Origin of the sequence: Microbacterium oleivorans NBRC 103075, assembly GCF_001552475.1 — a bacterium.
Lineage (GTDB): Bacteria > Actinomycetota > Actinomycetes > Actinomycetales > Microbacteriaceae > Microbacterium > Microbacterium oleivorans.
In genome coordinates, this window is record NZ_BCRG01000016.1 from 1 (window position 1) to 55,134 (window position 55,134).

The following is a 55,134-nucleotide window of genomic DNA, read 5'->3' on the forward strand; positions in this document are numbered from 1 at the left end:
TCGAGATCGCGACGTCCTCGACCGTCACGGGGACGGTGATCGGCGCGACGACCTGCGTTCCGGAGACGGCGCCGTCGGAGCCGTCGGTGGTGACCGACGGTGCGGGCGACGACGGTGCGGCCGGGGCCGCGGCATCCGTGCTCTCGGTCTTGCTGTCACCGATGACCGACACCGCGGTGTCCTTGACGGTCACCGGGGCCTTCACGGGGGCGACGACCTGCGTGCCTGACCCGATGCCGTCGGACCCGCTGGTCGACGCTGCGGGAGCCTTGGCGGGCTCCTTTGCGGGTGCGGCAGGTGCGGCATCCGTGCTCTTCGTCGAGCTGTCACCGATGACCGAGACCGCCGTGTCCTTCACGGTGACGGGGACGGAGACGTTGATGATCGCCTGCGAGCCGGAGGCAGCACCGTCGGAGCCGCTGGTGGATGCAGAGCCCGAATCGCGCGACGGAGCCGGGGAGGATCCCTTGTCGCTCGAGCTCGTGGACGAGTCGCCGAGCAGCGAGATCGCGGTGTCGCCGACGCTGATGGGGACGTCGACGTTGAGGAGCGCCTGGGTGCCCGAGAGCAGCCCGTCTTCTCCTGAGGTGGTCGGTTCTGCAGCCTGTGCGGCTGCCGCGCCGAAGAGGGTGATCCCCCCGGCGACAAGCGTGCCCAGCAGGGCGCGCGACAACATGGTGTTCATTTCTCTCTCCTGGAACATGACTGGGGATGGCGCGGGTGCGCCGTCACGCGGGACGTGCGGGATGCGTGCCGCGAAAACGCGCGGCGCAATCCCCGTCAGTCGGGAGAGACGTCGGTGTCGAAGAAGGGAGCGGGCAGGCCGTGCTCGTCGTTCGGCCGTCCGCGTCGCGCCCAGGCACGGTGCGCGACGGGGACGCCGAACGGAAGCAGGGCGAACAACCCGGCAGCTCCTCCAGAGGAAGTAGAAGTCAGAGAACCGGTTCCCGCCAGGGGCGCTGCGGGCGCGGGCGGGGCGGTGTCAGGCCTGGGGGATGCCGCGGGCCCAGCAGCGGTCGACGATACGTCGACGGCGGAGCCAGCCGCCACGGCCACCTGGAAGGCGTCACGCGTTGCCAGAGCGGCGGGGCTCACCCCGGCGGCGGAAGCGGGCGTCGAAGGTGCAGCGGCAGCGATCGCGGCGGGTGTCGTGCCGGTCGCGGAAGCGTCGGCATCGGGCGCCGCCGGCGACACCGGAAGAGGGAAAGCGGGAATGACGCCGAGGCCGGGTGCGGCGGGCTCTGTCACGGGGTCGACGGCGTCCACGACCGGGGGGAGCACGGTGTCGATCACCGGGTCGATCGCGTCCACGACCGGCTCGACGACCGGGCGGACGGCATCCACGACAGGAGCCACGACACTGTCCGTGATGGGCGTCACGACGGTGACGACGGGCGGCAGAACGGTGTCAGTGACGGGCTTCACCACCGTGTCGACGACGGGCTTCACGACCTTGTCGGTAGCGGGTGCGACCACCTTGTCGACGACCGGCTGGACGACCTTGTCTGTGACAGGCCTTACGACCTTGTCCGTGACGGGCTTGATCGCCTTCGCGGCGACCGGCTTCACGATCTTCTCGGCGACCGGCTTCACGACCTTGTCGGCGACGGGCGTGACGACCTTCTCGATGACGGGTGCGACCGCCTTCTCGGCCACGGGCGTGACGACCTTGTAAGTGACGGGCTTCACGACCTTGTCGGTCACCGGTGCGACGGTCTGTCCGACGACTTTGGTCACCCCGCTGAGCAGTCCATCGTCTTCGCGGTCGGCGGCGTGAGCGTGCGATGCGCTCAAGACGACCGCGAAGGCCACCCAGAGCAGTGCGACGCCGAATCCGATCGCAGCGAGGAGACCGAGTCGGACGAACGCGCGTTGCGTTGTAAGCACAGGTCACCTCCACGATGTCTCATCGGAACGCGCGCCGTGATGGCCGCGTTCTGCGGGGTGCCTGGACCACACACGGTACCCACTTCCTATGAATTTGACAAGAGCACTTCCGGCATCCTGCCGAGGGACGAAGAGACCGCGGAAACCGGCCGACTTTCTCATTTGACAAATCCGAGATTCTGCACATGGGTGGGGATAACCCTGAACCTTCAACCGCCACTTGAGGTCGGATATCTATCCACAGACTGTGGGAAAGAAAAAGCCTGGCCAGATGGATTTTGTTGGGATTGCTTTTGTGAGATTCCACGCGTTGTCCACAGGGTCTGTGCACAGGGTCCACGGCGTTTCTCGCAGATTCTCCACATAGTTATCCACAGGCCGGTTTGCGTGTGTCGGAAGCCCTCCATAACGTGTGCGAGGGTCTTCCAGCGGGCCCGGAAGAGGGGCTTGGATGTCGATCGCGGACTTGTCTGACGCACGAATCGGCGGATCCCGAGGTCCCGAACGCACCCCGCCGCACGACATGCTCGCCGAGCAGAGCACGCTCGGCGGCATGCTCCTTTCCGGTGACGCCGTCGCCGACGTCATCGAGGCACTTCGCGGAACCGACTTCTACGTGCCGAAGCACGAGCTGATCTTCGAAGCGGTCCTCTCTCTTTACTCGCACGGTGAGCCCACCGACGTCGTCGCCGTCACCGATGAGCTGATCAAAACCGGCGACCTGCAGCGCGCCGGCGGTGCCGACTACCTGCACTCCCTCACCTCGATCGTCCCGACCGCCGCCAACGCCGCGTACTACGCCTCGATCGTCCGCGAGCGAGCGCTTCTCCGCCGCCTCGTCGAGGCGGGCACCCGCATCGTGCAGATGGGGTACAACGGCCAGGGCGAGGCGCTCGACCTCGTCAACAGCGCTCAGGCCGAGATCTACTCCGTCACCGGCGCCGAACAGTCCGAGGATTACGTCCCCCTGCAGGTGGCGGTGGATGCCGCCGTCGAGGAGATCGAGGCCGCTCGCGGACGCGACGGTCAGATGACCGGCATCCCGACGGGGTTTGCTCAGCTCGATCAGCTCACCAACGGACTGCACGGTGGACAGATGGTCGTCGTCGCCGCGCGACCCGCCATGGGTAAGTCGACGCTCGCGCTCGACTTCGCCCGTGCTGCGGCGATCAAGAACAACCGACCTACGGTCTTCTTCTCGCTCGAGATGGGTCGGAGTGAGATCGCGATGCGTCTGATGAGCGCGGAGGGCTCGGTTCCGCTGCAGAGCATGCGAAAGGGCATGCTCGACAGCCGCGACTGGACGACGATCGCCTCGACCCGCGGCCGCATCAACGACGCCCCCCTCTACATCGACGACAGCCCGAACATGACGCTCGTCGAGATCCGGGCGAAGTGCCGAAAGCTCAAGCAGCGCGTCGGACTCGAGATGGTCGTCATCGACTACCTGCAGCTCATGACGAGCGGTAAGCGCGTCGAGTCGCGTCAGCAGGAGGTCTCGGAGTTCTCGCGTGCGCTGAAGCTCCTCGCGAAGGAGCTTCAGGTGCCGGTCATCGCGCTGTCGCAGCTGAACCGTGGCGCCGAGCAGCGCGCCGACAAGAAGCCCGCCATCAGCGACCTGCGCGAGTCGGGCTCGATCGAGCAGGATGCCGACATCGTCATCCTCCTGCACCGTGAAGCCGCATACGAGAAGGACAGCCCCCGCGCCGGCGAGGCCGACCTCATCGTCGCCAAGCACCGTAACGGCCCGACCGACACGGTCGTCGTCGCCTTCCAGGGTCATTTCTCGCGCTTCACCGACATGGCCGTCGGGATGGACTGACTGCGTGTAATTGAAGGAAGCGTCGCTTTCGACCGACCGGCCTCGCTTCCCGGGGCGGCGAACGCCGGTGGCCGTCGTGCTTTCGACCTGCCCGATCCACCGTCGCGGGGACAGGATGCTTCACCGCCGGGTCACGCGGTGAACATGTACTCCGCGGCGTCACGTTCGGTGTGCAGGCGCCAGTACTGGGTGGCGATGTCGGTCGACGAGGCGGAGGGGTACCCGGGGATGACCGCGTCGATCATGACGGCGATGGGCACGTGAGCCACATACACGCCGGTGCCCTCGAGCTCTCCGTGAAGGTTGAGCGCCCAGTTGCGGAGCGCGGCGCCGCCCGCGTTTGCGGCCGCGAAGTGGGGCGTGGGCGTGACCGAGCCGGCGCCCGTTGTGAAGAGGAGGGTGCCCGATCCTCGTTCCTGCATGCCCGGCAGCACCGCGTGGGCTGCGGCCATCGCACCGAGAAGCTGGGAACGCACCGCTGCCTCGACAGCTGCGGGAGTGACGGTCGACGGCGGACCGGGAGTGCCGTCGGCGGCGTCGACCGGTGAATACTCGAGGACGTCGATGCCTCCGAATCGGCGGTCGGCAGCCTGCAGGGCGGCGCGCAGTGACGCGTGATCGAGGACGTCCGCGGGGAATGCCTCGGCAACGATGCCCTCGTCGGTCAGCGTCCGCACGTAGCCGTCGAGCTTGGCGGGGTTGCGGGACACCAGTGCAACGTCGAAGTCGTGACGCCCGAACTCACGGGCGATGGCCATCCCCAGGCCCGGTCCTGCTCCGATAACGGCGATAGTGCTCATGGGGTGCGGTCCTCTCGTTCGGGCGCCCCATTAAGTGGAACGCGCGGTCCATATACTCGAGACTAGCATTATTTGGATCGCACGTTCCACTTAGTATCCTCGGTAGATGACTCCCGAGCATGATGACCCGTCACGGAACCAGCTTCGCTCCGATGCGGAACAGAATCGGTCGCGGATCCTCGAGGCCGCTCGCCGCCTGTACGCCGTCGAGGGACTGGGCATATCGATGGCAGCGGTCGCGCGCGAGGCCGGAGTGGGGAAGGCGACGCTCGCACGGCGGTTCCCGAGCAGAGAAGCACTGATCGCCGCGGTCTTCGTCGATCACATGCGTCGGTTCGTCGCCGCGACGGCCGCGGCGGTCGCGGATCCCGACCCGTGGAGAGGTTTCACGGGATACGTCGAGACCGTACTCGAGATGCAGGCCACGGACCGCGGCTTCGCCGACGTGCTCACCATGACGCTGCCCGGCGCTGCCGAACTCGAGACGCTTCGGACGCGCTCTTACGAGGGCTTCGTGACCCTCATAGACCGTGCCAAGGCGTCGGGTCGGCTCCGAGACGACTTCCGGTCCGAAGATCTCGTCCTCGCGCTGATGGCCAACGCGGGAGTTGTCGGTGCCACCGCTCGGGTCGCTCCAGATGCATGGCGCCGTCTACTCGGACACCTTCTTCGCGCATTCGCCAATCCCGGAGTGTCTCTGCCCGAGATGCCCTCCGGACCATCCGGTGAAGATTTTTCCCGCGCAATGCGCGAGGCATTCGCCTCACACGCGCCCGAGTCCGGAGGGACAGCCGATCACGAGCCGTGAGTGAAGGCGCGCTCGGCAGGCGCATCCTCCCCACTCACCAGGTGATAGGCACGAAATGGGAATACCCAGCGGTTCACCTCCCTTATGGTTGACCAAGCACAACTTGTTCTGCCGGCCACCGCCGGCCTCCCGCCGCGCATGACCCGCCGCGCGGCATCCCTGTCGGCCTTCACCCCTCCGAGGAACCGTGACCACTGCTGCCGTGTCGAGCCCGACCACCCGAAGCACCCCGGTGATGACCCACCGCCAGATCCTGTTCGTCATCTTCGGGCTCATGGCGGGCATGTTCCTGTCCGCGCTCGATCAGACCGTCGTCGGTACCGCGATCCGCACGATCGGCGACGACCTCAACGGCCTCAGTGAGCAGGCGTGGGTGACGACCGCGTACCTGATCGTGTCGACGATCTCGACGCCCATCTACGGCAAGCTCTCCGACATCTTCGGACGTCGGCCCCTCTTCATCATCGCCATCGCGATCTTCATCGTCGGCTCGGTCGCCGCGAGCTTCTCGACCTCGATGATCGAGCTCTCGGCCTTCCGGGCCATCCAGGGCCTCGGCGCCGGCGGCCTCATGTCGATGCCGCTGGCAATCATGGGCGACATCCTCGCCCCCCGTGAACGCGCCAAGTACCAGGGCTACTTCCTCGCCGTCTTCGGCATCTCCTCGGTGATCGGCCCGCTCGTCGGCGGCCTTTTCGCGGGGTCGGGCGAGATCCTCTTCATCGCCGGGTGGCGCTGGGTCTTCCTGATCAACGTACCGATCGGCCTCGTCGCGCTGGCGGTCGTCCTGCGGTTCCTGCACATCCCGCGGCACCCGCACGGCGGGGTGCGCATCGACTGGTTCGGTGCGGCGGCGGTCATCATCGCGCTCGTTCCCCTGCTTCTCATCGCGGAGCAGGGCCGTGAGTGGGGCTGGACCTCACCCATCGCCATCGCCTGCTACGTCATCGGGGTCGTCGGCATCGTCGCCTTCATCCTGATCGAGCGCGGCATGAAGGACGACGCACTCATCCCGCTCAAGCTGTTCCGGTCGTCGACGTTCTCGATGGCGACGATCATCGGCATCTTCGTCGGCTTCGCGATGTTCGGCGCGATGCTCACGCTGCCGCTGTACCTGCAGCTCGTGCTCGGCTCGACGCCCACGGAGAGCGGCATCCAGCTTCTGCCGATGATCCTGGGGCTCATGATCTCGTCGATCGTGAGCGGTCAGATCATCGCGCGCACGGGCCACTACCGGATCTTCCCGACCATCGGCACGGCCTTCATGGTGCTGGGCTTCCTCACGCTGACCTTCGTCCGTTACGACTCGTCGTACTGGCACATCGCCGGCGCGATGCTCCTCATCGGTCTCGGCCTCGGTCAGCTCATGCAGACACTGACGATCGCTTCGCAGAACTCCGTCGGCCCGCGCGACATCGGCGTAGCCACCTCGGGGTCGACGTTCTTCCGTCAGATCGGTGGGACGCTCGGCACGGCCGTGCTGCTGTCGCTGCTTTTCACGCTCGTCCCGCTGAACCTGCAGACCAACTTCAACGACCAGGGGACTCTCGCCGACGCGCTGGATGCCGCACTCGACCCGACGGTCGCGAGCGCGCCCGCCAACGCCGGGATCATGTCGAAGGTCTACGACCCGTTCGTCGGGCAGCTCTCCGACGGCGCGCTCGACGGCGCGCAGAAGGGCGTCGACGAGGCGAAGGCCGCGGCTGCCGACGCCGTCGCCCAGCAGGTGGCCTCCGGCGCGATCCCCGCCGCTGCTCAGCAGCAAGCCACCACGCAAGCCGAGCAGCAGGCGATCGCGCAGGCCGGAGCGAAGATCACCGAGCAGGTGCCCGTCGCGAAGGTGGCGGCCGACGGCACGGTCACCCTGGACTTCTCGGATGCCGCTGCCCGCCGCGCCTTCGTCGACCAGGCCGTCCCGCAGATCATCGATGGGATGTCGAACTCTTCCGGCTCATCCTTCGATGACAGCACGATGGACGACACGTCGTTCCTCAACGGCGCCGACCCGCGCCTGACCAAGCCGCTGCTGGTGTCGTTCAACCAGTCGACGGTGAGCGTGTACTGGGTCGCCATGGGCGTCGCCCTGATCGCCTTCGTGCTGACGCTGTTCTTCCGCACCCCGCCGCTTCGCCAGAAGTCGGCGCTGCAGGAGTCGGCCGACGCAGAGCGCCAGCCCGAGCCGATCGCGCTCGGCTGAGGCGCGCGGAACCCGCGGGGTCCACTCGAGTTCCTAGAGTGGGGGGATGAGCTCGCGAGGCGATCGCACCCCGCCGCCGGCCGTACAGATCGTGATCGTGGTCCTCGCGGTGGGGGTCGGCGTTCCGCTCGGGATCGGCGCGTGGATCGGCGGCATCCTTCTCGCCGAGAACCTCGGGGTGCAGATTTCGCCGGAGCAGGTCTTCGCGTGGATCATCGCCGCTGTCGTCGGCGTCGTCCTCTGGCCCGTCTCGCTCCGGGCTGCACGGCGAGGGTTCTCGAAGGCGACCGGCGCGGGTCCGGTGATTGCGGCGGCGACGCGGGGCGAGCGAGCCCTCCGTGCGTCCATCGTCATGGTGGGTGCCGTCGCGCTCGTGGCCCTCTGCGGACCGCGCGAGACGGCGAGCACGCTCGCCACCGCGTGGGAGGCCCTCGCGATCGGTCGGCGCGAGAGCGGTCTCGTCATGCAGCTGCTCAGCCTCATCCTGGTGGCCATCCTCGCGACGCCGGTCGTCGTCTACACGCACCGCGCGGCGAAGAAGCTGTCTGCGGGCGACCCGCGCCGCCTCGTACTGCAGGAGCGCGAAGCATGGACCCTCGCCGCTGCCACCGCGTGGACGACCTCGCTCATGCTCGGCCTCATCCTGGCCATCGCCATCCTGCTCTGGCTCTGACACGCAGACCCCCGAAGGAGACATCATGCGCAACCTCGTCTACTACGTCGCCGTGAGCATCGACGGCTGCATCGCCGACGAGAACGGCGGGTACGACGCCTTCCTCGTCGAGGGCGACCACAACTCCGTCATCTTCGGCGAGTACGCCGACGCCCTGCCCGGGCACGTGCAGCGGGCGGTCGGCATCCACCCCACGAACACGACGTTCGATGCCGTGATCTTGGGCTGGAACACCCTGATTCCCGCATTGGATGCCGGGATCACGAGCCCGTACCCGCACCTCCGGCAAGTGGTCGCCAGCCGTCGGGAGCGCGAGGTCGATCCGTCGGTCACCCTGACGAACGATCCAGTGGCGACCGTCCGGTCCCTCAAGCAGGAGGACGGCGCCGACATCTGGCTCTGCGGTGGGGGTGAGCTCGCCGGAGCCCTGCTGCCCGAAATCGACCGCCTCGTGCTGAAGCGCCACCCGGTGGCTCTGGGCTCCGGCATCCGCTTGTTCGGTGAGGCCGCCCCCGCGGAGTACCCCTTCACGCGGACGCGCGTGCGCGAGTTCGCGTCGGGTGTCGCGATCGAGGAGTACGCGCGCCGCGCGGGCTGACGAGGGTCAGGCGGGATGCCGCCGGAGCAGCTTCTCGGCCACCATCATCGCTCCGCCGAGCACGGCCGGAATGCCGCCGCCCGGGTGCACCGAGGCGCCGACCCGCCACAACCACGGCCGCCGGAGGTCGTGGTGCGCAGGCTGGTGGAAGGGACCGCTCATCCACAGCGGGTGCGCGGCGCCGTACAGGGCGCCGTGGCGCTCGCCGAACGTGCCGAAGTACTGCGGGTCGAGGACCGCGGCATCCGTCATCGAGTCGGTGAGCAACTCGTCGAGGCCCATCGTGCGGGAGATCCGCTCGATCTCGCGCCGCACGAACGGGTGCTCGAGGCTGTAGCCCGAACCGTCGGCCGGCGCGGTCAGCAGGACGGCGAGCGTGCTCCGGTCGTTCGGGTAGACCTGCCCGGCGCGGTACAGGTTCACGAACGCCATCGTGTCGGCCGGCTCGTCGCCCGCCGCGAGGCTGCGGTGGAGCGCGTCAGGCTTCGTCGGCAGGATGACGCTGTGCGCCGCGATCCGCTCGGGCAGCGGCTGGCGCAACGCACCGTAGATCGCGACCGCCGAGCACGACAGTGCGCGGGGCGCGCGCCGCCGCCTGCCGAGGAGGCCGTCCACCCGGTCAGCGTCGAGCGCGCTCACGACGATGTCGGCCGCGAACGACCCGCTTGCCGTTGTGACGCGCCCGCGCTCGATGCGCGTGACGGTCTCGTCGGTGCGGATGTCGACGCCCGCGGCATCCGCCATTCGCTCCAACGCCAGCGGGATCTCGTACACGCCGCCGCGGGGGACCCACACGCCGGATGCCGCCATGACCGCCGGCATGCTCGCGTAGAGCGCGGGTGTGCGCTCCGGCGGAACGCCGGCGTTGAGCGTGTGGATCGCGATGATCTCGCGGAGGCCGTCGGGCATCCAGGTGAGGCTGTCGAGGTAGGCGCGGGTGCTGAGCCGCGGACCGTAGACCGCGAGCAGTCGGCGCAGGGCCGGCAGCGACCGCCGGTCGAGCGGATCGGCGACGAGGAGCGCCGTCACATCGTCGGCGAGCGGCGCATGCTCGTCGCTGAACCGCCGCCACGCCGGGTACCAGGGGTGCTCCGGCGGCACGGGGAGGATGACCTCCTCGCCGTCGTAGTAGTAGCGGCCGACCTCGGGCAGGCGTTCCAGTTCGATCTCACCGGGGTCGGCGCCGAGGCGGGCGCACAGCTCGTCCCACACCCCGGGGAACGTCACGAGCGAGGGGCCGGAGTCGATGCGCTCGCCGTCGACGTCGAGCCGTCGGCTCTTGCCGCCGACGGTCGCGGCCCTTTCGAGGAGGGTCACGTCGTGTCCGGCGCGGGCCAGCAGAGCGGATGCCGCCAGCCCTCCGAGCCCCGCTCCGATGACGACGATCCGGCTCATCCGTACACCTCGAAGAACATCTTGGCCAGCTGCAGTCCGCTCGCCAGCGACCCGGCGACGTAGGGGAACGCGATCGACACCGGGTACAGGCGACGGCCGGTTGCGGGGGTGGGGCGCAGCAGCATCCACACGACGAGGACGCCGGCGATCGCGAGGTTCAGCGCCGCGACCGGGACGCTGACGAGGGCGAACAAGGCGGTGGATACGAGCCACCAGCATCCGCTCCACACCGCGGTCCCGCGGGGTCCGAGGAGGACCGCGGTCGTCCGGATGCCGGCCTCGCGATCCTCGTCGATGTCCTGCACCGCGTCGTAGGCGTGCTTCGCGACGCTCCAGGCGAGCAGGCCGATGACAGCGGGCCAGAGCGGCGGCGCGCCGAGCGCGACCGGAACGATCAGGAGCGGAAGCCCGTAGGCGGCGTTGCTCAGCGAATCGAGGAAGGGACGCTGCTTGAAGCGGAGCGGCGGCGCGGAGTAGAAGACGAACACCAGCGTGTAGAGGAGGATCAGCCCGACTGCTGCGGGTGGGTACGCGATGACGAACCAGAGGAGGAACGGGACGTTCGTGATGGCGACGGCCCAGACGATCAGGCGTACCTCGCGCTGCTCGATCCGCGCCCCCTCGATCGAGCCCTTCCGCGGGTTCAGCGCGTCGGTCTCCTGGTCGAAGATGTCGTTCACGCCGTAGATCAGCAGGTTGAACGGCAGCGTCAGCCAGAGAAGGAGCGGGATCGCCGCGACATCCAGCAGCTGCCCCGTGAGCCACATTCCGAGGACGCCCGTGCCGATGGTGTTGATCCACAGGACCGGGCGCGAGATGTGGACCAGGCGACCGATCGTCGACCGCGCCGAGACGCGGGAAGTCGGGGCGGGCTGATGGTCGATAGCGGGACTCCTCGGGTGGCGACGGCGCGGACGACCGTGTCCCGCGATTGTATGCGGCGTGAACGAACCCCCGGCCGCTCTTGCGCCGGGGGTTCGGGGGGTGCGGATCAGGCGCGGGTGCCCGACAACCAGGGCTTCAGGATGTCGCGGGCCGTCGTCCAGGTCTGACGTCCGTAGCGCTCGTTGTCCACGTGGCGCAGTTCGCCCTCGCCGCTGAACATGCTCACGAAGTACTGCATCCCCTGCCAGGCGGGGAACGTCTCGTCGGGGTCGCGCGAGAGGCGTCGTCCCACCGCGGCCATCGCCGAGAGCGTCCTCGTCGTGCCCGCCCACTGCAGTTTGAACGTCTCGCCACTGAGCTCGGAGGCGAGCTCCGCCACCTGGCGGGCGGTGATCCGGTCGCCGGCGACCTCGACGACGCGAGGGGCGTCCGAATCGAGGGCGACCAGGGCGACGGTCCGAGCGGTGTCGTCCTTCGTGGTGACGTCGAGCATCTGGTCGGCCGACGACCAGAACAGCACGCGTTTGCGATCGCGGAGGATCATCGGTGCCTGACCGGCGAGCAGTTCGGTGAACATGCCGTTCAGCACCGACGTCGCCTGGATCGGCGCCGCGTCGAGGTCCGCGGCGAACTCGCGGCGCAGCTCGAGGTTGCGGTTGGTCCCCGGGGTGAGGCGCCGGTAGTCGGCGGAGTAGTCCGACGGGAGGAAGCGGGGCACCCCGGCCGCGACCGCCGCGGCGAGGAGTGCGCGCTGCGCGTCGACGATGACCGGCCGGATGCCGCTGAGCGCCGAGACGACGACGTCGACACCGGATGCCGCGGCCACGAGCGCGTCGTGGTCCGCGTAGTCGGCGGTCACGACCTCGACCCGCGCGTCGTCGCCGAACAGCTTTGCCGCGGTTGAGCTTCCGGGGCGGGTCAGCACCCGGAGCTGGACGTCGTGGGACAGGAGTTCGCGGGAGATGCGGCTGCCGATGTCGCCGGTTGCGCCGGCGACGAGAACGGTGGTGGTCACGAGCTCATCCTGACAGCATCCGTTCCGTCACGACGAGGGGTTGCGCTCGCCGCCCACGGGATGCCGCCGTTCAGCCTGCGGGCTGGTCGAGCGCGATCCGGGCGCGGCGCGCGACGTCGAGGATCCGTCCGACGTTCTCGACCGCGACGCCCGGTTCGTCCGCCCCGAGGTGCTCGAGGGTCGCGAGCTGCGAGGCCAGGAGCGCCGGCGGCATGAAGTGCTGACGCGACCGCATCCGACGGTCCAGCTCCTCGGGCGAGACGACCAACTCGACGAAGCGCACGTCGGGAGCGGCGGCGCGGATCCGGTCGCGGTAGCGCCGCGCGAGGGCGGAGCATGCGACGACGAGGCCCGGCGCCTCGGCGAGGGTCTGTCCGACGATGTCGAGCCAGGGCGCGCGATCATCGTCGTCGAGCGGGTGACCCGCTTCCATCTTCTCGACGTTGGCAGCGGGGTGCAGATCGTCCGCATCGACGAAGTCCACGCCGAGGTCGACAGCGAGGGCCGCGCCGACGGCGGTCTTGCCCGATCCGCTCGGACCCATGACGACGACGCGCGGTGCAGTGCTCACGATTCCACCTTCGCAGAGTTCATAGCGACGACGACCTTGCTGCTCTCGGCGGAGCGCCGTGCGGTCTCGAACGCGTCGACGGCCGCGTCGGGGCGGAACTCGTGGGTGATGACGGCCTCGATCTCGGGGCGACGCCGCAGGACCTCGATCGCCTCGTCGATCTCGTCGAGGAAGCGGAAGGCACCGGTGAGCGTCGCCTCCTTGGAGATGAGCGGGGCGATGTTCACGCCGACCGGCTGGTTCGGCAGCATCCCGATCTGCACGATGGTGCCTCGACGGCGGACGGCGGCGATCGCGGACGACACCGCGGGTGCGGCACCGGAGCACTCGAGGACGACGTCATACGTGTCGGACGGGATCTCATCCTGTCCGACGCGCCAGACGCCGTCGGCCCCGAGCGCCCGTGCGCGCTCCAGCGGCTCGGGCAGCAGGTCGGTGATCTCGACGCTCGCCGCTCCCGCCTCCTGCGCGGCGACGACCGCGAGCAGTCCGATGGGACCGGCGCCGCAGACGAGCACGCGTGCCCCCTCGAGCGAGCCGGCGCGGCTGGCGCCGTGCAGGGCGACAGCCAGCGGCTCGGCGAGAACGGCCCGGCGCACGGGGAGGTCGGTGGGCAGGGTGCGGATCATTCCGGCATCCACCACCAGGTACTCGCTCATGGCGCCCTGCGTGTGCGGGGTCGTGGCCGCGCTGCCGAGGTAGCTGCCGCCCGGACGCAGGTGCGGCGCGACGGGGGTCGACCCCTCGGGACCGAACCGGGCGGGGTGCACCGTCACCGGCGTGCCGGGCGCGAAGCGACCGTCGGGGTCGAGGTCGACCCACCCCGAGAGCTCGTGCCCCGGGATCAACGGCTCCGTGACGACGAACGCGCCGTTGGCACCCTCGGAGTAGTAGTGGAGATCCGACCCGCAGATCCCGACGTACCCGACGCGGACCCGCACCTGTCCCGCATCGGGGACAGGGACGGGATGGTCCGCGACGGTGAGATCGAGCTTGCCGCCGATGACGACTGCATCCATGTGTGTCACTCCTCAGATCAGACGACCGCGGTCATGCCGCCGTCGACGAACAGGTTCTGGCCGTTCACGAAGTTGCTCGCCGCCGACGCCAGGAAGACGAGCGGTCCGCGCAGCTCCTCGACGTCGCCCCAGCGGCCAGCCGGGGTGCGCTGAGCGACCCAGTCCGAAAAGTCCGCGTCGGCGACGAGCGCCGCGTTCATCTCCGTGGCGAAGTATCCCGGTGACAGCGTGTTGACCTGGATGCCGTGGCGCGCCAGATCCGCTGCCATCCCGCGACTGAGCTGGGCGACGCCGCCCTTGCTCGCGGCGTAGGGAGCGATGGTTTGTCGTCCGAGCAGCGACTGCACCGAGGCGATGTTGATGATCTTGCCCGAGCCCCGGGCGATCATGCCGGGGGCCACGAAGCGCGACACGTAGAACGCGCTCGACAGGTTGCTCGAGATGACGGCATCCCAGTCCGCGACCGGGAACTCCGCGAACGGCGCGCGTCGCTGGATGCCGGCGTTGTTGACCAGGATGTCGGGGGTCCCGACCCGCTCGGTCAGCTCGCCGATCGAGGCTTCGACAGCCGCGGCATCCGTGACGTCGAACAGGGTCGTCTCGGGACGGATGCCGGTGCGCTCGGCGATCGTGTCGGCGCTGCGTTCGATCGCCTCGCCGTCGCGGCCGTGGATGACGACGCGGGCGCCCGCGTCGGCGAGGCCGACCGCGAGGCTCTGGCCGAGTCCTCGCGACGACCCCGTCACGAGAGCCAGGCGTCCGGTGAGGTCGAAGACGTCAGACAAGGGACACCGCGCCGAAGATGCCGAGCACGATGAGGAAGCCGACGACCGATTCGATGGCCTGCTGCACGGTCCACGTCTTGAGCGTCGTCTTGACGTCCATGCCCATGAGGCGACCGACGAGCCAGAAGCCGGAGTCGTTGACGTGACCGGCGAAGACCGAGCCGGCGGCGGTGGCGAGCACGATGCAGGCGACCTGCAGCGGGTTGAAGCCGCCGGAGACCACGGCCGGGGCGACGAGGCCCGCGGCGGTCACGAGGGCGACCGTGGCCGAACCCTGCGCCACGCGGAGGAGGACGGCGATGATGTAGGCGGCGAAGATGACCGGCACACCGATCGAGGCGAGCGAGTCCGAGAGCGCGTCGCCGATGCCCGAGGCGCGAAGGACGCCGCCGAACATGCCACCGGCGCCGGTGATGAGGACGACCGAGCAGATCGGCCCCAGCGAGGACTCGACGATCTTGTCCAGAGCGCTGCCGCCGACACCGCGGCGGGTGCCGAGGACGAACAGGGCGACGAGCACCGCGATGAGCAGGGCGACCTGGCTCGTCCCTATGAGGCCGAGCGCCTGCACCCAGACGGCGGTGCCGTCGACGGCTCCGGACGAGACGAGCGCGGCGGAACCGGTGTTGAGGAGGATCAGGACCAGCGGGATGGCGATGACGCCGATGACGGTGCCGGCCGTCGGCGGGTTCGTGGGCTCGACGTCCTCGCCGAACAGGCGCGGGATGGCGAGCGGGATGCGGCGGTCGATGAAGCGCGCCCAGAGGTAACCACTGAGGTACCAGGTGGGGATCGCGACGACGAGGCCGATGAGCAGGACGAGGCCGAGGTTGGCGCCGTAGGTCTCGCTGGCCGTGATGGGGCCGGGGTGCGGCGGCACGAAGACGTGCATGACCGAGAAGGCGGCGGCGGCCGAGATGCCGTAGAGCAGCATGTGCTTGCCGCCGATGCGCCGGGCCACCGCGAAGATGATCGGCAGCATGACGACGAGGCCGGCGTCGAAGAACATCGGGAAGCCCATGAGGAGCGACGCGACGCTGAGGGCGATCGCGGCTCGCTTCTCGCCGAAGACCGAGACCATCTTCTCGGCGAGCACGCGGGCGCCACCCGAGCTCTCGATGAGGGCGCCGAGCATCGCTCCGAAACCGACGAGGAGCGCGACCGTGCCCACCGTGGAACTGAAGCTGTCGATCAGCACCTTGCCGATGCTGCCGATGGGGATGCCGGTGGCCAGCGCCGTGAGCAGCGAGACCAGCACCAGCACGATGAACGCGTGCAGGCGCACCTTGATGATGAGCAGGAGGATCAGGGCGACCGCTCCGGCCGCGATCAGGAGGAGCGGTAGCGCTCCGAGTGTTTGCGTCCACTCATCCATGGGTGTGTTCTCCAGTGAATCGTCCCGGTGCCGGGGCCATTCCCGGCAGCGAGCCCACGGTGCCACATAAGTAGTACCTTTCGCAAGCGAATGATCGTACTTTTCGCGGTAGCGTGAGCATCGCTACGAAGGACACCGATGCCCACGCCTGCCACCACCGCATCCCACGCTCACATCGTCGAGACCCTCGGCCGGAGGATCGTCGGCGGTGAGCTGCCGCCCGGAACCGGGCTGACCCTCGCCGGTCTCGAGGAGTCGTTCACTGCATCGCGGACGGTCGTGCGCGAAGCGGTCCGGGTCCTCGAAGCGCACGGGCTGCTGACCTCGCGTCGCCGCGTCGGGCTCGTCGTCCGTCCGCAGGCGGAGTGGGACATCCTCAACGCGGACATCATCGAGTGGTCGCTCGACAGTCCGCGCCGGCGCGACGTGCTGATCGAGCTGACCGACCTGCGCGTCGCCGTCGAACCCGTCGCCGCCCGGCTGGCCGCGGAACGGGCGGGGGATGCCGATCGCGACGAGCTCGTGCGGTGGGCCACGCTGCTCAGCGACCTCGGAAGTCAGGGGCTCGGCGACTCGGACGAGTATCTCGATGCCGACATCGCCTACCACCGGCTGCTGCTGAAAGCCTCGGGCAACGCTCTCTTCGAGAAGCTCGGTGACCCCATCGCCGAGATCCTGCGCGGCCGATCGGTGCGAGGGCTGACGCCCGGGATGCCGCGCGTCGGCACCCTCGAGGCTCACCTCGCGACGGCCCAGGCGATCCGCGACGGGCGCGGCGCCGACGCGGAGGCCTCGGCCCGGGAGCACCTGACCCTCGTCTCCGGCGAGGTCGAGGAAGTCTGACCCGCGGACGCTTGACGCGCATACCCTAGGGGGGTACCGTATCCAGCATGAACGGGTACGACGCGAACAAGGACGACCTGCAGAAGCGGCTCCGCCGCGTTGAAGGTCAGGTGCGCGGCATCGCGCGCATGGTCGACGAGGACAAGTACTGCATCGACATCCTCACGCAGGTCTCCGCCGCGACGAAGGCGCTCGAGACCGTCGCACTGTCGCTGCTGTCGGATCACCTCAGCCACTGCGTCGCCGAGGCGAGCGCCGAAGGCGGCCAGGTTGCCGCCGACAAGATCCGCGAGGCGAACGACGCGATCGCGCGTCTCGTCCGCTCCTGAACTCACACACTCCCGGAGGAAATGAGATGACCGACCGCACCCAGCTCGGACTCACCGACGTCTCCACATCCGCGTCCGCTGCGGCACCGGCATCCGCCGTCAACGAAGAACTCCTCGTCGCCGGGATGACGTGTGCGCATTGCGCCGCTAGCGTCCGCGAGGAGCTCTCAGAGATCGACGGTGTCGAGGCCGTGTCCGTCGACCTCGTCGCCGGCGGTACCTCGCACGTCACCGTGCACAGCGCGACCCCCCTCGACGACGACGCCCTGACCGCCGCCATCGAGGAGGCCGGATACACCCGGGTGTCCGCGTGAGCACCGACGTCGAGCTCGACATCTCGGGGATGACGTGCGCCTCGTGCGCCACCCGGATCGAGCGGAAACTCAACAAGTTGCCCGGCGTCGAGGCATCCGTCAACTACGCGACCGAGAAGGCGCGCGTGCGGGCGGATGGCGTCGAGACGACGCAGCTCATCGCGACGGTCGAGGCGGCGGGGTACGGCGCGACGGTGCCGGCCCCCGAGCCCGAGACGGCCGAGCGGGATGACGAGACGAAGCCGCTCCGCCAGCGGCTGCTGATCAGCGCCGCGCTGTCGCTGCCGGTCGCCGTGATGTCGATGATCCCGGCGCTGCAGTTCGAGAACTGGCAGTGGCTCGCGCTGACGCTCGCCGCTCCCGTCGCGGTCTGGGGTGCGTGGCCGTTCCACCGGGCGGCCGCCGTCAACTTGCGCCACGGCGCCGCGACGATGGACACCCTCATCAGCCTCGGCGTGATCGCCTCGCTCGGCTGGTCGCTCTACGCGCTCTTCTTCGGCGGCGCCGGCATGCCCGGCATGACGATGACCTTCACGCTCGTCGGTGCGCCGCGGGCGGGCGGGCACGAGATCTACCTCGAAGTCGCGGCCCTCGTCACGGTGTTCATCCTCGCGGGCCGGTACATCGAGGCCCGCGCGAAGCGGGCATCGTCCGAGGCGCTGCGCGCACTGCTCGAACTCGGGGCGACGGATGCCGCGAAGCTGCAAAACGGTGTCGAGACGCGCGTGCCGGTCTCGCAGCTCGTCGTAGGTGACACGGTCGTCGTGCGCCCCGGCGAGAAGATCCCGTCGGACGGACTCGTCACCGCGGGGATGAGCAGCGTCGACGCGAGCATGCTGACCGGCGAGTCGATGCCGGTCGAGGTCGCCGAGGGCTCGCGCGTCGTCGGCGCGACGATCAACGTCGGCGGTCGACTCGAGGTGCAGATCACGCGCGTCGGTGCCGACACCGAACTCGCCCGGATGCGGCGGCTCATGGAGGAGGCGCAGACCGGCAAGGCTGACGTGCAGCGCCTCGCCGACCGGGTGTCGGCCGTCTTCGTCCCCGTCGTGATCGGGCTCGCGCTCGCCGCCCTCGTCGGCTGGACGATCGCCGGCGCGCCGTGGGAACTCGCCTTCACTGCCGCGGTCGCGACGCTCATCATCGCGTGCCCGTGCGCGCTGGGGCTCGCGACCCCGACCGCCCTGCTGGTCGGCACCGGACGGGGGTCGCAGCTCGGCATCCTGATCCGCGGACCTCAGGTGCTCGAGCAGACCCGCACCGTCGACACGATCGTCCTCGACAAGACCGGCACCGTCACGACGGGACGCATGAGCGTCACCGACGTGCTGCCTGCGGGTGTCTCTCGCGAGGAACTGCTCGCCGTGGCGGCATCCGTCGAGGCGGGATCGGAGCACCCGGTCGCTCGCGCCATCGTCGAAGCCGCGCCGGCGGGACGCGTTGAGTCGTTCCAGTCGCACGCCGGTTTCGGTGTGCAGGGGGTCGTCGATGGCGCCGCGGTCGTCGCCGGCCGGCCGTCGTGGCTCGCGGAGCAGTGGGCCGTCGAGGTGCCCGCCGATCTGCCCGAGGGAACGGTGGTCGCGGTCGCCCGTGACGGTGCGTACCTCGGCGCGATCGTCGTCGCCGACACGGTCAAGCCCTCGAGCGCGGCGGCGATCGCCCGGTTCCGTGAACTCGGTCTCGAGCCGATCCTGCTCACCGGCGACACCGCCTCGTCGGCGTCGCGCGTCGCCGCCGAGGTCGGCATCGAGCGCGTCGAAGCGGGTGTGACTCCGGCGGGCAAGCTCGACACGATCCGCCGCCTGCAGGGCGAGGGCCGGGTCGTCGCGATGGCGGGCGACGGCGTCAACGACGCCGCGGCGCTCGCGGCCGCCGACCTCGGCATCGCGATGGGCGGCGGGACGGATGCGGCGATCGCGGCATCCGACATCACCGTCGTTTCGGGCGACCTGGTCGTCGTCGCCGATGCGGTGCGCCTAGCCCGGCGGACCCTCGGGATCATCAAGGGCAACCTGTTCTGGGCCTTCGCGTACAACGTCGCGGCGATCCCGCTCGCGATGGCCGCGCTGCTGAACCCGCTCGTCGCGGCGGCGGCGATGGCACTGTCGTCGGTGTTCGTGGTGACGAACAGCCTGCGGCTGCGCGGGTTCCAGGGGTCGAGCCGGGGCTGAGGGTGGTGTCGCTCGCGGGCGCGGTGCGCGCGCGGCGTGCGTGGTGCCGTGCGCGGATGCAATAGATCGCGGCCGACACGCCGGACCGCGGCATCCCTCACCGGGGTGTCGCGTCGGATCTCTTGCATCGGCGTACTCCGAAAGCGGCGGGAGCCCCGCAATCCCCCGCTCGGGGGAGGCAGCGGATGGAGCCTCGGCCTACCGTCGGGGGCATGGACATCACTCAGCTGTCTCGAGCCTCAGCGGGAGCGACGGCCGCCGTTATCCTCGCCTTCGCGGTCGGTCTGATCACCGACAACGCCCTCATCGGACTCGTCGCGGGCGCGACGCTCATCGGCCCGGGCGCCTATCTCGCCCTGCGGACATCTGCCACCAGCGGCCGATGACCGTCGCGTGACCGGTCGATCTCGCGCGCCTCTCAGTTAGCGGATGCACGAGATCCGCCCGGCAGGCTGCGTTGAGGCGTTGATCCCCGCGTGCCCGTGTCGATCTATCGCATCGGCGCACACCCCTGCGTGCCGCGGTGCAAGCGATGATGGGGACGATGCTCGCCAACAGCCTTGTCCTTCTCACCCCGATCACTCCCGACCTCGCCCGCCGGATCATCGATCGCGTGGAGCAACCGGGTGACGACTGGCATCCCGACTACCCGTTCGTCGACGAACTCGACCCGTTGGCCTCGCTGGCGGCCTCGGAACCGTCGGAGACTCCGTTCACGATGTACGCGATCCGACGTCCTGATGACCGCGTCGCCGTCGGCGGATTCGGGTTCTTCGGCCCGCCCGATGCGAGCGGCGCGGTCGGATTCGGCTACGGCCTGATACCCGCGGCACGCGGGCATGGGCTCGCATCGGCCGCGGTCATGCTCGCCCTGCATCACGCCGAGCAGTGGGGTGCGCTTCGCGCGAAGGCCGACACCGAACGCACCAATGCGGCATCCCGCCGGGTGCTCGAGAAAGCAGGGCTCCGCGAGGTCGGCCGACGTGGCGAACTCGTGGTCTTCGAACGCGCCCTCGGCACCGTGACACGATCGGTCCATGACTGACGCCGTCTACGCCGAACTGGATCGACTGCTGGCCGAACGCGATCGCGACGACATGGCGCCGACGCTGGCGGCTCTGAAGGTCATCCACGACGAGCATCCGACGGACGCGCGGGTGCTCTACGAGTACGCCGGCGCGCACGACACAGACGGTCATGAAAGGACGGCTGCCGAGCTCTACGAACAGGCTCTCGCGGCGGGGCTCGCGGGCGATGTCCGTCGCCGATGCCTGCTGCAGTACGGCAGCACGCTGCGCAACCTCGGTCGCTTCGACGAGTCGATCGCGCTTTTCGCCACGGCACGGGACCAGTTCCCGGATGCCGCATCCCTCGCCGTTTTCGAGGCGATCACGTTGCACGCGGCGGGGTACGTCCACGCCGCGCTCGGATCGCTCCTCGACGTGATCGCCACCCACGTCGACTCTCCCGAGCTCGAGCGCTACAAGCCGGCGATCCGCGGCAACGCCGCCTATCTGCGCGACCTGGGCGCCGGAGAATCCGCCGGCTAGATCCCGGCCTCGCCGTGCCGCGCATTGCGCAGCGGCGAGAATACGATCACCAGCGCGGCGACAGCGAAGACGGCCGCGGCGATTCCGAGGCTCACGCTGTAACCGAGCCAGGTGGCGAGCACCCCCGCGCCGAGGGCGCCGAAGAAGAAGACGATGCGGTTCGTCGTGCGGATGGTGGCATTCATCCGGCCCTGGATCGCGTCGGGCGCGATCGCCTGGCGATACGAGATCTCGTTCGCGTCCTCGATTCCCATGGCGAGGCCGAAGAGGAACTGCGCGATCGAGACGACCACGACCAGCAGGACGATGTTCGTCGCGTTGCTGAGCGGCGCGACAGCCAGGAGCAGCCACGGCACGACGGTCAGGCTCCGGCCGATGAGGATCGCGCGCCCCGCGCCGATCCGCTCGCCGACGGCGGGGGCGATGATTGCACCGAGGAAGCCGCCCACCCCGCCGAAGGCAACCGCGATGCCGTAGGCCCAGGCCGGCATCCCCAGTTCTCGGAGGGCGAAGACGGCGAAGACGGTCGCGACGATGCTGTTGCCGAGGAACCACACGTGCACGGAGAGCGCCAGCGGGCGGAGCGTCTTGTGCCGGTACGTGAAGCGCATGCCCTCGGCGATGTCATGCCCGATGTGTCGTCCTGCCGCGCGCGGAGCAGGCGCGGATTCGGTGACGCGGATGCGGGACTGGAGAATCGCGGAGACCGCATGGATGACGGCCTCGAAGACGAAGATGAGGGGCGCGCCGATCAAGGTCAGGAGAGCGCCACCCGCTGCCGGACCGGCCGTTCCCGCCACGGTCTCGCTCTGGCCGAGTCTCGCGTTCGCCGACACGAGGGACGACCGGGGGACGATCTGCGGCACGAACGGCTGCTCCGCCGAATGCGCGAACAGCGTCAGCACTCCGAGCGTGAGCATGATGACGGCGAGAGACCAGAACTCGAGCAGGTCGAGCAGGAGGAGGATCGGGACCGCCGCGAGGACGACCGCGCGCCCGATGCTCGTGAGCACCAGCGTGCGCTGTCGATTCCAGCGGTCCATCAGCGCGCCGATGATGAAACCGAGGAAGAGGTACGGCGCGACGCCGAGTGCGCTCAGGATGCCGATCTGGAACGGCGTCGCCGCCACCACCGTGACGATCAGCACCTGGAACGCGACGTTCGCGATGGACGACCCGAACGCGCGGATCGTCATCGCGGTCCAGAAGAGCCGGAACGCGGGGATGCGCAGGACCTCGGTTCGCCGCCCGTTGTCGGGTGGCCGCGGGGTCGGTTCGCGCATGATGCGACCCTATCGACGGACTCGGCTGTGCCCGCCGCTCGCCCGCCCCCGGCCGCCCGCGGTGGCGGATGCAATAGATCGGGGCCGACACGCCGGTGATGGATGCCGCGGCGCGGCGCGTCGAGCGGCATCCATTGCATCCGTGCACAGCCCACAGCGCGCCGTCCGGGGTGACGCACACGAAGGAAGGGCCCCACCGGCTGACCGGCGGGGCCCTTCACATTCAGTCCAACTGGCTTACTTGAACGCGTCCTTGACGTTCTCGCCGGCCTTCTTGAGGTTCGCTTCGCGCTGGTCGGCTTCGCCCTCGCGGCGAAGGTCCTCGTCATTGCGGTGCTCGCCCAGGGCTTCCTTCGCCTTGCCGGCGATGTCCTGCGCAGCGTTCTTGATCTTGTCGTCGAGACCCATGGCACACTCCTCAGTTCGTGGGAACCCCAGGATCTGACTCGCGACGATTCCACTCAACCGCTTGATTTCGGCGCCGATTGGTGAGAGTCACAACTCGCGCCGCCGACTCGCCGTCGCTTCGTAGGCGTGCAGCCACACGAGGTCGAACTCCTCGCGGGTGATCCGGCCTCGCACGAGGTCCTGCTCCGCATGGTCGAGCTCGTCGGCCTGCTGTTGGATGCGGTGGGCCACATCCAACGCCGACGGCGAGACCTCTCCGGCAAAGAACGTGCACCGGACGGAGTGCGCGTCGCGAGCCGCGGCTCGGCCCCGATACGACAGGAACACCCCCGGTCCGACGATCGCCGCGGTCATCAGCAGCAGCGTCGGTACCGTCGGAGCGCCCATCCCGACGAGGGCCATCCAGAGGACGAAACCGGCGCAGACGGCGACCTTCCAGAAGGTGGATGCCGCCAGCGCGAACGTGCGCTCAGCGTCCGAGGACAGCGGCGAGTACACGACGATGCGGTCGGTCACGATGCCGTGACGGGCGACACCGCGCCACACGTGGCCCCAGTGCGGGCGGTCGGAGCGGAACAGCCGGATGCGGATGCCGGTCGGGTCTACTTGCCGCATCGCCCCGTCCAGTCCTCGTCGGATTCGCTGTCGACGGCGGGCGCGACCAGCTGGGAGCGGGCGACGGTCCCTTCGCAGAAGAGCACGATCCGGTCGCCGGGCGACGTGATCGCCGGCAGCAGCGCGGACACCTTCCGGTGCGACGAGCCCGACCCCACGACGACGCTCGACACCAGACTGCGATCCGTCGCGCCGCCCAGGAGGAGCACGAGCGTGACCTGGTCGGCGACGTCGTCGAGGTCGCTGTCGACCGACAGGTGGACCGTGCGGCATGACGGCCCCGGCTCCTCCCGGCCCGTGACCGTGGTCACCACGACGCTGACGAAACGCTCACGGTCGCTGCGTTCGGCCGGCGCGATCAGGACGCAGGGAGTCGTCCTCGTCTGAGCCAGCTCCCGTAGCGAACGTCCGCCGATGCGGATGTCGCGTTCCTCGAATCGCGTGCCTGCGGGGAGCAGAGGCGGTCGTGCGGGCGTGGTCCGCGAGTGCTGCCGCGCGGCGGCGATGATCGTGTGCAGAGCGCTCATCAGCGCACGACCGTCGGGATGTCGGCATCCGGCGAGACGCGACGGGGCTTCACGTCGCGCAGCGCGAGCGCGCCGGTGCACGGCACCGCGAGCAGGTCGCCCTCGACGAGGTCGGCGGGCAGGATCGCCTGCATATAGGGCCAGGTGGGCGCGCCGACATCGCCGGGGACGATGTCGAACATCGCCTGCTTCGCGGTGGACGCGCGACCGATGAGGCGGCAGTGCTCCCACTGGATCGGGAGGTCGTGGGTGGTGCAGTCGACGAGCGCCAGACGGCGCGCGTCCTGCGAGTCGACGCGCAGCGTCACGCGGAAGACGAGGACGGTGACGTCCATGCCGATGCCGCGGCGACGGGCATCCTGCGTGTGCGGGTGGGCGAGGTCGCCGGTCATCACGCACGGCGTCCCTTCGAGCTCGGCCAGGCGCGTCAGCGACACACCCGCCACGGACACATCGCGCACCTCCGCGACGGTGTGCTCGGGCCATGCCCGCCGTTCGATCGGATCGGGGATGCTGCGTCGCAGCGAGGGGAGGACCGTGGTCAACGTCATGAGCACAGTCCTAAGCGCTGGCCGAGGCCCGCGGAACAGGTCCGAACGGAACCCATACGGCCGGCCCGCGCGTCGCATCCGGCACCTAGGGTGAGGGGATGTTCACCGTCATCGAGTCCGTCACCATCGACCGCCCGGTGACCGAGGTGTTCGACTTCTTCACCGAGGGCCGCGCCCGCTGGGACGAATCCGTCATCTCCGAGGAGCTCACCTCACCGCCGCCCGTCGGCGTCGGGTCGACTCTCCACACGCGGATGCGGGCGGTCGGCCGCGAGGTCGACTTTGACTGGCGTGTCACGGCCTACGACCTCGGTGCGCGGATGGCGGTGACCAGCACGAGCGGGATCATGGCCACGACCTCCGACCTGCAGTTCGCCGACGCGAATGGCGCGACCGTCGTCGCCGTGCGCATCGACGCCGAGCCGACCGGGATCATGCGCCTCGCGGAGCCGATGATCGCCGACTCGATTCGCTCGACGCTGTCGACGTCGCTCGCCCGAGCGAAGCGGATGCTCGAAAGCTCCTGATCCGGCATCATCCTCTCGGCTGACACGGATGCCTCTCCAGGCCGACGCCCTGCGCGCGACGACTGCGTAGACAGGAGGCATGAAGCGCACACTCGCCGCCCTGTCCCTCGTCCTCGTCGCCGCCGGGCTCACGACCGCCTGCGCGTCGGGGAGCAGTGACGTCGAAGACCACGTCGTGAAGGCAGTGACCGAAGGCTCGTCCGTGCCGGTCGCCGACCTGGTCGACGATGCGGCCGCGAAGCGGTTCACGATCGTGTGCCCCTACGAGCTGCCGGCCGACGTCGCGACCCGCCTCGGCGTCTCGGCGAAGGACCTCCCCGATCTGTCGAAACGCGACGACGCGCAGGCGCTCGTCGCCGTGACGGCGAACGGTGTCAACGCGGCCGAGTTCCGACGCGAACGCGTCGACCTCTGCTCCTCGGAGGGGCCGTGGCCGGTGTACGAGAAGACGGACACGGCCACCGTCGCCGTCACGCGGAACGAGGACGACGTCTACATCGTCACCCGAGCGAGCTGAGCTTGTGACGGACGGGTCGGGCGATATCGAGTATCTGGGGTCAAGTCGTCTTCACGCGGAACCACTGATTCTCTTGGCGATGTCACTCATTATCCTGTCAGCTCCCCAGGATGAGGCCGCGACCCACGCCAACTCGCGACGAGTGTCTGGGTCGAGGTCCGCCTTGTACCCAAGGTCGTGTTGAGGTTCCGCCCAAGCATGCATGAATATCGTCCGTACCTGGAACTCGAACGTTGTCGGCATCGGGTCGAGCTCGTGCCACCCTTTAGGTTTGTAGTGTTCCGGTATCACGAAAATAAAGTGGTCTGACTCGTACCCAAACTCAGCTGGCCCCGCCGGTTCTTTGGTCTGATGCTCCACTGCTCCGAACCAGGACGTGAGCTGTTCTCGAACTACGGAAATGTCGTGACGAAAAAACGTGATGACACGACCGGCTACCTGATCCTCTAGCTGGCTGAACGGGTCGCTGTACTTGGGGGTCATGACTTCCGTCGCGTGCGGCTTCGTTGCCTTGACTGCAAACGACCTGGAACCCTTGACGCGAAACGAAATTCGATCGATATGCGCGACTCCGTCGAGCGCATCGCGGGTCCTGATCTCAAGCTCCTGCGCCAAGCTTTCGAGGAGTGGTAGACGGCGTTCGTACTCCCTTTGCACGTCATCCACGCGTCCTCACCTCTTCTTCCTCGATGACACCTTCCGCCTGAAGGCGCCGTCCGTCGGCGTCTTCGAAGATTGTCACTCCGCCTGCGTCACCTATTTCAACAAAGGGTGCCGACACGATGATCCCGTTTCGGAGACGGAACCGCTTGTACTGGATCAGATGATCAAATCTCTCGAGATCCAGTGCGAAGGCGGCGCCGCGCTCCTCTGGGCGGGAATGAGACAGGAAGGACTCTGCCGCAGCGCCGGAAAGGAAGGTCTGAGCCACCGAATCGATTGACCACCGGGGCTGGTTCGAAGTCCGGAGGGCTCCGATGGCTGCGTTGATCTGCTCTTGCAAAACGGAGTCGTCCTTAGTCCGCGAGTGGGCGGCCCTCAAGGACCGAGCCAGGAGCATGGTTCCCTCGGTATCGCTCATCTGCAACCGTGCTTGCAGAAACTTGACTATCCAGAGGTCGGCGACCGCACGTTCGGTAGCCGTCGACTGTAGATCGAGGACCCGAGCGGTCAGCATCCCTGTTGCCTGATTTGGGCCTTCCAACATTGCAGCTTTCCGCAGGCTCGACTCACGATTGAATGCGTCCAGAAGCTCTAGCCGGGCATGACCTCCAGCCAGGCGGAGGTTGAAAACCTCTTGTTGGGGGAAAGTCCACAAGATCAGTCGCCGGGTGGACGTCGACGCGGTTTGGTGAAGAGTAGCCATCAGTAGCGATGCTTTGGAGCGGTTATCCATCGACTGCCCCAGGCGATTCGCGAGGGATTCGACAGCGGCGGACTGGTCGCCTGCGGTGAATGCCACCGATAGCGCAACGTCCCTCACAGGATGGTCTCGACCGGGAGAGTTCTCATCCACAAGGAGGTTTACCGACGGAGCGCTTCCGAGTCTTGACCGATCAAATGTACGGTCTAGTGCGGTCTGAAGGCCTGCGCCTAAAGCGATAGCACCACCGACGAATCCAGCCTCCTGCCGTGGCGAGACTTCGAATGCGTAGGCCGCGGTCAGAGTTCCTGCCCCCATTGTTCCCCCTTCGGAACGATATCCCTGTGGATGACAATGGCATACGTTGACCGAGCTGCTATGCCCGCCTGCCCGACGTCCGACAGATAGACATCGTCACCCGAGCGAGCTGACGGCCTGTCACTTCACGAGCGGGCGCACTGTCGTGAAGCCGCCGTCGACCGGGATCACCTGACCGGTGATGCGACCGGCATCCGTCGACAGCAGCCAGTCCATGACGGCCGCGACATCGTCGGCAGTCTGCACACCACCGAGTGGGTACTGCTTCTCGGCGCCCTCCCGCTGCATCGGCACGCTCAGCATGCCGGCGGTCATCGGGGTCTCGGTCATTCCCGGAGCGACCGCGTTGACCCGGATGCCGCGTGCCGCATACGTGGCGGCCGCACTCCGCACGAGAGCCTCGACGCCGCCCTTCGCGGCGGCGATCGCCTCGTGGTTCGCGACGCCGATCCGCGCGACGACCGAACTCGCGAACACGGCAGCCCCGGGCTCCTTGCCGGTGGCCTCGAGCCACGCCTGCAGGATCCAGATGCTGCTCTCGAGGTTCACGCGGAGGATGTCACGCGCGGCGTCGACCTTCGTCCGGTGCAGCGGGGTGATGAGTGTGCTGCCGACCGCGTGCGCGAGCCACGCCGGTGCGTCACCCAGCTCGGCCCGGCAGCCATCGAGTGCGGCGGCGGCACCCTCGGGCGTCGTCACGTCGGCTTCGATGTGCGCGTCCGCATCGACGGAGGCGAGGGATGCGGCATCCCGTCCCACGGCGGCGACGCGCAGTCCGCGCGCCCGCAGCCGTGCGACGAGGGCGCTCCCCACACCGCCTCGGGCGCCGGTCACGAGGGCGATGTCGGTCGAGGTCATGGTGTTCTCCTTGCTCAGGTGTGCGGAACCGGGATGTCGCCGCGGCGGATCGCGTCGGCGCGCTCGCGGATGCCGGTGATCTCGTCGTCGTCCAGGCGCGACACGTTCTTCACCTGCAGCGACATGCGGTGGTTGGCGGCGAGGGGCTCCTCGTGCCGGATGAGGTAGTCCCAGTACAGGGTGGTGAAGGGGCAGGCGTCTTCGCCGATCCGTTTCGCGGGGTCGAACGGGCACGTCTTGCAGTACGGGCTCATGCGATCGATGTACTTGCCGGTCGCGGCATACGGCTTGCTGCCCATCAGCCCGCCGTCGGCGTACTGGCTCATCCCGAGCGTGTTCGGGAGTTCCGCCCACTCGACCGCGTCGACGTAGACCGCGAGGTACCAGGCGTGGACCTCCTTCGGGTGGACGCCGAGCAGCATCGCGTAAAGGCCCGTGACCATGAGCCGCTGGATGTGGTGCGCGTACCCGTTCTCGAGCGTCGTGCCGATGGCGTCCTGTAGGCACGCCATCGCGGTGTCGCCGGTCCAGTAGAAGTCCGGGAGCGGTTCGAACGCCTCGAAGGCGTTCCGCTCGAGGTAGCCGGGCATCTGCGTCCAGTAGGTGCCCCGCACGTACTCACGCCACCCGAGGATCTGCCGGATGAACCCCTCGACCGCAGGCAACGGCGCCTTCTTGTCGCGATAGGCCGCCTCGGCCGCGGCGACGACCTCGCGCGGAGTCAGCATTTTGAGGTTCATCGACGACGATAGGTGCGCGTGCCAGAGCCACGGCTCGCCCGGCCACATCGCATCCTGCGTTTCGCCGAAGCCCGGCAACCGTTCCTCGATGAAGAGGTCGAGCGCCTCGAGAGCCTGCGCACGGGTGACCGGCCACGCGAACGAGTCGAGCGAGCCGGGGTGGTCTCCGAAAGTCTTCTCGACGAGGCCGATGACCTCAAGGGTGGTCTCGTCGGGTTCGAACCGGGCGCGCGGGGGAACGAGCCCCGGACCCTGCTTCGGGAACGCCTTGCGGTTGTCGGCGTCGTAGTTCCACGAGCCGCCGACCGGCTGCCCGCGGGTCGTCATCAGCACGTCGTGCTTCTTGCGCATCTCGCGGTAGAAGTACTCCATGCGCAGCGACTTCCGGCTCTCGGCGTGCGCGGCGAACTCGGCGACGGTGCTGAAGAAGTGGCGGTCCTCACGGATGTCCAACGGGATGCCGCTGTGCTCGGCCACCTCGCGCAGCGCTTCGCGCACCCGCCACTCGCCGGGCTCCGTCACGACGAGTCCCTCGGGCTTCAGCTTCGTCACGTCGATCGTGAGCTGGTCGGCCAGCGAGTCCTTCGTCGACCGGGCGTCGAGCTTCGCGTAGTGGAGGCGACGCCCGGCATCCGTCAGCTCCGCGGCGAAATGGCGCATGGCGGCGAGGAACACGGCGGTCCGCTGCTTCGTGCTCCAGACGTGCTCGGACTCCCCGGCGACCTCGGCCATCCAGACGGTGTCCTGATCCGGGTCGAAGTCGTCGAATGCGCTCGACTCATGATCGAGCTGATCGCCCAGCACGATGACGAGGTGTCGCAGCATGGGGTCAGCGTAAGTAGGGGGTCGGACGGTTCCCACCGCTTGTGTCAGGCGGGCGAGCGCGCTAGCGGAGCTTCGAGACCTGGCATCCTGGTCGCATGCCCGCGACCGAGGACGCCCCCGACGTGGACGTCGAGCACGTCGGCCACGGCAACCGTCGCACCCGCGTCACGCGCGTCGAGACGACGGCCGGCGAGGGCGGCAGGCCGTTCGTCCTGGTGGCCGGCGTCGGCGTCGCAGCGACGTATTTCGAGTTCCTCGCGCCTTCGCTCGCCGAGCACGGCGACGTGTTCGCCCTCGACCTGCCCGGCTTCGCAGGGATGCCGCGGCCCGGTGACCAGCCCACGGCCGAGTTCTTCGCGGACCGCGTCGAAGAGGTCCTCGACCACTACAACCTCGAGGACCCGGTGGTCATCGGGCACTCGATGGGCACGCAGGTCGTCACCGAGGTCCTGATCCGGCGGCCGCAGCTGCGTCACGCCGTGCTGGTGAGCCCCGTCGTCAACGACCAGGAGTCGTCGCTCCCGATCGTCGCGCTGCGCTTCGCGCAGTCCGCAACGCGCGAGACGTTCCACCTCGCGATGACGGCTCTCTCGGCCTACGTCCTCTGCGGATTCGTCTACTTCGTGCAGGTCCTGCCGCACATGCTCCGGTATCGGTTGGTCGAGCGGATGCCTCGGGTCGAGGCATCCGTCCTGTTCATCCGCGGTGAGTACGACGCGACGTCGCCGCGCCGGTTCCACTCGCGGCTGGTCGCCGCCGCGCAGGAGGCGCGTCGGTGGGAGATCCGCGGCGCGGCGCATTCGATCATCAACGCGCACGCCGTCGGGGCGGCCGAACTCATCGTGGGGCACGCGAATGACACGTTGCGGCCGAAGGGGCGGATGCCGGCCGAGAAGGCCGCCGTCCCGCCGCCGCCGCACGCGGGGATCGGCGTGGTCTGGAGCGCGATGCGCGAACGCGCTGCCGAGTGGTGGTCCGCCGCGCGCCGCGACGAGGCCGGCGTTGAACGTGCGAAGGAACGGCACGCCCGCATCCTCTGGCGCGCCTATTCCCGCGCCCGTCAGGACCCGCGCCGCGAGGTGCGCTGAGACGGGCGGCGCCTCACCCCGCGGCGGCGCCCCACACGTCGAGCGCGCTCTCACGCGCCGAGGCCACGGCCGCGGCGACCGCCCCTGTCACGACGACGTCGCCGCCCAGGGTCGAGGCGACGAGCTCCGGCGCGGGCAGGTCGAGATCCGTCGGCAGCGATCGACGTGCGGCGGCGACGACCTCGTGCACGCCGTCGGCGATGGCGCCTGAGACGACGACGCGTTCCGGGTCGAACATGCTCCCCAGGACGCTCACGATGCGGGCGAGCGCCAAGCCCACCCGATCGACGATCCGCAGCGCATCGGCGTCGTCGCGGGCAGCCATCGCGAGGACCGTCCGGGCGTCAAGGGACTCGGGCGCGAGATCCCGGAATCCGGCCGTCGCCTCGCCCGACCGCGCGAGCTCGGCGGCCCACGACGCCACACGCGATCCGAGCCCCTCGGCGCCGCGGACGCCGTCGACGTGGTCGAACGCGACCATCTCGCCGACCCCGCCGTGATGGCCGCGCAGCAGATGCCCATCGACGACGACACCGGCGCCCAGGCGAGATCCGGCCAGGAGGGCGATGTAGTCCTGGCATCCTCTCGCGGCCCCGACCGACCCCTCGGCGACCGCTGCGAGCGACGCGTCGTTCTCGATGCGCACGATCGGCGCCCACGAGAGGACGTCGACGAGGTCGGGGTTCATCCGCTCCCAGAAGCGGGTGGGATGCCGCGGCGATCGTCCGGTGCGGTCGACCGGCGCGGGCACGCCGGCGCACACGGCGAGCACGTCCGCGCGTGACCGACCCGCGGCGGTCAGGGCGCGGTCGACCGTGTCACCGACGACGCGGGCACGGGCCGCCGCGTCGTCACGATCCAGGACGAGGCGGGCATCGGCATCCGCCATCGGCTTTCCGCGCAGGTCGGCGACCCATACCGACACGTGCTCGTGGCCGGCATCGACGCCGACGACGACGGCGGCATCGTCGCGCAGCGCGAATCGACGTGCCGGGCGTCCTTTACGGTAATCCCCGGCCAGGCGCGCATTCGGCAGCTCGGCCAGCAGCCCGCGGGTGACGAGGGCTGCGGTCGCTTCGATGGTCGTCGACCGCGTCAACCCCGTGGACTCCATCGCGTCCGTCGCGGTGAACTCGACTGTCTCCCACGCGAAGGCGAGCACGGCGTCCTGACTCGCCGGGCGAGTCGGGGGAGAGGCGAGTGTCGACATCGGGGTCTTGACCTTTCAGGATCTGCCCTGCAATATTGCCTGCATCGTATTGATTTGGCGACTAAATATAATCGCCGGGTCGAACGGTGAGGGATCTTTCGTCCGCAACGACGCGATCGGATACACATGTCATCGACCCATTCCCGAGCACGGCGAATCGCCGCCGTGCTCGCCGTCACCGCACTGGGCGGCGCGCTGCTCGCCGGCTGCTCGGCCGACGGTCGCGAGACCCTGCGCTTCACCTTCAGCAAGCGGGAGGCGCTGCCGTTCATGCAGGACGTCGTGCAGACCTACAACGCGTCGCAGGACGACGTCACCGTCGAGATGGACACCTCCGGTGTCGACGTCGTCTCGGCCAGCTTCGTCCGCGGCAACCCGCCCGACATCATGCTTGCCAACTACAACTACGAGGTCGCCCGTTTCGTGCAGCGCTGCGCGCTCAGCGACCTCGGCGGGACGGATGCCGCCGGCACGGTGCGCGAAGACCTGCAGCCGCTGATGGAGCAGTACGGCACCTGCGAGGGGCGCACGAGCGCCCTGCCGTACTCCGTGATGGCGTCCTCCGTGATCTACAACACGAAGATCTTCGAGGAGAACGGTCTGGAGATCCCGACGACGTGGGACGAGCTCATCGCCGTCTGCGACGCGCTGAAGGGAGCCGGCGTCACCCCGTTCTACGGCACGTTCAAGGACGACTGGACGGTCGCGCAGGGCTGGTACGACTACGCAATCGGCGGCTCTCTCGACGTCATCGACTTCTTCGACCAGCTGGCGGGCGAGGGGGCGGAGGTCGACGGATCGTCGGCCGTCTCCTTCGAGAAGGACTTCACCCCGCCGGTCGAGAAGGTGCTGACGCTCGCGACGGAGTACACGAACGACGACGCCGACAGTCGCGCCTACGGCGACGGCAACCTCGACTTCGGCAACGGCGAGGCCGCGATGTATCTGCAGGGACCGTGGGCGTTCAGTGAGATCGCCAAGACCGCGCCCGATGCGCCGCTCGGCACCTTCCCGCTCCCGATGACCGACGACCCCGACGACCTCGCGATCCGCGTGAACATGGATCTCGCGGCCATGATCCCCGACGCCTCCACCAAGAAGGATGCCGCCCGGGACTTCCTCGAGTACCTGTACCAGCCCGACATCATCGAGGCCTACAACGACTCGCAGCTCGGTTTCTCGCCGACGAAGGATGCCCCGCCGCCCCAGGACCCCCGCATCGAGGGCATGCAGTCCTATTACGACGAGGGTCGGATCTATCAGGGACCGTCGGTCCTCGTCCCGAAGACCATCCCGGTGTTCGCCCACGCGCAGGCCATGCTCTTCGGCCAGGACCCCGCTCGGACGTTCGCCACCATGGACAGTGATTGGTCGCGACTCGCGTTCCGTCAGCCCGTCCTCACCGACGAGGCCGAGGAGGCAACGCGATGACCACCACCACCGGCGCGACGACGACGCTCCTCACCGCAGGGGATCGAAAGGCCCGGCGCAGTAGGAAGCGCGTCGAACCGATCTACTACCTGTTCCTGCTGCCGACCGTCCTGCTCTTCACGCTGGCGATCACCGTCCCCGGACTCATCGGCATCTTCTTCAGCCTCACCGACTCGATCGGGCTGGGGGAGTGGAACTTCATCGGATTCACCAACTACATCGCCCTCTTCAGCGACCCGGCGATCCTGCAGAGCTACCTGTTCACCGCGGGCTTCGCGATCGCGACCGTCATCGTGGTGAACATCGCGGCATTCCTGCTCGCGGTCGGACTGACCTCCCGCGTCCGCTTCAAGACGGGCCTCCGGACGATCTTCGTGATCCCGATGGTCATCTCGGGCATCATCATCGCCTACGTCTTCAACTTCCTGTTCTCGAACTCGCTGCCGTCGGCGGGGTCGACCCTCGGCATCCCGTGGCTGCAGGAAAGCCTCCTCGCCAACCCGGATCTCGCGTGGGTCGCCATCGTCATCGTCACCGCATGGCAGGCGGTCCCGGGGACCCTCCTCATCTACATCGCGGGGCTCCTGTCGGTGCCGGGCGATGTGTACGAGGCGGCCGACATCGACGGCGCATCGAAGCGTCAGCAGCTGTTCCGGATCACCCTGCCGCTGGTCGCGGGCTACGTCGTCATCAACGTGATCCTCGGCTTCAAGGGGTTCCTCAACGCGTACGACATCATCGTCGGCCTCACCGGCGGCGGACCTGGCACCGCCACCCGCAGCGTCGCGATGACGATCATCGCGGGCTTCAACGGCGGCGACTACGCCTACCAGATGGCCAACGCGACGATCTTCTTCATCGTGGCCGTTCTCATCTCGCTCCTCCAGCTCTCGCTCACGCGGGGAAGGAACCGGTTCTGATGTCCACCACTCAGCCCGCGCTCGCGTTCGAGCAGGCCGACGCCGTCACAGCGCCCGACCGACCCACGAAGCCGCCTCGCCGCAGGATGGTCGAACGGTTCAACTGGTCGAGCACCGTCATCCTGTTCCTCTGCTCCATCACCGTCCTCCTGCCGCTGTACGTCACCATCTCGATGGCCCTGAAGACGACGGGGCAGGCCGTCGACGGCAATGCGTTCTCGCTGCCGGCGCCCATCAGCTTCGACGGGTTCGTCCAGGCGTGGAACCTCACGCAGTTCCCGGTCGGCGCGGGCATTTCGTTCCTCGTGACGGCCGGCACCGTGATCGCGACGATCATCCTTGCCGCGTTCGCCTCCTACGCGATCGTCCGCAACTGGGATCGCAAGCTCTTCCGGTACTCGTTCTTCTACCTGCTCGCGGCGATGTTCATCCCGTTCCCCGTCGTCGCGCTGCCGCAGATCCAGCTGACCGGACGCCTCGGACTCGACAACCCGTTCGGTGTCATCCTGCTGGCCACGATGTTCCAGCTGAGCTTCAGCGTGCTGCTGTTCACCGCCTTCCTCCGGTCGATACCGATCGAGCTCGAGGAGAGCGCGCGCATCGACGGCGCGTCGACCTGGCAGACGTTCTGGAAGCTGATCTTCCCGTTGCTCGCTCCCATGAGCGCGACGGTCGGAATCTTCGCCTTCCTCTACGCCTGGAACGACTTCATGCTGCCGTCGCTGATCATCTCCGACCCGTCGATGCAGACACTCCCGGTGCGGCAGAACCTCTTCCAGACGCAATTCAGCAACAACTACAACGTCGCCTTCGCGTCGTACCTCATGGCCATGGCCCCCGCGATCCTCGCCTATCTCTTCACCCAGCGCTGGGTGATGGAGGGCGTGACGCAGGGCGCCGTCAAGGGCTGACCGACCACCGAACCCGAAAGGACACCGTGACCTCCGACGTGCAGACCGCGCCCGAGACCGCCGACCTCACCGACGCCGAGCTTCCCGAATGGTGGCGCCAGGCTGTCGTCTACCAGGTGTATCCGCGCAGCTTCGCGGACGCCGACGGTGACGGCATCGGCGACCTGCGAGGCATCCGCTCTCGGGTGCCGTATCTCAAGGAGCTCGGCGTCGACGCGATCTGGCTGAGCCCGTTCTACCCGTCGGAGCTCGCCGACGGCGGGTACGACGTGGCGGACTACCGCGACGTCGACCCGCGGCTCGGCACGCTCGACGACGCGGACGCGCTCATCGCCGCGCTCCACGAGGCGGGGATCAAGGTGGTCATCGACATCGTCCCGAACCACACGTCCGACCGGCACGCGTGGTTCCAGGAGGCGCTGGCGTCCGAACGCGGGTCGGCGGCACGCGCGCGCTACATCTTCCGCGACGGCAAGGGCGAGAAGGGCGAGGAACCGCCCGCGGACTGGCAGTCCGTGTTCGGCGGGCCGGCGTGGGAGCCGGTCGGCGACGGGCAGTGGTACTTCCACAACTTCGCCGTCGAGCAGCCCGACCTCGACTGGTCGAACCCCGAGGTGCGCGCCGACTTCGTGCGGACGCTGCGCTTCTGGTCGGATCGCGGCGTCGACGGGTTCCGCATCGACGTCGCCCACATGCTGACGAAAGACCTGCCCGAGGAGCTTCCCACCCAGGCCGAGCTCGACGCGATACCGCACGACGGGCAGCATCCGATGATCGACCGCGACGACGTGCACGAGGTGTATGCGGAGTGGCGGCAGGTGTTCAACTCTTACGACCCGCCACGCACCGCCGTTGCCGAGGCGTGGGTCGACCCGTCCCGCATCCCGCTGTACGCGAGCGCCGAGAGCCTCGGGCAGGCGTTCAACTTCGACCTGCTCGAGGCGGACTTCGACGCGGGTCAGTTCCGGCGGGTCGTGTCCGACAACCTCGCGCTCGCCGCCTCGTCCGGATCCTCGACCACGTGGGTGCTGTCGAATCATGACGTCGTGCGTCACGCTACGCGCTACGGGCTGCCGCATCCGGATCGCGATGCCTCGGGCCGCCCCACCCGCAAGCACGGCAACGAATGGCTGCTCTCGGGCGGTGCCCAGCAGGCGGTGGACGCCGAAGCGGGACTCCGCGGCGCCCGAGCCGCGAGCCTGTTCGTCCTCGGGCTGCCGGGATCGGCGTACATCTATCAGGGCGAGGAGCTCGGCTTGCAGGAGGTCGGGGACATCCCGGAAGGCGACCGCCAGGACCCGACGTTCTTCCGCAGCCCTGGCGAGGACATCGGACGGGACGGATGCCGAGTGCCGATTCCCTGGTCTGAGTCCGGATCGTCGTTCGGCTTCGGCTCGGGAGGAGCGCACCTGCCGCAGCCGGCGTGGTTCGGCGAGATGTCGGTCGAGGCGCAGGAGGACGATCCCACGTCGACGCTGAACCTCTACCGCCGCGCGCTGGAACTGCGACACGAGCTGCAGGCCGCGGAGGAGCTGACCTGGCTCGAGACGGGGCGCGCCGACGTGCTCACGTTCGCTCGCCCGAACGGCTGGACCGTCGTGATCAACTTCGGCGACGAGCCGGTGGCCCTGCCGGCGGGTGAGGTGCTGCTCGCGAGCGCAGATCTGGACGGCGGCCGGCTGCCCGGGGCGACGACGGTCTGGCTGCGCGCCGCGGGCTGACCGCGCAGATCGCCGAGGCAGCGTCCGGCAGGGTTCCGTTCTCCGGATGGATGGGGGCTTCACGGCGGTCGGAGGGCTCCTGTGCCCCGATCCTCCGGAGAACGGTCCGCTGTCGTTTCCCTCCGGTGGGGTGCGCACGCGACCAGCCGTGCCGGAATGCCGGACGATAGGCGGAGATTCGGCGCGCAGGAGGGGGACGGATGCCGGAGGGCGACAGCGTGTACCGGTTGCGGGAGCGGCTGGCCGCGGCATCCGTCGGTCACAGCGTCGTCGCGGGTGAACTGCGCTCCGGTGCGGCGGCGGGAACTCCGCTCGCGGGCCTGCGCATCGTCGAGTACGACACGCATGGCAAGCACGTGCTGACCCGCTTCGACACCGGGCAGACGCTGCACACGCACCTGCGCATGCAGGGGAGTTGGACGGTGACGCGGCCGGGCCGCCGCATCCCGTCCCGCGAAGATCACCGGGTTCGCGTGCGGATGCGGCTCGACGACGGGTCGACGCTGTGGGGGGTCGACCTGCCGGTGGTCGAGCTCGTCGCGACGGCTGACGAGGGTGCGCTGCTCGGGTACCTCGGTCCCGATCCGCTGCGGAACGACTGGGATGCCGCCGAGGCGGTGCGTCGGCTGTCGTTGCAGCCCGAGCGGCCTTTGGTCGCGGCACTCCTCGACCAGCGGAACCTCGCCGGACTCGGCAACCTGTGGGTCAACGAGACCGCGTTCCTCTCGGGTGTGCATCCGTTCGCGCCGATCGCCTCAGCCGACCTCGAGCCGCTCGTCGAACGAGCAGCCCGGATGCTGCGGATTTCGGCCACCGTGCCCGGCATGTACCAGGTGACCACCGGCTCGACGCGGAAGGGCGAATCGCACTGGGTCGTCGGTCGCGCCGGGCGCCCGTGCCTGCGGTGCGGCACCCGGATCCTCGTGCGCGACGAGGTCGCGAACGACCCCGAGCGCCGTCGCACGTGGTGGTGCCCACGCTGTCAGCCGGGGGCATGAGCGTGCGTGACCGCAACCCCTTCGCCCTTGTCGGCCGCGCGACGTAGCGTCGCCGCATGGCTTCCACCCCGGCACCCAAGACGTGCGCCTCGTGCGGACGTGAGATCCAGTGGCGCAAGAAGTGGGAGAAGAGCTGGGATGACGTGAAGTACTGCTCCGACGCGTGCCGGAAACGTGGCATCCGTCCCGTCGATGAGAAGCTCACGGCCTCGATCCGAGAGCTACTCGATGCACGCGCGGCGTCGGCCACGATCTGCCCGTCCGAGGCGGCGCGCGCTGTGGGAGGCGAGGACTGGCGCGACCTGATGGAACCCGCCCGCCGGGCGGCGCGCCGCCTGGTCGCGATCGGCGAGGTCGAGATCACCCAGCGGGGGCAGGTCGTCGACCCGTCGACGGCGAAGGGGCCGATCCGCATCCGGAAGGCGCGTTGACGTGCAGACCTTCGTACCGTTCAGCGACCTCGCGCGCGGCATGGCGGCGCTCGATACGAAGCGGCTCGGCAAGCAGCGGGTCGAGACGCTGCAGGTGATGCGCGCACTCACGATCCCGGACTACGGCTGGCGGCACCATCCCGCAGTCGCGATGTGGCGCGGCCATCGCGCGGCGCTCATGGTCTACCAGGACCTCACGGTCGACGAATGGGTCCGCCGCGGTTTCGCCGACACGACCCGCGCCTCCACGCTCGCGACACTCGACGAGATCCCCGAGGACGGTGCCGAGTACCGGTCCGGGACGGTGAGGATGCCGCCGTGGTTCGGCCGCGAGGACGTCCACCGCTCGCACCGCTCGAACCTTCTGCGCAAGGACCTCGAGTACTACCGCGCACAGGGCTTCGACGACCCCGACGATCTCCCGTACGTGTGGCCGAAGGCCGAGAAGGCCTAACTCAGGCGGACGCCGCCCACGCCCGGATCTCTGCGACGAGGTCGGCCTTGCGCCCGGCATCCGCGAAGGACGCCTCGATCGAGTTCGCGGCGAGATGCGCCAGTTCGGCCGTGTCGAAGCCGAGCGAGGCGGCGGCGGCGTAGTTGTCGCCGATGTAGCCGCCGAAGTACGACGGGTCGTCGGAATTGATCGTCACGACGACACCCGCGTCGACGAGCTCGCGCAGGGGGTGGGCGCTCAGCTCGGGCACGGCGCGTAGGCGCACGTTCGACAGGGGACACACCGTCAGCGCGACTCGGTGCTCGGCGAGATGCGCGAGCAATTCGGGGTCGTCGACCGAACGGATGCCGTGGTCCACCCGTTCGACGTCGAGTAGCCGCAGGGCCTCCCAGACGTACGCGGCGGGTGCCTCCTCGCCTGCGTGGGCGACGCGACGCAGTCCCAGCTCGGCGGCCCGACGGAAGACGCCCTCGAACAGCGACGGCGGGTAGCCGACCTCTGCGGAGTCCAGGCCGATCCCGAGCAGCTCGTGCGCACGCGGCGCGATCTCATCGAGGAGGGCCTCGGCGGAGGCGACCGGGTGGTCGCGGACGATGCAGACGATCAGCCCCCCGGTGATGCCGAATCGCTCCCTCCCGACGTCGAGCCCTGCGCGGAGCCCGTCGATGACGACGTCGACCGGCACGCCGTTCGCCGCGTGGACCTGCGGGTCGAAGAACATCTCGACGTGGCGGACGCCGTCGGTAGCAGCCCGCTCGAGGTAGGCGACCGCGAGATCGGTGAAGTCCTGCTCCGTCCGCAGCACCACCATGCACGCGTAGTAGAGGTCGAGGAACGACTGCAGGTCTTCGAAGTCGTAGCGACGTCGCAGGTCATCCACGTCGGCGAACGGCAGGGTCACGCCATTGCGCGCCGCGAGAGTGAACGCGAGTTCGGGCTCTAATGTCCCCTCGATGTGCAGGTGCAGTTCGGCTTTGGGGAGAGTGCGCAGATCGGGGCTTGTCACGGGGAGCCATCGTACGGCTGAGAACGACGAAAGGGTGCGGAGTCGGCGAGTCGGCCGTCCTCCGCACCCTTTCGGGTACTCAGCTGTTCAGGGAACTCAGCTCTTCGAGCGCTTGCGGCCGAACAGTGCGCCGTAGATCAGCAGAACGATGATCGATCCGCCGATGGCCAGCAGCCAGGTCGACAGCGAGAAGAACTCGTTCAGGTTGACGTTGAAGATCAGCCCACCGAGCCAGCCGCCGAGGAGAGCGCCGACAATTCCGAGGAGGAGCGTGACGAACCAGCCGCCGCCCTGCTTGCCCGGGAGGATCAGCTTGGCGATGGCGCCAGCGAGAAGCCCGAGGATGAGGAAACCGAAAAAGCCCATGATTACTCCTTAGTGATGGTGGTGTCCGAGTCGTTCTGTGACGGACGCCGGGACTAGCTGAATCGCTTGCGGACGTCTTTAGCAATTCCCTTGACGTCGGCCGCGATCTTCTTCGCTTTCTTCTCGCGGTCCTTCTTGGTCCTCCGCTCGTCGCGCATTCGCACGAGCTGGTGGGGCACCGATTCGGACTTCTTCACCGTGACGGACCGGCTGCCGACGACGTAAGCGACGAAGGCGATTGCGCCCAGGATGAGGATCTTGTTGCGCATGGTCAGGCGACGCGGGGCTCAGCGTGGTCGTCGTCATCGTCAGCGATGTGGACGTCGTGGATCTCGACGTTCACCTCGACGACGTCGAGGCCGGTCAGGCGCTCGATCGCACCGGCCACGGATGCGCGGACCTGGTCGGCGACCTGGCCGATCGGCGCCGGGTACTCGACGACGACCTTCAGGTCTGCGGCGGCCTGCGTCTCGCCGACCTCCACCTTCACGCCCTGCGTCAGATCGGTGGCGTTCACCGCATCACGGATCGCCCCGAGCGCGCGTGCTCCGCCGCCGCCGAGCGCGTACACGCCGGTGACCTCGCGGGCGGCGATGCCGGCGACCTTCGCGACGACGCCGTCGGTGATCGTGATGCGGCCGGCGACCTTCTGGTCGTCGCTGCTGCGGGTGGATGCCGAACGGTCGACGCGCGTCGCGGTGGCGGGGGTGGTGGTCTTGTTCTCAGCCATGGGGATGTCCCTCACTGTGTGGTCTCGTCCGACGCGCCATGGTGGCGTCGTCGTGGGGCGTGGGTTCCGCCCTCACAGGTAAGAGGGACCCCGGCGCCGAAACGTCACAAAAAAGTGAGGGATATCCCGGATCAGGCTGCGGGGAGCTCTGCGCGACGTGCCGACAGCTGGTCGAACGTCGCGAACGTCTCGGCGATCGGATTGCCGGTGAAGTGACCGACCCAGCCGTCGTCGTCATGGAAGAAGCGGATGCTGGTGAACTCCGGCGTCGTGCCCATGTCGAACCAGTGCGTCGTGTTCGCCGGCACCGAGACGAGGTCGCCCGCCTCGCAGTAGAGCGCGTAGACCTTCTCGTTCACGTGAAGGTAGAAGACACCGGCACCGCGAGCGAAGAAACGGTCTTCGTCGTCGTCGTGCTTGTGCTCCGAAAGAAAGCGCTGACGAGAGGCATCCTTCACCTCGTCGTAGTTCTCCTGTGCGGGAGAGAGTCCCACGATGTCGACGAGCGTGTAGCCCTCGCGGTTCTTCACCTCGTCGACCTCGACCTTGTACAGGTCGAGCACGTCCTCGAGCGTCGCGTCGTCCGTGAAGTCCTTGACCTCCCAGCGAGAGAAGCGTGCGCCGAGGGTGGCGAGCTCGGCTCGGATCGCCTCCGCATCGACGGTCTCGAGCACGGGGGTGGTCGGATCGGTGTCGTTCCAGACGGTCAGCAGGGTCACGGTGGCTCCTCGGGATGCGGTCGCGTACAGCGATTCTCGCGCGTCAGGCCATCGGCGAGCCATTCGAGCGAGGCCGCGCGTAACAATGCGCAACCGTCATTCGGATGCGGGGCCCGCCCGCTGTCACACTCGATCCGCGCGGTGCCCCCCGGCATCCGCCTCAGCTTGTGCACACCCGATCCGCACATCTCAGAAGGGGACCACCGTGTCCAACCGTTCCCGCCGTCTCATCGCGCTCGCCGCCGTGACCGGTGCCGCCGCCCTCGTCCTCTCCGGCTGCGCCCAACAGTCCACCGGCCAGCCCGCCGCATCGGCTCCCGCCGCCTCGCAGGCCGCGCCGACGGCCGACCGCCCGGCACCGTTGAACGGCGACCCGATCGACGTCGCGCTCGTTCGTCAGTCCGGCGCCGGCGACTACTTCACGGCGTGGGGTGCCGGTGCCGACGCCCAGGCGAAGGCCGCGAACATCGACCTCACGGTGTTCGACGCCCGCAACGACAACGCCAAGCAGGCATCCGATCTCGAGCAGGCGATCGCGTCGAAGCCCGATGCGATCATCGTCGACCACGGGCAGACCGACACGATCGAGCCGCGCATCCGCGAGGCGGTGGATGCCGGCATCCCCGTCATCATCTACGACCTGGCACTCGAGAACTCCGACGGCGTGATCGTGACCTCGCAATCCGACGCCTCGATGGCGCAGGGCGTGCTCGACCAGCTCGTCACCGACAACGGTGACGGAGCCAAGGTCGGCCTCGTCAGCGCCGAAGGCTTCGCGCCCCTCGACCGCCGGAAGGTCGTGTGGGACGAATACCTCACCGAGCACAAGCTCGACCAGAAGTTCTTCACGGGTGAGGTGACCGAGTCGACGGCGACCGACAACATCCCGCTCGTCGACGCGGCGCTCAAGTCGAACCCCGACGTGCAAGCGATCTTCGCGCCGTACGACGAGATCGCGAAGGGCGTCGTCCAGGCGGTGCGTCAGAACAACCTGCAGGACAAGGTCAAGGTCTACGGCATCGACATCTCCAACGCCGACATCGAGGTCATGACCGCCGACGGCAGCCCGTGGGTCGCGACGTCCGCGACCGACCCGGCCTCGACCGGTGCGGCCGTCGTCCGCACCCTCGCGCTGTCGCTCGCGGGTCAGCTCGACAAGCCCGACGTGCAGTTCCCCGCGGTCACGGTGACCCGCGACTTCCTCCTCGAGAAGAAGATCACCAACGTCACCCAGCTGCGCGAGGCCGAGCCGTCGCTGCTGTTGAGCGACGTCGTCACCGCCGACTGGCTGCCCGCCGTCTCGGGATGACCTCCGACGCACGCTTCACCGCTCAGGCGGACGACCTCGCCATCGTCCGCCTGAGCGGTGTGGGCGTGCGCTACGGCGACAACCAGGTGCTCGAGGGCGTCGACCTGGCCCTCCATCCGGGCACGATCACCGCCCTTCTCGGCACGAATGGCGCCGGCAAGTCGACGCTCATCGGAGCCGTCTCCGGGGCGAACGCCGCCTACACCGGCGCGATCGCCGTCGCCGGTGAGACCGTGCGGCTCGCCTCGCCCACGAAGGCGCGACGCGCGGGCATCGAGACGGTGCATCAGCGGATCGCGGACGGCATCGTCCCCGATCTCTCCGTCGCCGACAACCTCCTCCTCACGGACCTGACCTCGGGCGGCCACCGCGTCGTGCGCCGACGCGCGACCGAGGCCGCTGCGCGACAGGCGCTGGCCCGGCTGGGCCTGGACTGGTCCGATGAGGTGCTGCGAGCGGATGCCGGGCGCCTGGGGGCGTCCGATGCGCAGCTGCTCGTCCTGGCCCGCGCCCTCCGCTCGACGCCGCGCCTGCTGATCCTCGACGAGCCGACCTCGGCGCTCACGGCCACCGAGGCGGACCGGCTGTTCGACGTGCTTCGCGCGCTTCGAGCCGAGGGGCTTGCGATCCTCTTCGTCAGCCATCGCTTCGGTGAGATCGAACGGCTCGCCGACCGCATCCTCGTCCTCCGAGACGGACGGCTCGAGCTCGACGCCGCGCGTCCGTTCGACTGGCACGTGGCCCTCGAGGCCATGCTCGGGGTACCGACGGAGCTGCAGCAGCACGTCACCGAGCCGCTTTCCCCAGGTGACGAGGTACTGACCGTGACCGGGGCGACGCTCCTCCCGGGGGCGACTCCGCTGCATCTGACGGTGCGCGGAGGGCAGGTCACCGGCATCCTGGGTCTTCTGGGCGCCGGCAAGACCGAGCTCGCCGAGCTCGTCGCGGGTGTCCGCACCGATCCGGCAGCCACCCTCACGCTGGGCGGGGAGCCCTATCGGCCGGCGACACCGGTCGCCGCGATCGACGCCGGTGTCGCCCTCGTTCCCGAGGAGCGCCAGCGGCAGGGCATCCAGCCGGGTTGGTCGATCGCACGCACCGTCGGTCTCCCCGTCCTCCGTGAGATCTCCCGACTCGGCGTCGTGTCGACCGCCCGAGAGCGCGCGGTCGCCGACGAGGTGATCGATGCCTTCGGCGTCGTGGCACCCTCGAGCGCCGCGACCCTTGACGAGCTGTCGGGCGGCAACCAGCAGAAGGTCATCGTGGGGCGCTGGCTGCGTACGACGCCGACGCTCGCCCTGCTCGACGAACCGTTCCGCGGCGTCGACATCGGCGCGCGTCGCCGGATCGGCGCGGCCGCGCGATCGCGCGCCGGAGAGGGCGGCGCCGTCGTCGTCCTCTCGAGCGACGTCGACGAGATCCTCGAGGTGGCTGACCGCATCGTCGTGCTCGTCGCCGGCGAGGTCGCCCTCGACACCCCCGCCGGCGTGCTCGACCGCTCTCGCATCGTGAACGCCCTCCTCGGCGACGCCGAGAACCGCAAGGAGACCGCATGACCGCGTTCGCCCCCGCCCCCGTGGCGCCCCCGGCATCCACCCCGTCCCGCATCGGCACGATCGTCGCCGGGATCATCGCGAAGTGGGGCTTCGTCGCGGTGACGGTGCTGCTGTTCCTGTTCTTCTTCGTGAGCGAACCCGCCTTCGGGACACCCGACAACATCTTCGGGATGCTGAAGTTCATCGCCCCGGTCGGCATCGCCGGCCTCGGGGTGACCCTCGCGATGACCGTCGGCGGACTCGACCTGTCGGTCGGGGCGAGCGCGGGATTCGCCGTCTCGATCGCGGCGTGGACCCTGGTGATCGCCGGCCAGGTGGGCGGCGTCGCGGTCGGTGTCGTCCTGCTGTCGGGCGCGCTCATCGGGGCGCTCAACGCGGCTCTGATCGTCTTCGCGCGCATCCCCGACCTGCTCGCGACGCTCGCCACGATGTTCGCGGTGGTCGGGCTGAAGCTGATCATCGTCGACGGCAAGTCGATCTCGTCGCGGATGACCCTGTCCGACGGTACGACCGCGCCGGGCCGCTTCACAGAGGACTTCCTCTGGTTCGACCGCGGATCGATCGGCCCCGTTTCGGTGCCTGTCATCCTCTTCCTCGGTCTGACGCTCCTCCTGTGGTTCGTCCTCGACCGCACGCGCTGGGGTCGCGCGCTCGCGGCCGTCGGCTCGAATGCCGAAGCGGCCCGCCTCGCAGGGGTTCGGGTGCGGGTCTACCAGGCCGCCGCGTACATCGGATGCGGCATCCTCGCCTCCATCGCGGGACTCATCCTCGCGGCGCGCATCGGCCAGGGCGACGTCTCGGCCGGCAACTCGCTGCTCCTCGACGCCGTTGCCGTCGCGCTCGTCGGCGTCTCGGTGCTCGGCATCGGGCGCCCGAACGCGTGGGGCACGGCCCTCGGCGCGGTGCTCATCGCGGTGATGGTCACCGGGTTCTCGATGATGAACCTGCCGTACTACATCCAGGACTTCGGCAAGGGCGTCATCCTGCTCGTCGCCCTGCTGTTCAGCTTCACTTTCCGTCGCCGCAAGACGACCATCATCGCCGGGAGCACCACCGCATCATGACCGACACCGCCACCGTCGACGAGCTCCTGACCGTCGACACCGTCCCCGCGTACCTGCGGTCGCACCGGCAGCTCGCCGGGCCCGTCGACCCCGACGCGATCGCGTCGGTCGTCGAGGTCGGCGACGGCAACCTCAACCTGGTGTTCATCGTGACGGATGCCGACGGTCGCGGCGTCGTCATCAAACAGTCGCTCCCGCACGTCCGCGTCGACCCGTCATGGCCGCTCACCCGGTCCCGCACGAAGCGTGAAGCCGTCGTGCTCACGGCGCACGAGAAGGTCGATCCCGTGCACGTGCCCGCCCTGTACGGGTTCGACGAGGCATCCCTCGCCCTCTCGATCGAGGACCTGAGCGATCACGCCGTGTGGCGCGGCGAACTCAACGCGGGACGCATCCACCCTTACGCGGCCGCCCAGCTCGGCACCTACGTCGGCGCGGTGGCGTTCGCGTCGAGTGTCTTCGGCACACCCGGTCCCGAGCGGCGGCGGGCAATCGCGGAGGCAACGAACCCCGAGCTGAGTGAGATCACCGAGGACCTCGTCTTCACCGAGCCCTACATCGACCACGAGCACAACGGCTGGCTGCCCGCCAACGAGACCGACGTGCGCGCCCTCCGCGCCGACACCGCGTTCGTGGGCGAGATCGGGCTTGCGAAGCAGCGCTTCCAGGAGAGCACCCAGAGCCTGCTGCACGGCGACCTGCACACCGGGTCCGTGTTCGTGCGAGCCGACGGCGAGTCGGTCAAAGCGTTCGACTCGGAGTTCGGCACCTTCGGACCGACCGGGTTCGACCTCGGCGCCGTGTGGGCGAACCTGTTGATCGCCGCCGCGCGTGCCCACGTGCTCGGACGAAACGCCGATGCCGAGCAGCTCCTGCGCCTGCCCGTCGAACTCGTCACCGCCTTCGAGCGAGAGTTCACCCGGCGCTGGCCCGAGCGGGTCGATCCGCGGGTCTACGGCGACGACGTCCTGGCCGCGACGCTGCGGCAGGTGCGGTCGGACGCCGCGATCTATGCCGCCGCGAAGGCCGTCCGCCGGATCGTCGGCTTCTCGAAGGTCGCCGACATTCAGACGCTCCCCGAGGCGGAGCGCGCGGTCGCCGCCCGCGTCGTGCTCCTCGGCGCGCGCGCCCTCGGTACCGGCCGTCGCGTCGATACCGACCCCGCGCGTCTCACGCAGGCGACCGTCGAGGTCTTCCTGGGCTGAGGAACCGAAGGACCGTCAGCGCGTGGCGACCTGGAATCGGAGCAGCCACTCGGCGATCTCGAGGTGACGGCGGGCAGCCGCGGCATCCTCACCCCAGGCGTACATCCCGTGGTTCGCGACGATGAGCGCGGGAACCTCGGGGACGTCATCGGTCGCCGGGACGTAGACCTCGTCGAAGCGTGCGGCTTCGACCGTCATGTCCTGGTGATTGTCGATCACGGGGATGACGACGGTCTCATCGTGGGCGCGGTGCCCGATGCCCTTCAGCATCTCCATGTCTCGGATCGCCACGCCCTCCGGCCAGCGGTGGCCCGCGACGACGGCGTCGAACGCATGCACGTGGAAGACGGCGCCCGCGCCCGTCCGTGCGGCGATGTGGGCGTGGAGGCCCGCTTCGGCGGACGGGGGTCGCGGGTCGGTCGGGTCGATCGAGCGACCGCCGCCGTCGATGAGCACGACGTCGCGGTCAGTCAGCTCGGACTTCTCGAGCCCGGAGGCCGTGACGGCCAGCACGAGGGGGTCACGGTCGATGACGAGGGACAGGTTGCCGGCGGTGCCGCGCATCCAGCCGTAGCCTGAGAACCGGCTCGCCTCGGTCGCGAGCACGGCTCCCGCCGCGCGGACCTGCTCGGCGGCGGGCAGGCTCACCGGGACACCACGATCTCGTCGAACGACGACACCGACGGTGCGGCGAAGTCGGATCCGTGCCACGGTTCGCCCTCGCGGTCGAGCGCGATCACGTGCCAGCCGGCGGCGAGAGCGGCGGCGACCTCGTCGGGGTGATCGGTAAGGAAGAGGAGGCGATCGGGGGCGACGCCGACGGATGCGGCGATCGTGCGGTACGACGCGGCATCCTTCTTCGGGCCGGCGTTCACCGTGTCGAACCAGTCCTCGACGAGCGGGGTGAGGTCGCCCTGCGGCGCGTGCCGGTACCACGGCACCTGTGAGGCGATCGATCCCGACGAGTAGGAGATCAGTCGGATGCCGCCTTCGTGCCACGCGTGCAGCTTCGGCGGGACATCCTCGAAGAACTGCGAGGTGATCTCGCCCGCAGCGAAGCCCTCGGCCCAGAGGATCCCCTGCAGGGTCTTGAGTGGCGTCGACTTCACGTCGGTGGCCATCAGCTCACGGAGGGCGTCGGCGATCTCGGCGTCGGTCGCGTCGGAGGCAAGGCCGGTCTCGGCGATCGCGTCGGCGCGCGCGGCGCGGACGGTGTCGTCGTCGCGGCCCAGCACCTCGTCGAGGCGCGGGCGGGCGTAGTCGTACAGGTCACCGAGGATGAACCCGGCGGCGCTCGTCGTGCCCTCGATGTCGAGGACGATCACATCGGCGGAGACAGTGACGGTCATGGGGTCCTTTGCGGTGCGGTGAAGTGAGCGGCGACGTCTGCGGGCGCGAACGTGCCGTGGCTGGTGGCGATGCGGGTCACGAGACGCGGCGGTGTCACGTCGAAGGCGGGGTACCAGGCGTCGGTGACGAGCGGGCTCGCGGTGCGCTGGCCGAGGACTTCGAGCACCTCTCGCGGGTCGCGGTCCTCGATGACGATGTCGGCCGCGGTAGGCGCGGAGGGATCGGGTGCCTCGACCATCGCGTAGAACGGGATGCCGAAGGCTGCCGCGGCGGCTGCGTGCGCGAGCGTACCCACCTTGTTCACGACAGCACCGTCGAGCGAGACCCGGTCGGCGGCGGTGACGACCGCGTCGATAGGCCCCGTTCCGACGCCGCGCGAGGAGGAGAGGGCAGCCGCAGCCATGCCGTCCGTGATGAGGGTCACCCGCTGTCCGAGTTCGCGGAGCGAGTGAGCGGTGAGGCGCGCACCCTGCAGGTACGGCCGGGTCTCGGTCGCGATCCACTCGATCGTCCGTCCCGCGTCACGCGCCGCTCCGACGAGGCCGAACAGGTAGGCGTCTGCCCAGCAGTGCGTGAGGATGCGGGGGTTCTCGGGCAGGAGCGACAGCGTCGACCGGCCGAGTGCGGCGCTCGCGGCGCGGTAATCGCGATCGACAACACGGGCTGTCTGGACGGTGGCCTCGACGAGTTCGGGGGTCGTGGTGGAGGACTCGCCGGCGACGAGGATGCGGGCGACGGCGTCGCGCGGGTGCGCGTTGGTCGGACGGGCCGAGGCCAGAGCGTGACCGGCTGCGGCGATAGAGGCCCGGGCGGCGTCGAGGTCGAGGGTTCGCGCCTGGAGCGCGGCCAGGGCCATCCCGGCCGTGGCGGCGTAGAGGGGGCCCGAACTCTGGGTGACCATGTCGCGGATCGCGCGGGCCACGGCATCCGGGGTCTCCGCCGTCACCCACTCGACCTGCGCCGGGAAGACGCGACGGTCGAGGATGCGGACGACTCCGGCAGTCTCGTCGAGGATGACGGATTCCTCGAGGGTGGCAGAACTCATCAGGGGATCCCTTCGGGTCGGGGGCGCCGGCGGGACGACTCCCGCCAGCCTACGGAGGCGTCGACCCCGAACCGGAACGGGACGATACGGGGCGAAACAATCGCGGAGTCTCGGGTCAGGCCGCCCGGATACGATCGATCCGTCATGTCGTCCTCGTCTTCCTCCCACACCGCTCCGCACGAGATCTGGCGGGGGATCCGGCAGACCGTCCGCACCGACACGTTCGGCGGCATCCTGCTGCTCGCCGCGACCGTCGCAGCGCTCCTGCTCGCCAACTCGCCCGCCGCGCCCTGGTACGTCGGCATCCGAGAGACCTCGTTCGGGCCCGAGGTGCTCCACCTCGACCTGACCGTCGCCCACTGGGCGGCCGACGGGCTGCTCGCCATCTTCTTCTTCGTCGTGGGTCTCGAGTTGAAGGAGGAGATCGTCGCCGGGCGGCTGCGCTCACCGCGCGTCGCCGCCGTGCCGGTGATCGGCGCCCTCGGCGGTGTCATCGTTCCCGCGCTCATCTTCGTGGCCTTCACGGCGGCCGTGCCCGGCGACGCCGTTCGCGGGTGGGCCATTCCGACGGCGACCGACATCGCCTTCGCGATCGCGGTGTTCGCCGTCGTCGCGAAGGGGCTGCCGCCCGCGCTCCGCGTGTTCCTGCTCACCCTCGCTGTCGTCGACGACCTCTTCGCGATCACCATCATCGCCACCGTCTACACCGACGACCTGCAGCCGCTGTGGCTCGCGGCCGCGGTCTTCCCGCTGGTCCTGTTCGCCCTCGCGGTGCGGCGCGGCATCCGTCACTGGTGGGTGTTGATTCCCCTCGCGATCGTCACGTGGGGCTTCGTGCACGCCTCGGGCGTTCACGCGACGATCGCGGGCGTCGTCCTCGCGTTCATGGTGCCGGCGACGGTGACTCCGCGCGCTCGCGTGCGGGTGGGGACGGATGCCGACGGTGCCCCCATCCACGATGCGTTGACCGCGCACTTCGCCGACCGCTTCGGGCCGATCTCGACGCTGATCGCGCTTCCGATCTTCGCGTTCTTCTCGGCCGGGGTCACGGTCGGCGGCTGGGACGGACTGACGGCAGCCTTCGCCGATCCGGTGACTCTCGGCATCCTGGTCGGCCTCGTCCTCGGCAAACCGATCGGCATTCTGCTCGCGGTGTTCCTGCTGACGCGCATCCCGGCGGTGCGGCGGACGTTCGAGCTGCGGTGGGGCGACATGGTCGGCGTCGGGCTACTCGCCGGCGTCGGGTTCACCGTCGCGTTGCTCGTCGGGGAATTGTCGTACGGAGTCGGCTCGCTCGAGGACGACCATGCGAAGATCGGCATCCTCACCGGGTCGATCGTCGCAGCGATCCTCGGAGGCGTCGTGCTCGCATTGCGTGCTCGGCGCGTGCGTCAGACTGGGAGCACACCCCCGCCCGAAGGAGCCCTGTGAGCCGCACGCAGCCGACGCCCGCGATGTATCAGCGCAACGCACTGGCGCCGAGCCTGCTCGCCGCGGGTGTTCTCTTCGTGGCTCCCGCCCTGCTCGAGACCGACTGGTTCCTCACCGTGCGGTTCGTCGCGACGATCTTCGCGCTCATCATCGGCTGGTTCGCGTTCCAGGCGAAGGACTGGTGGTGGCTGCCGGTCATGCTCGCGATCGCAGTGATCTGGAACCCGATCTTCCCGTTCGAGTTCTCCGGCCCGATCTGGAGCGCCGCACAGGTCGCCGCGGCCATCGTCTTCCTCGCCGCCGGCGCGACGATCAAGATCCGACGACAGGTCTGAGTCAGCCGAGTTCGAGGGTGACCTCGGGATGGTCGGCGAAGACCTCGAGCACGAGCTCGAAGTACGTCTTCCCGGTTCCCGCGAGCATCTCGTCGAGCTGATTCCGGATGCCGGTGGCGTGGAACGTGCCTGGTTGCGCGAGCTTTCCGCGCAACCAGCGCTCCGTCTCGGCGATGCCGAGTGCCTCGCGGCTGTGCGCCGCATCCCGCCAGACGACCCGCACCGCGGCATCCTGCGAGTGCACGCCGTACCCTCCATGGAGGAGATCGTCGAGCGCGTCGAGGCTCGCGCCGAGCTGCCAGTCCTCGCCCGTCATGAAGAGGCGGTTCAGCTCCTCGTAGAGATCCGGGATGCCGTCGATGCGGCTTCCCTCGATGACGTACTCGGCCACGCGGGTCAGGGGACCTTGTGCCCTGCGGCCGAGATGAGCCCGTACCACTCGGCGCGGGTGAGGGGGATGTCCGACCCGGCTGCGGCGTCGGCGACGCGCTGGGGATTCGTGGTGCCGAGCACGACCTGCATGTGGGCGGGATGCCGGGTGATCCACGCCGTGGCGATCGCGGTCGGCGTCACGTCGTACTTCGCGGCGAGACGATCGAGCAGCTCGTTGAGCTCGGGGTACTCGGGCGCCCCGAAGATCACACCGTCGAAGAAGTTCTTCTGGAACGGCGACCAGGCCTGCAGGGTGATGCGGTTGATGCGCGAGTAGTCGACGAGCCCGCCGCCGTCGCGCGTGATCGAGTCGTCTTCGCCGGCCATATTGGCGGCGAGACCCTGCGCCACGATCGTCGAGTGCGTGATCGACAGCTGCACCTGGTTGGCGACGATCGGCTGCGTGACCGCCGTCTTCAGCAGGTCGATCTGCCGCGGCGTGTGGTTCGAGACACCGAAGGCGCGGACCTTGCCCGACGATTCGAGGTGGTCGAAGGCGCGGGCGACCTCGTCGGGCTCGACCAGCGCGTCGGGGCGGTGGAGCAGGAGGACGTCGAGGCGGTCGGTGCCGAGCGCCTGCAGGGACTCCTCGGCCGACGTGACGATGTGCTCGTACGAGTGGTCGAAGTGCCAGTCGTCGGCGACGATGCCGGTCTTGGTCTGCAGGGTGATCTCATCGCGCTCGGCCGAGCTGAGGCGGAGCGCCTCGGAGAAACGGCGCTCGCAGCCGTGGCGGCTGCTGCCGTAGAGGTCGGCGTGATCGAAGAAGTCGACGCCCGCCGCGCGGCATCCCTCATAGAGATCGCGGATCGCCTCGTCCGTCATCTCCTCGATGCGCATCATCCCGGCGACGACGTTGGGAACCTGCTGGTCGGTGGGCCCGAGGGGGACGAGGCGCATCATGCTCCGTTTCTGCGCCGAGGCGGCGCGGTGGTGTCCCCAGCTTGTCCGACGGAGGCTCTCGCGTCGACCAGGGTTCGTGCGAGAACCGTCGAGCCGGCCACGGCGGCCGGCATCGCGATGACGGCGCCCAGCGGCACGAGGAAGCAGAGCTGCGTGGCGACACCGAACCCCAGCACCCGCGCGCGGTCTGCGCGCCGCAAGTTGCGGCGGGCGACGGCATCCAACCCCCGCGCCATGAAGGCGCGCGAGGTGAGTTCGTCGGCGAGCAGCCAACCCGTGAGGAAGGCGGCGACGACGGCGCCGAGCGCGGTGCCGACGAGCGGGATGAGGCCGATGAGGCCGGCGACGATCGCCGCGACCAGGCCGCGGAGGATGAGGCCGATACTGTCGCCGACCGAGCGCCAGAACCCGTAGTCCGACTCGGGCGGAGCGTCCCCGAGGTGCCCCTCGACGGAGCGCCAGATGCGCTCGTAGAACGGATCGCCGACGAGCAGCGTCAGCGCCGTGAACGAGACCACCGCGAGGACGATCGCGCCGCCGAGGAGGCCCGCGCCGATGCCGAACCGCACGAGCGAGGCGGCGATGTCGCTCCATCCGTCGGCGAACCCCGTGAGCGCCGTGACGATGTCGCCGAGGAACACCGCGAGCGTGATGATCCCGCCGAGCAGCAGCGCGCCGACGATCGCCGCGGGGATCAGTCCGAGCGCCATCGCACCGGGCAGATGCCCCCAGAACGCGAAGCCGCGGCCCAGGTCGCCGACGCCGCGGAAGAACGAGGCGAGCGGATGCCGCGGGGCGGCGGGTGTGGTCATGTCCCCATCCTGCCGTGTCGCCGCGACGCGCGGTCTCGACACGGAGCGCTGTTTATCGATATACATAGATCGAATAACGATAGATGGAGGACGCATGATCGCACTCGCGAAAGCAGGGGCCGGCTTCGTCTTTACCGTGATCGTCGTTCTGCAGGTGTGGGTCGTGCCGGGCATCCTCGACGTCGTCGTGGGCTGGGTGCCGGAGCTCGCCGGGCTTCGGGATGCCGGTGTGGTGCTCACCGGCATCCTCTCGCTCTGCGTCCTGGCCGCCCTCGTCTGTCTCTGGCGGCTGCTCACACGCGCCGACCACGGGAGGCTCTTCGAGGACGGCGCCATCCGCTGGGTCGACGCCCTGATCGGATGCGTCGCTGCGGCGATGATCGTGGTCGTCGTCGGCTGCGGGGTCGCCTTCGGCACGGGCGCGGGGAACCGCGCCGTGCTGCTGATGACTGGCCTCGCGATGGTCGCCGGGCTCGGCGTCGCACTGATTCTCGGAGGGCTGCGCGATGTGCTCAGGCAGGCGGTTCTGTTGCAGGATCAGGCCGCGGCTGGCCCGCACACATGAAAGAACCCGCGGTGGAAGGGGTTGCATCGCAGGCGCATGTTCGTTGAAGTGGTGCGATGACAAACGACACCTCGGCTCCACCTGCTCAGGAAAAGCCCGGTCTGAAGCGTGCTGTCGGCACCTGGCTGCTCTTCGCCTTCATCGTGGGCGACACCCTCGGCGCGGGCATCTACACACTCGTCGGAACGATGTCGAAGGACGTCGGTGGCGTCATTTGGCTGCCCCTGCTCATCGCACTCGTCGTCGCCCTCCTGACGGCGGGCACCTACGCGGAGCTCATCACGAAGTACCCCCACGCGGGCGGTGCGGCGCGCTACGTCGACAAGGCGTTCGGTCGCCCGTTCCTGTCGTTCCTCATCGGCTTCCTCATGATGGCGTCCGGCATCACGACCGCGGCGGCCCTCGCGAACGCCTTCGCGGGCGACTACTTCGAGGCGCTGTTCAACCTCCCGCCGATCCCCGTCGCCCTCGGTTTCATCGTCGTGCTGACGCTGATCAACCTGCGCGGCGTGAAGGAGTCCCTCGCCGCGAACATGGTCGCGTCGATGATCGAAGTCACCGGCCTCATCATCATCATCGTCATCGCAGGGATCGTCTTCGGCAGCGGCGGCGGTGAACCGTCGCGCATCTTCGAGTTCGCGCCGGATGTGGCCCCCCTGCAGGGTGCGTTCGCGGCATCCATCGTCGCGTTCTTCTCGTTCCTCGGCTTCGAGGCCGCGGCCAACATGGCTGAAGAGGTCAAGAACCCGACCCGGTCCTACCCGCGGGCCCTGTTCGGTGCGATCCTCACTGCTGCCGTCGTGTACCTGCTCATCGCCGTGGGCGCTGTCATCGTCGTCGACCCGAACGTCCTCGGGGCATCGTCGGCTCCTCTGCTGGAGGTCGTGAAGGCGAGCGGCGCGGCCCTGCCGCCGTGGCTGTTCAGTGTCATCGCGCTCATCGCGATCGCGAACGGCGCGCTGCTGTTCATGGTCATGGCGAGCCGCGTCGGGTACGGCCTGGCCGAATCGGGCCTGCTGCCCCACGCCTTCGGCAAGGTCCTTCCGAAGCGTCAGACGCCGTGGGTCTCGATCATCGTGGTCGCCGGTGTCACGATGCTGCTCAGCGTGATCGGCGACATCGGGACGCTCGCGAACACGACGGTGCTGCTGCTTCTGCTGGTCTTCATCTCGGCGAACGTCAGTGTCCTGGTGCTGAAGAAGGACAAGGTCGAGCACTCGCACTTCTCCGTCCCGCGCATCGTGCCGATCCTCGCGATCATCGCGTCGATCGTGCTGCTCACCCAGCAGGAGGGTCCGGTCTGGCTCGGCACCGCGGTGTACGTCGTGGTCGGCGCCGTGCTGTTCTTCTTCGCGCGCGCCGGACGCCGTCGCGGCGACCGCAAGATCGCCGAGCGGACGGGTGCCATCCCCACGGTGGGCGGTCGGCGCGACTAAGAGACGTGTCCTGTGGATCCGCGGGGGATGAGCGTCGGCATCGCGAGGCGTGTCGGCGCTCCCTCCGCGGGCGCGAGGAGTATCTCCATAGCCGTGGTGGCGATCTGGTCGAACGGTGTCCGCACCGAGGTGAGGGG

General features: G+C 68.9%; 61 protein-coding genes and 1 pseudogene (1 of these 62 only partly in view). 30 read left to right on the plus strand and 32 right to left on the minus strand.

The window, feature by feature from the left end; translation table 11 throughout:
* Positions 1-685, minus strand: a pseudogene (locus MO1_RS13770) (DUF320 domain-containing protein); the annotation flags it as partial.
* Between the two features lie 95 nt (positions 686-780).
* Complete coding sequence (locus tag MO1_RS13775) at positions 781-1,887, minus strand: hypothetical protein (RefSeq protein WP_060916341.1); 1,107 nt, start codon at positions 1,885-1,887, stop codon at positions 781-783.
* Positions 1,888-2,338: 451 nt separating this feature from the next.
* On the opposite strand from MO1_RS13775, the gene dnaB reads away from it, so the two are divergent.
* The gene (gene dnaB, locus MO1_RS13780) at positions 2,339-3,709 is read left to right on the plus strand and encodes a replicative DNA helicase (RefSeq protein ID WP_036311309.1); all 1,371 of its coding nucleotides are present in this window, start codon (positions 2,339-2,341) and stop codon (positions 3,707-3,709) included.
* A 131-nt stretch (positions 3,710-3,840) separates the two neighbouring features.
* Here dnaB and MO1_RS13785 read toward each other — a convergent pair whose 3' ends face one another.
* Entirely contained in the window at positions 3,841-4,509 is a 669-nt protein-coding gene (locus MO1_RS13785) for an SDR family NAD(P)-dependent oxidoreductase (protein WP_036311311.1), read from the minus strand.
* Between the two features lie 106 nt (positions 4,510-4,615).
* Here MO1_RS13785 and MO1_RS13790 point away from each other — a divergent pair, with 106 nt between their 5' ends.
* The 4 genes from MO1_RS13790 to MO1_RS13805 all read left to right on the plus strand — a co-directional run bounded on the left by MO1_RS13790 (position 4,616) and on the right by MO1_RS13805 (position 8,785).
* Positions 4,616-5,317: a TetR/AcrR family transcriptional regulator gene (locus tag MO1_RS13790; protein ID WP_060916342.1), complete on the plus strand. Its 702-nt coding sequence runs from the start codon at positions 4,616-4,618 to the stop codon at positions 5,315-5,317.
* A gap of 235 nt (positions 5,318-5,552) precedes the next feature.
* Positions 5,553-7,514: an MDR family MFS transporter gene (locus MO1_RS13795; protein ID WP_060916343.1), complete on the plus strand. Its 1,962-nt coding sequence runs from the start codon at positions 5,553-5,555 to the stop codon at positions 7,512-7,514.
* 46 nt (positions 7,515-7,560) lie between these two features.
* On the plus strand, positions 7,561-8,187 hold the full coding sequence (locus MO1_RS13800; RefSeq protein WP_060916344.1) for a hypothetical protein: 627 nt from the start codon (positions 7,561-7,563) through the stop codon (positions 8,185-8,187).
* Between the two features lie 25 nt (positions 8,188-8,212).
* Positions 8,213-8,785 (plus strand): dihydrofolate reductase family protein, encoded by a 573-nt coding sequence (locus tag MO1_RS13805; protein WP_060916345.1) that lies wholly within the window; start codon positions 8,213-8,215, stop codon positions 8,783-8,785.
* Between the two features lie 6 nt (positions 8,786-8,791).
* On the opposite strand, the gene MO1_RS13810 is transcribed toward MO1_RS13805, so the two are convergent.
* From MO1_RS13810 to MO1_RS13840, 7 genes are all read right to left on the minus strand, one after another.
* The gene (locus MO1_RS13810; RefSeq protein ID WP_060916346.1) at positions 8,792-10,180 is read right to left on the minus strand and encodes a phytoene desaturase family protein; all 1,389 of its coding nucleotides are present in this window, start codon (positions 10,178-10,180) and stop codon (positions 8,792-8,794) included.
* Positions 10,177-11,016, minus strand: coding sequence for a UbiA family prenyltransferase (locus tag MO1_RS13815; protein WP_082724434.1), 840 nt, complete (start codon positions 11,014-11,016; stop codon positions 10,177-10,179). The genes MO1_RS13810 and MO1_RS13815 overlap by 4 nt, the downstream gene beginning before the upstream one ends.
* A 155-nt stretch (positions 11,017-11,171) precedes the next feature.
* Entirely contained in the window at positions 11,172-12,080 is a 909-nt protein-coding gene (locus MO1_RS13820) for an NmrA family NAD(P)-binding protein (protein ID WP_036311321.1), read from the minus strand.
* Positions 12,081-12,150: 70 nt separating this feature from the next.
* Positions 12,151-12,651: a gluconokinase gene (locus tag MO1_RS13825; RefSeq protein ID WP_036311323.1), complete on the minus strand. Its 501-nt coding sequence runs from the start codon at positions 12,649-12,651 to the stop codon at positions 12,151-12,153.
* A complete protein-coding gene (locus tag MO1_RS13830) occupies positions 12,648-13,670 on the minus strand; it encodes an L-idonate 5-dehydrogenase (RefSeq protein ID WP_060916347.1) in 1,023 nt (340 codons plus the stop codon). The genes MO1_RS13825 and MO1_RS13830 overlap by 4 nt, the downstream gene beginning before the upstream one ends.
* Before the next feature lie 17 nt (positions 13,671-13,687).
* Positions 13,688-14,455 carry an SDR family oxidoreductase gene (locus MO1_RS13835; RefSeq protein WP_036311328.1) on the minus strand — a complete coding sequence of 256 codons (768 nt, stop codon included), beginning with the start codon at positions 14,453-14,455 and terminating at the stop codon, positions 13,688-13,690.
* On the minus strand, positions 14,448-15,830 hold the full coding sequence (locus MO1_RS13840) for a GntP family permease (RefSeq protein WP_060916348.1): 1,383 nt from the start codon (positions 15,828-15,830) through the stop codon (positions 14,448-14,450). Before MO1_RS13840 ends, MO1_RS13835 begins: the two co-directional genes overlap by 8 nt.
* 138 nt (positions 15,831-15,968) lie before the next feature.
* On the opposite strand from MO1_RS13840, the gene MO1_RS13845 reads away from it, so the two are divergent.
* The 7 genes from MO1_RS13845 (at position 15,969) to MO1_RS13870 (ending at position 21,037) form a co-directional block, all read left to right on the plus strand.
* Positions 15,969-16,673 (plus strand): FadR/GntR family transcriptional regulator, encoded by a 705-nt coding sequence (locus tag MO1_RS13845; RefSeq protein ID WP_060916349.1) that lies wholly within the window; start codon positions 15,969-15,971, stop codon positions 16,671-16,673.
* A gap of 47 nt (positions 16,674-16,720) precedes the next feature.
* Positions 16,721-17,002, plus strand: coding sequence for a metal-sensitive transcriptional regulator (locus MO1_RS13850; RefSeq protein ID WP_018187744.1), 282 nt, complete (start codon positions 16,721-16,723; stop codon positions 17,000-17,002).
* 26 nt (positions 17,003-17,028) lie between these two features.
* A complete protein-coding gene (locus MO1_RS13855; RefSeq protein ID WP_060916350.1) occupies positions 17,029-17,316 on the plus strand; it encodes a heavy-metal-associated domain-containing protein in 288 nt (95 codons plus the stop codon).
* Entirely contained in the window at positions 17,313-19,487 is a 2,175-nt protein-coding gene (locus MO1_RS13860) for a heavy metal translocating P-type ATPase (protein ID WP_255209280.1), read from the plus strand. Before MO1_RS13855 ends, MO1_RS13860 begins: the two co-directional genes overlap by 4 nt.
* A gap of 212 nt (positions 19,488-19,699) precedes the next feature.
* Positions 19,700-19,873, plus strand: coding sequence for a hypothetical protein (locus tag MO1_RS14660; protein ID WP_157526451.1), 174 nt, complete (start codon positions 19,700-19,702; stop codon positions 19,871-19,873).
* 158 nt (positions 19,874-20,031) lie between these two features.
* On the plus strand, positions 20,032-20,532 hold the full coding sequence (locus MO1_RS13865; RefSeq protein WP_255209281.1) for a GNAT family N-acetyltransferase: 501 nt from the start codon (positions 20,032-20,034) through the stop codon (positions 20,530-20,532).
* Complete coding sequence (locus MO1_RS13870; RefSeq protein ID WP_060916351.1) at positions 20,525-21,037, plus strand: tetratricopeptide repeat protein; 513 nt, start codon at positions 20,525-20,527, stop codon at positions 21,035-21,037. The genes MO1_RS13865 and MO1_RS13870 overlap by 8 nt, the downstream gene beginning before the upstream one ends.
* On the opposite strand, the gene MO1_RS13875 is transcribed toward MO1_RS13870, so the two are convergent.
* From MO1_RS13875 to MO1_RS13895, 5 genes are all read right to left on the minus strand, one after another.
* Entirely contained in the window at positions 21,034-22,320 is a 1,287-nt protein-coding gene (locus MO1_RS13875) for an MFS transporter (protein ID WP_060916352.1), read from the minus strand. The genes MO1_RS13870 and MO1_RS13875 overlap by 4 nt on opposite strands.
* A 237-nt stretch (positions 22,321-22,557) precedes the next feature.
* A complete protein-coding gene (locus MO1_RS13880; protein WP_018187735.1) occupies positions 22,558-22,728 on the minus strand; it encodes a CsbD family protein in 171 nt (56 codons plus the stop codon).
* Positions 22,729-22,815: 87 nt separating this feature from the next.
* A complete protein-coding gene (locus tag MO1_RS13885; RefSeq protein WP_060916353.1) occupies positions 22,816-23,343 on the minus strand; it encodes a DUF6611 family protein in 528 nt (175 codons plus the stop codon).
* A complete protein-coding gene (locus MO1_RS13890) occupies positions 23,331-23,870 on the minus strand; it encodes a hypothetical protein (RefSeq protein ID WP_060916354.1) in 540 nt (179 codons plus the stop codon). The genes MO1_RS13885 and MO1_RS13890 overlap by 13 nt, the downstream gene beginning before the upstream one ends.
* Positions 23,870-24,421 (minus strand): hypothetical protein, encoded by a 552-nt coding sequence (locus MO1_RS13895; protein WP_060916355.1) that lies wholly within the window; start codon positions 24,419-24,421, stop codon positions 23,870-23,872. The genes MO1_RS13890 and MO1_RS13895 overlap by 1 nt, the downstream gene beginning before the upstream one ends.
* Positions 24,422-24,519: 98 nt before the next feature.
* Here MO1_RS13895 and MO1_RS13900 point away from each other — a divergent pair, with 98 nt between their 5' ends.
* Entirely contained in the window at positions 24,520-24,948 is a 429-nt protein-coding gene (locus tag MO1_RS13900) for an SRPBCC family protein (RefSeq protein ID WP_060916356.1), read from the plus strand.
* A gap of 79 nt (positions 24,949-25,027) precedes the next feature.
* Positions 25,028-25,465: a hypothetical protein gene (locus MO1_RS13905; protein WP_060916357.1), complete on the plus strand. Its 438-nt coding sequence runs from the start codon at positions 25,028-25,030 to the stop codon at positions 25,463-25,465.
* Between the two features lie 51 nt (positions 25,466-25,516).
* On the opposite strand, the gene MO1_RS13910 is transcribed toward MO1_RS13905, so the two are convergent.
* From MO1_RS13910 to MO1_RS13925, 4 genes are all read right to left on the minus strand, one after another.
* The gene (locus MO1_RS13910) at positions 25,517-26,131 is read right to left on the minus strand and encodes a GTP pyrophosphokinase (protein ID WP_060916358.1); all 615 of its coding nucleotides are present in this window, start codon (positions 26,129-26,131) and stop codon (positions 25,517-25,519) included.
* Positions 26,124-26,642: a hypothetical protein gene (locus tag MO1_RS13915; RefSeq protein WP_060916359.1), complete on the minus strand. Its 519-nt coding sequence runs from the start codon at positions 26,640-26,642 to the stop codon at positions 26,124-26,126. The genes MO1_RS13910 and MO1_RS13915 overlap by 8 nt, the downstream gene beginning before the upstream one ends.
* A 624-nt stretch (positions 26,643-27,266) precedes the next feature.
* Positions 27,267-28,004, minus strand: a complete 738-nt coding sequence (locus MO1_RS13920; protein WP_060916360.1) for an SDR family NAD(P)-dependent oxidoreductase — start codon at positions 28,002-28,004, stop codon at positions 27,267-27,269.
* A 14-nt stretch (positions 28,005-28,018) separates the two neighbouring features.
* Complete coding sequence (locus MO1_RS13925; RefSeq protein ID WP_060916361.1) at positions 28,019-29,569, minus strand: cryptochrome/photolyase family protein; 1,551 nt, start codon at positions 29,567-29,569, stop codon at positions 28,019-28,021.
* Positions 29,570-29,664: 95 nt separating this feature from the next.
* On the opposite strand from MO1_RS13925, the gene MO1_RS13930 reads away from it, so the two are divergent.
* Entirely contained in the window at positions 29,665-30,657 is a 993-nt protein-coding gene (locus tag MO1_RS13930; protein ID WP_060916362.1) for an alpha/beta fold hydrolase, read from the plus strand.
* A 13-nt stretch (positions 30,658-30,670) separates the two neighbouring features.
* Here the strand turns inward: MO1_RS13930 and MO1_RS13935 are convergent, their stop codons facing one another.
* Complete coding sequence (locus MO1_RS13935) at positions 30,671-31,867, minus strand: ROK family protein (RefSeq protein WP_060916363.1); 1,197 nt, start codon at positions 31,865-31,867, stop codon at positions 30,671-30,673.
* Between the two features lie 126 nt (positions 31,868-31,993).
* On the opposite strand from MO1_RS13935, the gene MO1_RS13940 reads away from it, so the two are divergent.
* The 7 genes from MO1_RS13940 to MO1_RS13970 all read left to right on the plus strand — a co-directional run bounded on the left by MO1_RS13940 (position 31,994) and on the right by MO1_RS13970 (position 38,733).
* Complete coding sequence (locus MO1_RS13940; RefSeq protein ID WP_060916364.1) at positions 31,994-33,298, plus strand: ABC transporter substrate-binding protein; 1,305 nt, start codon at positions 31,994-31,996, stop codon at positions 33,296-33,298.
* The gene (locus MO1_RS13945; protein WP_060916365.1) at positions 33,295-34,218 is read left to right on the plus strand and encodes a carbohydrate ABC transporter permease; all 924 of its coding nucleotides are present in this window, start codon (positions 33,295-33,297) and stop codon (positions 34,216-34,218) included. Before MO1_RS13940 ends, MO1_RS13945 begins: the two co-directional genes overlap by 4 nt.
* Positions 34,219-34,304: 86 nt before the next feature.
* On the plus strand, positions 34,305-35,129 hold the full coding sequence (locus MO1_RS13950) for a carbohydrate ABC transporter permease (RefSeq protein ID WP_052009452.1): 825 nt from the start codon (positions 34,305-34,307) through the stop codon (positions 35,127-35,129).
* Positions 35,130-35,155: 26 nt separating this feature from the next.
* On the plus strand, positions 35,156-36,850 hold the full coding sequence (locus MO1_RS13955; RefSeq protein ID WP_060916366.1) for a glycoside hydrolase family 13 protein: 1,695 nt from the start codon (positions 35,156-35,158) through the stop codon (positions 36,848-36,850).
* Positions 36,851-37,050: 200 nt separating this feature from the next.
* The gene (locus tag MO1_RS13960) at positions 37,051-37,848 is read left to right on the plus strand and encodes a DNA-formamidopyrimidine glycosylase family protein (protein WP_060916367.1); all 798 of its coding nucleotides are present in this window, start codon (positions 37,051-37,053) and stop codon (positions 37,846-37,848) included.
* A 56-nt stretch (positions 37,849-37,904) separates the two neighbouring features.
* Positions 37,905-38,279 (plus strand): DUF2256 and DUF3253 domain-containing protein, encoded by a 375-nt coding sequence (locus MO1_RS13965; protein ID WP_036311367.1) that lies wholly within the window; start codon positions 37,905-37,907, stop codon positions 38,277-38,279.
* A 1-nt stretch (position 38,280) separates the two neighbouring features.
* Positions 38,281-38,733, plus strand: a complete 453-nt coding sequence (locus MO1_RS13970; RefSeq protein WP_060916368.1) for an MSMEG_6728 family protein — start codon at positions 38,281-38,283, stop codon at positions 38,731-38,733.
* A 1-nt stretch (position 38,734) separates the two neighbouring features.
* On the opposite strand, the gene MO1_RS13975 is transcribed toward MO1_RS13970, so the two are convergent.
* From MO1_RS13975 to MO1_RS13995, 5 genes are all read right to left on the minus strand, one after another.
* On the minus strand, positions 38,735-39,739 hold the full coding sequence (locus MO1_RS13975) for an adenosine deaminase (RefSeq protein WP_060916369.1): 1,005 nt from the start codon (positions 39,737-39,739) through the stop codon (positions 38,735-38,737).
* A 96-nt stretch (positions 39,740-39,835) separates the two neighbouring features.
* Positions 39,836-40,105, minus strand: coding sequence for a GlsB/YeaQ/YmgE family stress response membrane protein (locus MO1_RS13980; protein ID WP_036311372.1), 270 nt, complete (start codon positions 40,103-40,105; stop codon positions 39,836-39,838).
* A gap of 53 nt (positions 40,106-40,158) precedes the next feature.
* Positions 40,159-40,374: a hypothetical protein gene (locus tag MO1_RS13985; RefSeq protein WP_036311375.1), complete on the minus strand. Its 216-nt coding sequence runs from the start codon at positions 40,372-40,374 to the stop codon at positions 40,159-40,161.
* Between the two features lie 2 nt (positions 40,375-40,376).
* Positions 40,377-40,835: an Asp23/Gls24 family envelope stress response protein gene (locus MO1_RS13990; protein ID WP_060916370.1), complete on the minus strand. Its 459-nt coding sequence runs from the start codon at positions 40,833-40,835 to the stop codon at positions 40,377-40,379.
* Positions 40,836-40,966: 131 nt separating this feature from the next.
* Entirely contained in the window at positions 40,967-41,554 is a 588-nt protein-coding gene (locus tag MO1_RS13995; protein ID WP_060916371.1) for a 1,2-dihydroxy-3-keto-5-methylthiopentene dioxygenase, read from the minus strand.
* 205 nt (positions 41,555-41,759) lie between these two features.
* Between MO1_RS13995 and MO1_RS14000 the strand changes: the two genes are divergently transcribed.
* The 4 genes from MO1_RS14000 to mtnK are packed head-to-tail and all read left to right on the plus strand — an operon-like array spanning position 41,760 to position 46,688.
* Positions 41,760-42,863, plus strand: a complete 1,104-nt coding sequence (locus tag MO1_RS14000; protein ID WP_060916372.1) for a substrate-binding domain-containing protein — start codon at positions 41,760-41,762, stop codon at positions 42,861-42,863.
* Positions 42,860-44,419: a sugar ABC transporter ATP-binding protein gene (locus tag MO1_RS14005; RefSeq protein ID WP_060916373.1), complete on the plus strand. Its 1,560-nt coding sequence runs from the start codon at positions 42,860-42,862 to the stop codon at positions 44,417-44,419. Before MO1_RS14000 ends, MO1_RS14005 begins: the two co-directional genes overlap by 4 nt.
* Positions 44,416-45,483 carry an ABC transporter permease gene (locus tag MO1_RS14010; protein WP_060916374.1) on the plus strand — a complete coding sequence of 356 codons (1,068 nt, stop codon included), beginning with the start codon at positions 44,416-44,418 and terminating at the stop codon, positions 45,481-45,483. Before MO1_RS14005 ends, MO1_RS14010 begins: the two co-directional genes overlap by 4 nt.
* On the plus strand, positions 45,480-46,688 hold the full coding sequence (mtnK, locus tag MO1_RS14015) for an S-methyl-5-thioribose kinase (RefSeq protein ID WP_060916375.1): 1,209 nt from the start codon (positions 45,480-45,482) through the stop codon (positions 46,686-46,688). The genes MO1_RS14010 and mtnK overlap by 4 nt, the downstream gene beginning before the upstream one ends.
* Before the next feature lie 15 nt (positions 46,689-46,703).
* Here the strand turns inward: mtnK and mtnB are convergent, their stop codons facing one another.
* From mtnB to MO1_RS14030, 3 genes are read right to left on the minus strand one after another with little or no spacing between them, the layout of a single operon-like run.
* The gene (mtnB, locus tag MO1_RS14020; RefSeq protein ID WP_060916376.1) at positions 46,704-47,336 is read right to left on the minus strand and encodes a methylthioribulose 1-phosphate dehydratase; all 633 of its coding nucleotides are present in this window, start codon (positions 47,334-47,336) and stop codon (positions 46,704-46,706) included.
* Entirely contained in the window at positions 47,333-48,037 is a 705-nt protein-coding gene (gene mtnC, locus MO1_RS14025; RefSeq protein WP_060916377.1) for an acireductone synthase, read from the minus strand. The genes mtnB and mtnC overlap by 4 nt, the downstream gene beginning before the upstream one ends.
* The gene (locus tag MO1_RS14030) at positions 48,034-49,083 is read right to left on the minus strand and encodes a translation initiation factor eIF-2B alpha/beta/delta subunit family protein (RefSeq protein WP_060916378.1); all 1,050 of its coding nucleotides are present in this window, start codon (positions 49,081-49,083) and stop codon (positions 48,034-48,036) included. The genes mtnC and MO1_RS14030 overlap by 4 nt, the downstream gene beginning before the upstream one ends.
* Before the next feature lie 144 nt (positions 49,084-49,227).
* On the opposite strand from MO1_RS14030, the gene nhaA reads away from it, so the two are divergent.
* Together nhaA and MO1_RS14040 are read left to right on the plus strand one after the other, a co-directional pair.
* Positions 49,228-50,514 (plus strand): Na+/H+ antiporter NhaA, encoded by a 1,287-nt coding sequence (gene nhaA / locus MO1_RS14035; RefSeq protein WP_060916379.1) that lies wholly within the window; start codon positions 49,228-49,230, stop codon positions 50,512-50,514.
* Positions 50,511-50,849, plus strand: a complete 339-nt coding sequence (locus MO1_RS14040) for a DUF6804 family protein (protein ID WP_082724432.1) — start codon at positions 50,511-50,513, stop codon at positions 50,847-50,849. The genes nhaA and MO1_RS14040 overlap by 4 nt, the downstream gene beginning before the upstream one ends.
* 1 nt (position 50,850) lies before the next feature.
* Here MO1_RS14040 and MO1_RS14045 read toward each other — a convergent pair whose 3' ends face one another.
* From MO1_RS14045 to MO1_RS14055, 3 genes are read right to left on the minus strand one after another with little or no spacing between them, the layout of a single operon-like run.
* Complete coding sequence (locus tag MO1_RS14045; protein ID WP_060916380.1) at positions 50,851-51,240, minus strand: barstar family protein; 390 nt, start codon at positions 51,238-51,240, stop codon at positions 50,851-50,853.
* 5 nt (positions 51,241-51,245) lie between these two features.
* The gene (locus tag MO1_RS14050; protein ID WP_060916381.1) at positions 51,246-52,181 is read right to left on the minus strand and encodes an aldo/keto reductase; all 936 of its coding nucleotides are present in this window, start codon (positions 52,179-52,181) and stop codon (positions 51,246-51,248) included.
* A complete protein-coding gene (locus tag MO1_RS14055) occupies positions 52,181-52,996 on the minus strand; it encodes an EI24 domain-containing protein (RefSeq protein WP_060916382.1) in 816 nt (271 codons plus the stop codon). The genes MO1_RS14050 and MO1_RS14055 overlap by 1 nt, the downstream gene beginning before the upstream one ends.
* Before the next feature lie 94 nt (positions 52,997-53,090).
* Between MO1_RS14055 and MO1_RS14060 the strand changes: the two genes are divergently transcribed.
* Positions 53,091-53,561, plus strand: coding sequence for a DUF2975 domain-containing protein (locus MO1_RS14060; RefSeq protein ID WP_060916383.1), 471 nt, complete (start codon positions 53,091-53,093; stop codon positions 53,559-53,561).
* Positions 53,562-53,617: 56 nt separating this feature from the next.
* The gene (locus tag MO1_RS14065) at positions 53,618-54,997 is read left to right on the plus strand and encodes an APC family permease (RefSeq protein WP_060916384.1); all 1,380 of its coding nucleotides are present in this window, start codon (positions 53,618-53,620) and stop codon (positions 54,995-54,997) included.
* Here MO1_RS14065 and MO1_RS14070 read toward each other — a convergent pair.
* Positions 54,994-55,134, minus strand: partial view of a LacI family DNA-binding transcriptional regulator gene (locus tag MO1_RS14070; protein ID WP_060916385.1) — the end only. 849 nt of this gene lie beyond the right edge of the window; 141 of the gene's 990 nt are visible here — the last part of the coding sequence; the start codon falls outside the window, past its right edge — the gene reads right to left on this strand; its stop codon occupies positions 54,994-54,996. The two genes, MO1_RS14065 and MO1_RS14070, sit on opposite strands and share 4 nt — an antisense overlap.

Coding starts and splice junctions, on each gene's coding strand:
- MO1_RS13930 (WP_060916362.1), top strand. CDS start 29,665: ATGCCCGCGACCGAGGACGCCCCCGACGTGGACGTCGAGCACGTCGGC.
- MO1_RS14065 (WP_060916384.1), top strand. CDS start 53,618: ATGACAAACGACACCTCGGCTCCACCTGCTCAGGAAAAGCCCGGTCTG.
- MO1_RS14060 (WP_060916383.1), top strand. CDS start 53,091: ATGATCGCACTCGCGAAAGCAGGGGCCGGCTTCGTCTTTACCGTGATC.
- MO1_RS13920 (WP_060916360.1), bottom strand. CDS start 28,004: ATGACCTCGACCGACATCGCCCTCGTGACCGGCGCCCGAGGCGGTGTG.
- MO1_RS13950 (WP_052009452.1), top strand. CDS start 34,305: ATGGTCGAACGGTTCAACTGGTCGAGCACCGTCATCCTGTTCCTCTGC.
- MO1_RS14030 (WP_060916378.1), bottom strand. CDS start 49,083: ATGAGTTCTGCCACCCTCGAGGAATCCGTCATCCTCGACGAGACTGCC.
- MO1_RS13865 (WP_255209281.1), top strand. CDS start 20,032: ATGCTCGCCAACAGCCTTGTCCTTCTCACCCCGATCACTCCCGACCTC.
- MO1_RS14050 (WP_060916381.1), bottom strand. CDS start 52,181: ATGCGCCTCGTCCCCCTCGGGCCCACCGACCAGCAGGTTCCCAACGTC.
- MO1_RS13980 (WP_036311372.1), bottom strand. CDS start 40,105: ATGGGCTTTTTCGGTTTCCTCATCCTCGGGCTTCTCGCTGGCGCCATC.
- MO1_RS13880 (WP_018187735.1), bottom strand. CDS start 22,728: ATGGGTCTCGACGACAAGATCAAGAACGCTGCGCAGGACATCGCCGGC.
- mtnK (WP_060916375.1), top strand. CDS start 45,480: ATGACCGACACCGCCACCGTCGACGAGCTCCTGACCGTCGACACCGTC.
- MO1_RS13990 (WP_060916370.1), bottom strand. CDS start 40,835: ATGGCTGAGAACAAGACCACCACCCCCGCCACCGCGACGCGCGTCGAC.
- MO1_RS13960 (WP_060916367.1), top strand. CDS start 37,051: ATGCCGGAGGGCGACAGCGTGTACCGGTTGCGGGAGCGGCTGGCCGCG.
- MO1_RS13965 (WP_036311367.1), top strand. CDS start 37,905: ATGGCTTCCACCCCGGCACCCAAGACGTGCGCCTCGTGCGGACGTGAG.
- MO1_RS13870 (WP_060916351.1), top strand. CDS start 20,525: ATGACTGACGCCGTCTACGCCGAACTGGATCGACTGCTGGCCGAACGC.
- MO1_RS14010 (WP_060916374.1), top strand. CDS start 44,416: ATGACCGCGTTCGCCCCCGCCCCCGTGGCGCCCCCGGCATCCACCCCG.
- nhaA (WP_060916379.1), top strand. CDS start 49,228: ATGTCGTCCTCGTCTTCCTCCCACACCGCTCCGCACGAGATCTGGCGG.
- MO1_RS13875 (WP_060916352.1), bottom strand. CDS start 22,320: ATGCGCGAACCGACCCCGCGGCCACCCGACAACGGGCGGCGAACCGAG.
- MO1_RS13925 (WP_060916361.1), bottom strand. CDS start 29,569: ATGCTGCGACACCTCGTCATCGTGCTGGGCGATCAGCTCGATCATGAG.
- MO1_RS13785 (WP_036311311.1), bottom strand. CDS start 4,509: ATGAGCACTATCGCCGTTATCGGAGCAGGACCGGGCCTGGGGATGGCC.
- MO1_RS13805 (WP_060916345.1), top strand. CDS start 8,213: ATGCGCAACCTCGTCTACTACGTCGCCGTGAGCATCGACGGCTGCATC.
- MO1_RS14005 (WP_060916373.1), top strand. CDS start 42,860: ATGACCTCCGACGCACGCTTCACCGCTCAGGCGGACGACCTCGCCATC.
- MO1_RS14055 (WP_060916382.1), bottom strand. CDS start 52,996: ATGACCACACCCGCCGCCCCGCGGCATCCGCTCGCCTCGTTCTTCCGC.
- MO1_RS13935 (WP_060916363.1), bottom strand. CDS start 31,867: ATGTCGACACTCGCCTCTCCCCCGACTCGCCCGGCGAGTCAGGACGCC.
- MO1_RS13840 (WP_060916348.1), bottom strand. CDS start 15,830: ATGGATGAGTGGACGCAAACACTCGGAGCGCTACCGCTCCTCCTGATC.
- MO1_RS13845 (WP_060916349.1), top strand. CDS start 15,969: ATGCCCACGCCTGCCACCACCGCATCCCACGCTCACATCGTCGAGACC.
- mtnC (WP_060916377.1), bottom strand. CDS start 48,037: ATGACCGTCACTGTCTCCGCCGATGTGATCGTCCTCGACATCGAGGGC.
- MO1_RS13890 (WP_060916354.1), bottom strand. CDS start 23,870: ATGAGCGCTCTGCACACGATCATCGCCGCCGCGCGGCAGCACTCGCGG.
- MO1_RS13795 (WP_060916343.1), top strand. CDS start 5,553: ATGACCCACCGCCAGATCCTGTTCGTCATCTTCGGGCTCATGGCGGGC.
- MO1_RS13885 (WP_060916353.1), bottom strand. CDS start 23,343: ATGCGGCAAGTAGACCCGACCGGCATCCGCATCCGGCTGTTCCGCTCC.
- dnaB (WP_036311309.1), top strand. CDS start 2,339: ATGTCGATCGCGGACTTGTCTGACGCACGAATCGGCGGATCCCGAGGT.
- MO1_RS14660 (WP_157526451.1), top strand. CDS start 19,700: ATGGACATCACTCAGCTGTCTCGAGCCTCAGCGGGAGCGACGGCCGCC.
- MO1_RS13900 (WP_060916356.1), top strand. CDS start 24,520: ATGTTCACCGTCATCGAGTCCGTCACCATCGACCGCCCGGTGACCGAG.
- MO1_RS13985 (WP_036311375.1), bottom strand. CDS start 40,374: ATGCGCAACAAGATCCTCATCCTGGGCGCAATCGCCTTCGTCGCTTAC.
- MO1_RS13810 (WP_060916346.1), bottom strand. CDS start 10,180: ATGAGCCGGATCGTCGTCATCGGAGCGGGGCTCGGAGGGCTGGCGGCA.
- MO1_RS13945 (WP_060916365.1), top strand. CDS start 33,295: ATGACCACCACCACCGGCGCGACGACGACGCTCCTCACCGCAGGGGAT.
- MO1_RS13895 (WP_060916355.1), bottom strand. CDS start 24,421: ATGACGTTGACCACGGTCCTCCCCTCGCTGCGACGCAGCATCCCCGAT.
- MO1_RS13800 (WP_060916344.1), top strand. CDS start 7,561: ATGAGCTCGCGAGGCGATCGCACCCCGCCGCCGGCCGTACAGATCGTG.
- MO1_RS13855 (WP_060916350.1), top strand. CDS start 17,029: ATGACCGACCGCACCCAGCTCGGACTCACCGACGTCTCCACATCCGCG.
- MO1_RS13940 (WP_060916364.1), top strand. CDS start 31,994: ATGTCATCGACCCATTCCCGAGCACGGCGAATCGCCGCCGTGCTCGCC.
- MO1_RS13790 (WP_060916342.1), top strand. CDS start 4,616: ATGACTCCCGAGCATGATGACCCGTCACGGAACCAGCTTCGCTCCGAT.
- MO1_RS13905 (WP_060916357.1), top strand. CDS start 25,028: ATGAAGCGCACACTCGCCGCCCTGTCCCTCGTCCTCGTCGCCGCCGGG.
- MO1_RS13850 (WP_018187744.1), top strand. CDS start 16,721: ATGAACGGGTACGACGCGAACAAGGACGACCTGCAGAAGCGGCTCCGC.
- MO1_RS13915 (WP_060916359.1), bottom strand. CDS start 26,642: ATGCTGACCGCTCGGGTCCTCGATCTACAGTCGACGGCTACCGAACGT.
- MO1_RS13830 (WP_060916347.1), bottom strand. CDS start 13,670: ATGGATGCAGTCGTCATCGGCGGCAAGCTCGATCTCACCGTCGCGGAC.